At 58.9% G+C, this 57671-nt stretch carries 49 protein-coding genes and 2 tRNA genes (1 of these 51 running past the window's edge); 33 read left to right on the top strand and 18 right to left on the bottom strand.

Annotated features, from left to right (window positions below):
- The 3 genes in view from carB to TK42_RS18090 are tightly spaced (at most 28 nt apart) and all read left to right on the top strand, a layout consistent with a single transcriptional unit that may run on beyond the window.
- Window positions 1–3075: the 3' portion of a carbamoyl-phosphate synthase large subunit gene (gene carB, locus TK42_RS18100; protein ID WP_005791497.1), read on the top strand. The gene continues 147 nt to the left of window position 1, outside the view; the window shows 3075 of its 3222 coding nt (coding positions 148–3222); its start codon lies beyond the left edge, outside the window; the stop codon is at window positions 3073–3075.
- Window positions 3072–3548 (top strand): transcription elongation factor GreA, encoded by a 477-nt coding sequence (gene greA / locus TK42_RS18095; protein ID WP_005791494.1) that lies wholly within the window; start codon window positions 3072–3074, stop codon window positions 3546–3548. Before carB ends, greA begins: the two co-directional genes overlap by 4 nt.
- 28 nt (window positions 3549–3576) lie before the next feature.
- On the top strand, window positions 3577–3981 hold the full coding sequence (locus TK42_RS18090) for a hypothetical protein (protein ID WP_005791492.1): 405 nt from the start codon (window positions 3577–3579) through the stop codon (window positions 3979–3981).
- A 9-nt stretch (window positions 3982–3990) separates the two neighbouring features.
- Here TK42_RS18090 and TK42_RS18085 read toward each other — a convergent pair whose 3' ends face one another.
- Window positions 3991–4299, bottom strand: a complete 309-nt coding sequence (locus tag TK42_RS18085; RefSeq protein WP_003176146.1) for a YhbY family RNA-binding protein — start codon at window positions 4297–4299, stop codon at window positions 3991–3993.
- Window positions 4300–4405: 106 nt separating this feature from the next.
- Here TK42_RS18085 and rlmE point away from each other — a divergent pair, with 106 nt between their 5' ends.
- The 16 genes from rlmE to TK42_RS18005 all read left to right on the top strand — a co-directional run bounded on the left by rlmE (window position 4406) and on the right by TK42_RS18005 (window position 20621).
- Window positions 4406–5056, top strand: a complete 651-nt coding sequence (gene rlmE / locus TK42_RS18080) for a 23S rRNA (uridine(2552)-2'-O)-methyltransferase RlmE (protein WP_003194199.1) — start codon at window positions 4406–4408, stop codon at window positions 5054–5056.
- Between the two features lie 200 nt (window positions 5057–5256).
- Complete coding sequence (gene ftsH, locus TK42_RS18075; RefSeq protein WP_032803717.1) at window positions 5257–7167, top strand: ATP-dependent zinc metalloprotease FtsH; 1911 nt, start codon at window positions 5257–5259, stop codon at window positions 7165–7167.
- 8 nt (window positions 7168–7175) lie between these two features.
- Entirely contained in the window at window positions 7176–8027 is an 852-nt protein-coding gene (folP, locus tag TK42_RS18070) for a dihydropteroate synthase (protein ID WP_032879443.1), read from the top strand.
- A 16-nt stretch (window positions 8028–8043) separates the two neighbouring features.
- Window positions 8044–9381 (top strand): phosphoglucosamine mutase, encoded by a 1338-nt coding sequence (gene glmM / locus TK42_RS18065; RefSeq protein ID WP_005791485.1) that lies wholly within the window; start codon window positions 8044–8046, stop codon window positions 9379–9381.
- Window positions 9382–9447: 66 nt separating this feature from the next.
- Window positions 9448–10203 carry a triose-phosphate isomerase gene (gene tpiA, locus TK42_RS18060; RefSeq protein WP_005791483.1) on the top strand — a complete coding sequence of 252 codons (756 nt, stop codon included), beginning with the start codon at window positions 9448–9450 and terminating at the stop codon, window positions 10201–10203.
- A 4-nt stretch (window positions 10204–10207) separates the two neighbouring features.
- Window positions 10208–10591, top strand: a complete 384-nt coding sequence (gene secG / locus TK42_RS18055) for a preprotein translocase subunit SecG (protein ID WP_003194191.1) — start codon at window positions 10208–10210, stop codon at window positions 10589–10591.
- 22 nt (window positions 10592–10613) lie between these two features.
- Window positions 10614–10699 (top strand) — tRNA-Leu (locus tag TK42_RS18050).
- A 96-nt stretch (window positions 10700–10795) separates the two neighbouring features.
- Window positions 10796–10872 (top strand) — tRNA-Met (locus TK42_RS18045).
- A gap of 140 nt (window positions 10873–11012) precedes the next feature.
- Window positions 11013–11471, top strand: a complete 459-nt coding sequence (gene rimP, locus TK42_RS18040) for a ribosome maturation factor RimP (RefSeq protein ID WP_003235029.1) — start codon at window positions 11013–11015, stop codon at window positions 11469–11471.
- Window positions 11472–11518: 47 nt separating this feature from the next.
- The gene (nusA, locus tag TK42_RS18035; protein WP_005791481.1) at window positions 11519–13000 is read left to right on the top strand and encodes a transcription termination factor NusA; all 1482 of its coding nucleotides are present in this window, start codon (window positions 11519–11521) and stop codon (window positions 12998–13000) included.
- A 27-nt stretch (window positions 13001–13027) separates the two neighbouring features.
- Window positions 13028–15544, top strand: a complete 2517-nt coding sequence (infB, locus tag TK42_RS18030) for a translation initiation factor IF-2 (RefSeq protein ID WP_032879444.1) — start codon at window positions 13028–13030, stop codon at window positions 15542–15544.
- Between the two features lie 159 nt (window positions 15545–15703).
- Window positions 15704–16099, top strand: a complete 396-nt coding sequence (rbfA, locus tag TK42_RS18025; protein ID WP_003176137.1) for a 30S ribosome-binding factor RbfA — start codon at window positions 15704–15706, stop codon at window positions 16097–16099.
- 3 nt (window positions 16100–16102) lie between these two features.
- Window positions 16103–17020: a tRNA pseudouridine(55) synthase TruB gene (gene truB / locus TK42_RS18020; protein WP_005791476.1), complete on the top strand. Its 918-nt coding sequence runs from the start codon at window positions 16103–16105 to the stop codon at window positions 17018–17020.
- Window positions 17021–17135: 115 nt separating this feature from the next.
- Complete coding sequence (rpsO, locus tag TK42_RS18015) at window positions 17136–17405, top strand: 30S ribosomal protein S15 (protein WP_003177875.1); 270 nt, start codon at window positions 17136–17138, stop codon at window positions 17403–17405.
- A 195-nt stretch (window positions 17406–17600) separates the two neighbouring features.
- Window positions 17601–19706: a polyribonucleotide nucleotidyltransferase gene (gene pnp, locus TK42_RS18010; RefSeq protein ID WP_005791474.1), complete on the top strand. Its 2106-nt coding sequence runs from the start codon at window positions 17601–17603 to the stop codon at window positions 19704–19706.
- 294 nt (window positions 19707–20000) lie between these two features.
- Window positions 20001–20621, top strand: a complete 621-nt coding sequence (locus tag TK42_RS18005; RefSeq protein ID WP_032879445.1) for a BON domain-containing protein — start codon at window positions 20001–20003, stop codon at window positions 20619–20621.
- A gap of 294 nt (window positions 20622–20915) precedes the next feature.
- Here TK42_RS18005 and TK42_RS17995 read toward each other — a convergent pair whose 3' ends face one another.
- The 13 genes from TK42_RS17995 to dksA form a co-directional block, all read right to left on the bottom strand.
- The gene (locus TK42_RS17995; RefSeq protein ID WP_103734799.1) at window positions 20916–23831 is read right to left on the bottom strand and encodes a DUF748 domain-containing protein; all 2916 of its coding nucleotides are present in this window, start codon (window positions 23829–23831) and stop codon (window positions 20916–20918) included.
- A gap of 87 nt (window positions 23832–23918) precedes the next feature.
- Window positions 23919–24935: a class I SAM-dependent rRNA methyltransferase gene (locus TK42_RS17990; protein ID WP_078822319.1), complete on the bottom strand. Its 1017-nt coding sequence runs from the start codon at window positions 24933–24935 to the stop codon at window positions 23919–23921.
- Window positions 24936–25028: 93 nt separating this feature from the next.
- On the bottom strand, window positions 25029–26966 hold the full coding sequence (gene acs / locus TK42_RS17985; RefSeq protein WP_103734798.1) for an acetate--CoA ligase: 1938 nt from the start codon (window positions 26964–26966) through the stop codon (window positions 25029–25031).
- Between the two features lie 105 nt (window positions 26967–27071).
- Entirely contained in the window at window positions 27072–28736 is a 1665-nt protein-coding gene (gene pgi / locus TK42_RS17980; protein ID WP_103734797.1) for a glucose-6-phosphate isomerase, read from the bottom strand.
- Between the two features lie 223 nt (window positions 28737–28959).
- Window positions 28960–29811, bottom strand: a complete 852-nt coding sequence (gene panC, locus TK42_RS17975; RefSeq protein WP_032879451.1) for a pantoate--beta-alanine ligase — start codon at window positions 29809–29811, stop codon at window positions 28960–28962.
- Window positions 29808–30608 (bottom strand): 3-methyl-2-oxobutanoate hydroxymethyltransferase, encoded by an 801-nt coding sequence (panB, locus tag TK42_RS17970; protein ID WP_005791461.1) that lies wholly within the window; start codon window positions 30606–30608, stop codon window positions 29808–29810. The genes panC and panB overlap by 4 nt, the downstream gene beginning before the upstream one ends.
- 362 nt (window positions 30609–30970) lie before the next feature.
- Complete coding sequence (gene folK, locus TK42_RS17965; RefSeq protein ID WP_032879453.1) at window positions 30971–31456, bottom strand: 2-amino-4-hydroxy-6-hydroxymethyldihydropteridine diphosphokinase; 486 nt, start codon at window positions 31454–31456, stop codon at window positions 30971–30973.
- 2 nt (window positions 31457–31458) lie between these two features.
- Window positions 31459–32862: a polynucleotide adenylyltransferase PcnB gene (locus TK42_RS17960; protein WP_032879455.1), complete on the bottom strand. Its 1404-nt coding sequence runs from the start codon at window positions 32860–32862 to the stop codon at window positions 31459–31461.
- Between the two features lie 697 nt (window positions 32863–33559).
- The gene (locus TK42_RS17955; RefSeq protein ID WP_032879456.1) at window positions 33560–34999 is read right to left on the bottom strand and encodes a sigma-54 dependent transcriptional regulator; all 1440 of its coding nucleotides are present in this window, start codon (window positions 34997–34999) and stop codon (window positions 33560–33562) included.
- Between the two features lie 22 nt (window positions 35000–35021).
- A complete protein-coding gene (locus tag TK42_RS17950) occupies window positions 35022–37976 on the bottom strand; it encodes a sensor histidine kinase (protein ID WP_177464503.1) in 2955 nt (984 codons plus the stop codon).
- The gene (locus TK42_RS17945; RefSeq protein WP_003176118.1) at window positions 37960–38136 is read right to left on the bottom strand and encodes a hypothetical protein; all 177 of its coding nucleotides are present in this window, start codon (window positions 38134–38136) and stop codon (window positions 37960–37962) included. The genes TK42_RS17950 and TK42_RS17945 overlap by 17 nt, the downstream gene beginning before the upstream one ends.
- Before the next feature lie 62 nt (window positions 38137–38198).
- Complete coding sequence (gluQRS, locus tag TK42_RS17940) at window positions 38199–39086, bottom strand: tRNA glutamyl-Q(34) synthetase GluQRS (RefSeq protein ID WP_032879458.1); 888 nt, start codon at window positions 39084–39086, stop codon at window positions 38199–38201.
- An 82-nt stretch (window positions 39087–39168) separates the two neighbouring features.
- Window positions 39169–39603, bottom strand: a complete 435-nt coding sequence (gene dksA / locus TK42_RS17935; protein WP_005791430.1) for an RNA polymerase-binding protein DksA — start codon at window positions 39601–39603, stop codon at window positions 39169–39171.
- A 319-nt stretch (window positions 39604–39922) separates the two neighbouring features.
- Between dksA and TK42_RS17930 the strand changes: the two genes are divergently transcribed.
- On the top strand, window positions 39923–41095 hold the full coding sequence (locus TK42_RS17930) for a pyridoxal phosphate-dependent aminotransferase (RefSeq protein WP_005791428.1): 1173 nt from the start codon (window positions 39923–39925) through the stop codon (window positions 41093–41095).
- Window positions 41095–41808: a DNA/RNA nuclease SfsA gene (sfsA, locus tag TK42_RS17925; protein ID WP_103734795.1), complete on the top strand. Its 714-nt coding sequence runs from the start codon at window positions 41095–41097 to the stop codon at window positions 41806–41808. The genes TK42_RS17930 and sfsA overlap by 1 nt, the downstream gene beginning before the upstream one ends.
- On the opposite strand, the gene TK42_RS17920 is transcribed toward sfsA, so the two are convergent.
- Entirely contained in the window at window positions 41805–42122 is a 318-nt protein-coding gene (locus TK42_RS17920) for a Rieske (2Fe-2S) protein (RefSeq protein ID WP_032879462.1), read from the bottom strand. The two genes, sfsA and TK42_RS17920, sit on opposite strands and share 4 nt — an antisense overlap.
- A 156-nt stretch (window positions 42123–42278) precedes the next feature.
- Here TK42_RS17920 and TK42_RS17915 point away from each other — a divergent pair, with 156 nt between their 5' ends.
- Genes TK42_RS17915 through TK42_RS17905 form a run of 3 tightly spaced genes read left to right on the top strand, consistent with a single transcriptional unit; the run spans window position 42279 to window position 44958 of the window.
- Complete coding sequence (locus TK42_RS17915; protein ID WP_103734794.1) at window positions 42279–43157, top strand: hemin ABC transporter substrate-binding protein; 879 nt, start codon at window positions 42279–42281, stop codon at window positions 43155–43157.
- A 50-nt stretch (window positions 43158–43207) separates the two neighbouring features.
- Window positions 43208–44191 carry an iron ABC transporter permease gene (locus TK42_RS17910; RefSeq protein ID WP_177327434.1) on the top strand — a complete coding sequence of 328 codons (984 nt, stop codon included), beginning with the start codon at window positions 43208–43210 and terminating at the stop codon, window positions 44189–44191.
- Window positions 44191–44958: a heme ABC transporter ATP-binding protein gene (locus TK42_RS17905; protein ID WP_103734793.1), complete on the top strand. Its 768-nt coding sequence runs from the start codon at window positions 44191–44193 to the stop codon at window positions 44956–44958. Before TK42_RS17910 ends, TK42_RS17905 begins: the two co-directional genes overlap by 1 nt.
- A 243-nt stretch (window positions 44959–45201) precedes the next feature.
- On the opposite strand, the gene TK42_RS17900 is transcribed toward TK42_RS17905, so the two are convergent.
- From TK42_RS17900 to TK42_RS17890, 3 genes are all read right to left on the bottom strand, one after another.
- Window positions 45202–45474 carry a TfoX/Sxy family protein gene (locus TK42_RS17900; protein ID WP_005791418.1) on the bottom strand — a complete coding sequence of 91 codons (273 nt, stop codon included), beginning with the start codon at window positions 45472–45474 and terminating at the stop codon, window positions 45202–45204.
- Between the two features lie 202 nt (window positions 45475–45676).
- Window positions 45677–46021: a pentapeptide repeat-containing protein gene (locus TK42_RS17895; protein WP_032879466.1), complete on the bottom strand. Its 345-nt coding sequence runs from the start codon at window positions 46019–46021 to the stop codon at window positions 45677–45679.
- Between the two features lie 90 nt (window positions 46022–46111).
- Window positions 46112–47668, bottom strand: a complete 1557-nt coding sequence (locus tag TK42_RS17890; protein ID WP_032879467.1) for a bifunctional aminoglycoside phosphotransferase/ATP-binding protein — start codon at window positions 47666–47668, stop codon at window positions 46112–46114.
- Between the two features lie 118 nt (window positions 47669–47786).
- On the opposite strand from TK42_RS17890, the gene mrcB reads away from it, so the two are divergent.
- The 9 genes from mrcB to msrQ all read left to right on the top strand — a co-directional run bounded on the left by mrcB (window position 47787) and on the right by msrQ (window position 57605).
- Window positions 47787–50111, top strand: a complete 2325-nt coding sequence (mrcB, locus tag TK42_RS17885; protein ID WP_103734792.1) for a penicillin-binding protein 1B — start codon at window positions 47787–47789, stop codon at window positions 50109–50111.
- 16 nt (window positions 50112–50127) lie between these two features.
- On the top strand, window positions 50128–50862 hold the full coding sequence (locus TK42_RS17880; RefSeq protein WP_005791411.1) for a M48 family metallopeptidase: 735 nt from the start codon (window positions 50128–50130) through the stop codon (window positions 50860–50862).
- Window positions 50862–51191 (top strand): YqcC family protein, encoded by a 330-nt coding sequence (locus TK42_RS17875; RefSeq protein ID WP_103734791.1) that lies wholly within the window; start codon window positions 50862–50864, stop codon window positions 51189–51191. The genes TK42_RS17880 and TK42_RS17875 overlap by 1 nt, the downstream gene beginning before the upstream one ends.
- A 431-nt stretch (window positions 51192–51622) precedes the next feature.
- A complete protein-coding gene (locus TK42_RS17870) occupies window positions 51623–53347 on the top strand; it encodes an acetolactate synthase 3 large subunit (protein ID WP_005791407.1) in 1725 nt (574 codons plus the stop codon).
- 2 nt (window positions 53348–53349) lie between these two features.
- A complete protein-coding gene (ilvN, locus tag TK42_RS17865; RefSeq protein WP_003176102.1) occupies window positions 53350–53841 on the top strand; it encodes an acetolactate synthase small subunit in 492 nt (163 codons plus the stop codon).
- A gap of 47 nt (window positions 53842–53888) precedes the next feature.
- The gene (ilvC, locus tag TK42_RS17860; RefSeq protein WP_003194132.1) at window positions 53889–54905 is read left to right on the top strand and encodes a ketol-acid reductoisomerase; all 1017 of its coding nucleotides are present in this window, start codon (window positions 53889–53891) and stop codon (window positions 54903–54905) included.
- 145 nt (window positions 54906–55050) lie between these two features.
- A complete protein-coding gene (pssA, locus tag TK42_RS17855; RefSeq protein ID WP_005791399.1) occupies window positions 55051–55908 on the top strand; it encodes a CDP-diacylglycerol--serine O-phosphatidyltransferase in 858 nt (285 codons plus the stop codon).
- Between the two features lie 63 nt (window positions 55909–55971).
- A complete protein-coding gene (msrP, locus tag TK42_RS17850; protein ID WP_103734790.1) occupies window positions 55972–56985 on the top strand; it encodes a protein-methionine-sulfoxide reductase catalytic subunit MsrP in 1014 nt (337 codons plus the stop codon).
- A complete protein-coding gene (msrQ, locus tag TK42_RS17845) occupies window positions 56985–57605 on the top strand; it encodes a protein-methionine-sulfoxide reductase heme-binding subunit MsrQ (RefSeq protein WP_032879472.1) in 621 nt (206 codons plus the stop codon). Before msrP ends, msrQ begins: the two co-directional genes overlap by 1 nt.
- Window positions 57606–57671: the final 66 nt, after the last annotated feature.

Genomic DNA, 57671 nt, shown 5'->3' with positions numbered 1-57671 from the left:
AACCCGGCCACCATCATGACCGACCCGGCCATGGCCGACGCGACGTACATCGAGCCGATCAAATGGCAGACCGTTGCCAAGATCATCGAGAAAGAGCGTCCGGACGCGCTGCTGCCAACTATGGGCGGCCAGACTGCATTGAACTGCGCCCTGGACCTGGAGCGCGAAGGCGTCCTGGAAAAGTTCGGCGTAGAGATGATCGGCGCCAATGCCGACACCATCGACAAGGCTGAAGACCGTTCGCGTTTCGACAAGGCCATGAAGTCCATCGGCCTGGCGTGCCCGCGTTCCGGTATCGCCCACAGCATGGAAGAAGCCAATGCGGTCCTTGAGACCCTGGGCTTCCCGTGCATTATCCGTCCGTCCTTCACCATGGGTGGCACCGGTGGCGGCATTGCCTACAACCGTGAAGAGTTCGAAGAAATCTGCGCGCGTGGCCTGGACCTGTCGCCGACCAAAGAGCTGCTGATCGACGAATCGCTGATCGGTTGGAAAGAATACGAGATGGAGGTGGTCCGCGATAAAAAGGACAACTGCATCATCGTCTGCTCCATCGAAAACTTCGATCCGATGGGCGTGCACACTGGTGACTCGATCACCGTGGCTCCGGCGCAGACCCTGACCGACAAGGAATACCAGATCCTGCGTAACGCCTCCCTGGCGGTACTGCGCGAGATCGGCGTTGAAACCGGCGGTTCCAACGTTCAGTTCGGCATCTGCCCTGACACCGGCCGCATGGTCGTGATCGAGATGAACCCGCGTGTATCGCGTTCTTCGGCGCTGGCCTCGAAAGCTACCGGCTTCCCGATTGCGCGTATCGCTGCCAAGCTGGCTATCGGCTACACCTTGGACGAACTGCAAAACGAAATCACCGGCGGCGCTATGCCGGCGTCTTTCGAGCCGTCTATCGACTACGTTGTGACCAAGCTGCCACGCTTTGCCTTCGAGAAGTTCGCCAAGGCTGATGCACGCCTGACCACCCAGATGAAGTCGGTCGGCGAAGTCATGGCGATCGGCCGCACGTTCCAGGAATCCCTGCAGAAAGCCCTGCGCGGCCTGGAAGTCGGTGTTTGCGGCCTGGACGAGAAGCTCGACCTGAGCAATCCGGAAAGCATGAGCATCCTCAAGCGCGAGCTGACCGTGCCGGGTGCCGAGCGTATCTGGTACGTGGCTGACGCCTTCCGTGCCGGCCTGAGCGTCGAAGATATCTTCGGCATGAACATGATCGATCCGTGGTTCCTGGTGCAGATCGAAGATCTGATCAAGGAAGAAGAGAAGGTCAAGACTCTGGGCCTGTCGTCTATCGACCGCGACCTGATGTTCCGCCTCAAGCGCAAAGGCTTCTCCGACCAGCGCCTGGCCAAGCTGCTGGGTGTGACCGAGAAGAACCTGCGTACTCATCGCCACAAGTTGGATATCTTTCCGGTCTACAAGCGCGTTGACACCTGCGCCGCAGAGTTCGCCACCGACACTGCCTACATGTACTCCACCTATGAGGAAGAGTGCGAAGCCGCGCCGTCGGATCGCGACAAGATCATCATCCTGGGTGGCGGTCCGAACCGTATCGGCCAGGGCATCGAGTTCGACTACTGCTGCGTACACGCCGCCCTCGCCCTGCGCGAAGACGGGTACGAGACCATTATGGTCAACTGCAACCCGGAAACGGTTTCCACTGACTACGACACTTCCGACCGTCTGTACTTCGAGCCGGTAACGCTGGAAGACGTATTGGAAATCTGCCGCGTCGAGAAGCCTAAAGGCGTGATCGTCCAGTACGGCGGCCAGACCCCGCTGAAGCTGGCGCGTGCCCTGGAAGCTGCCGGCGTGCCGATCATCGGTACCAGCCCGGACGCTATCGACCGTGCCGAAGACCGTGAGCGCTTCCAGCAGATGGTTGAGCGCCTGAACCTGCGTCAGCCGCCGAACGCTACTGTGCGCAGCGAAGACGAAGCCATCCGTGCAGCCAGCAAGATCGGCTACCCGCTGGTGGTGCGCCCGTCCTACGTACTGGGCGGTCGCGCGATGGAAATCGTCTACGAAGAAGACGAACTCAAGCGCTACCTGCGTGATGCGGTGAAAGTGTCCAACGACAGCCCGGTGCTGCTGGACCACTTCCTCAACTGCGCCATCGAAATGGACGTGGATGCGGTATGCGACGGTACTGACGTAGTGATCGGCGCGATCATGCAGCACATCGAGCAGGCCGGCGTTCACTCCGGTGACTCCGCGTGCTCGCTGCCGCCGTACTCGCTGCCGGCGCACATCCAGGACGAGATGCGCGAACAGGTCAAGAAAATGGCCCTGGAACTGGGTGTGGTCGGCCTGATGAACGTTCAGTTGGCGCTGCAAGGCGAAGACATCTACGTCATTGAAGTCAACCCGCGTGCCTCGCGTACCGTGCCGTTTGTATCCAAGTGCATCGGTGTGTCCCTGGCCATGATCGCTGCCCGTGTGATGGCCGGTAAGACCTTGAAGGAAATCGGCTTTACCAAGGAAATCATTCCCAACTTCTACAGCGTGAAAGAGGCGGTGTTCCCATTCGCCAAATTCCCTGGTGTGGACCCGATCCTGGGCCCAGAGATGAAGTCCACCGGTGAAGTGATGGGCGTGGGCGATACTTTCGGTGAAGCGTTCGCCAAGGCCCAGATGGGTGCCAGCGAAGTGCTGCCGACCGGCGGTACTGCATTTATCAGCGTGCGTGATGACGACAAGCCACTGGTTGCGGGCGTGGCCCGTGATCTGATCAACTTGGGCTTTGAAGTTGTCGCGACTGCCGGGACCGCCAAGCTGATCGAGGCTGCGGGCTTGAAAGTACGTCGCGTGAACAAGGTGACGGAAGGCCGTCCGCATGTGGTCGACATGATCAAGAATGACGAAGTCACGCTGATCATCAACACCACCGAAGGTCGTCAGTCGATCGCGGATTCCTACTCCATTCGTCGTAATGCCTTGCAGCACAAGATCTACTGCACCACCACTATTGCTGCTGGCGAAGCTATCTGCGAAGCGCTCAAGTTCGGTCCGGAAAAGACCGTGCGTCGCTTGCAGGATCTACACGCAGGATTGAAGGCATGATCAAATACCCAATGACCGTCCAGGGCGCCAAGGCCCTGGAAGAGGAACACGCCCATCTGACCAAGGTCGTACGTCCGAAGCTGAGCCAGGACATCGGTACGGCCCGCGAGCTGGGTGACTTGAAGGAAAACGCCGAATACCACGCTGCTCGCGAGCAGCAGGGTATGGTCGAGGCGCGGATTCGTGATATCGAGGGCCGCATGCAGAATGCGGTGATCATCGACGTCACGACCATCCCGCATACCGGCAAGGTGATTTTCGGCACGACCGTGGAAATCGCCAACGTCGAGACTGACGAAAGCGTGACTTACCAGATCGTGGGTGAGGATGAGGCTGATTTCAAGCAAGGCAAGATCTCTGTCGGCTCGCCGATCGCTCGCGCCTTGATTGCCAAGGAAGAGGGCGACGTCGTTGCCGTGAAAACGCCGAGCGGCGTCATTGAGTACGAGATTGTCGAAGTCCGCCACATCTGAAAGACGGCGCCCGCTACGTGCGGGCGCCATGCTTTGGCAGCTCTCTCAGATGCTTTGGGTGGGCGGCCTGTGGCTGTTGCATATGGGTGTATTGCCGGTGCTGGGCCTTATTGGTCTGGCACCGTTGCTGATCGATGAGATCGACAAATTGCTTAGCGCGCTGCTGGTGGGTTTTGCGGCGGCGTGTGTGTTGCTCCAGGCTTTAGTGCTGGTCAAGGCTGAGGGCTTTGAGAGTTTATGGCGGGACATTCGCGGGCAACTGCTGTTGATGTCGCTGTATGCGTGCGCGATGTTTTGCGTGGTGTATATTTGGCTGCCGCAAGCGTTGCGCTGGCAGTTATTCAGCTATCTTGTGCTAGGGTTTTCCGGTTTGGTGCTGGTCATGCAGCCGGCGCCGGGGTGGAGTGGCAGGGCGCGCGAAGCACGCCCGTGACCCTTTTCATCATTTGAAGCGATGAACGTTCGACAGTTGCTTGTTGACGCTGAAGTTCTTGCGATACAGCAGCGCCATTTTGCCGATGACCTGAACCAGGTCCGCTTTGCCCACCTTGCACAGTTCTGCAACGGCGGCCAAACGCGCTTCGCGATCAAGGATATTGACCTTGATCTTGATCAGTTCGTGATCGTTCAGTGCGCGTTCAAATTCGGCTAAAACACCTTCAGTCAACCCGTTGTCTGCCACAATCAGAACTGGTTTCAGATGGTGGCCAATGGATTTGTACTGTTTCTTCTGCTCTTGAGTGAGCGGCATAATCTGACCCCTGCGTCTGATCTTGTAAAAAGCGGCGGCCAGTTTACCCGAGCGAGTCCGGGACCGCCCAGTTAATCACGACCCGTTTTATTTTTCGAGGTGGCCCGTGGCCCGTTCCAAAACCAGCCTTAAGTGGCTACAAGAACATTTCAATGATCCTTACGTCAAAAAGGCGCAAAAGGACGGCTACCGTTCCCGGGCCAGCTACAAGCTGCTGGAGATCCAGGACAAGGATAAGCTGATCCGTCCAGGTATGAGCGTTATCGATCTCGGCGCGGCCCCCGGTGGCTGGTCCCAGGTGACCAGTCGTCTGATTGGTGGGCAAGGCCGATTGATCGCTTCCGACATCCTCGAGATGGACAGCATCCCGGATGTGACCTTTGTTCACGGCGACTTTACCGAAGACAAGGTATTGGCCGAGATCCTGGAGGCTGTGGGAAATTCGCAGGTAGACCTTGTGATTTCCGACATGGCCCCCAATATGAGTGGATTACCGGCTGTTGATATGCCGCGTGCCATGTTCCTGTGTGAACTGGCGCTGGATTTGGCAGGTCGGGTGTTGCGTCCGGGTGGCGATTTCCTGGTGAAGGTCTTCCAGGGCGAAGGTTTCGACGAGTACCACAAGAACATTCGCAAGTTGTTCGACAAGGTGCAGACCCGTAAACCGGACTCTTCCCGTGACCGGTCCAGGGAGCAGTATCTGCTGTGCCGTGGCTACCGCGGTGTTGAAGGCGCAGCGAGCGAAGAGCGTTTTTGAGAAATTCGAGGAGGGCGATAGGTTTTTTTATATCGCTTTCGTCACGAAGCTTTACGAATATTGTGTAGTCAAAGTTTCACAAAGGGTTACAGACGGCGCCTGCCAGAGTTGTAGGTAATGTAGTAAGTTAGGCCGGTGAATATCATGCGAAGCGCGCGCCAGTAGCGGAGCTTGCTTCAGAGGGTAGTTAATTGAACGATATGGCAAAGAATCTGATCCTGTGGTTGATCATCGCGGCTGTCCTGGTGACGGTGATGAACAACTTCTCCAGCCCTAACGAGCCGCAGACCCTCAACTATTCCGACTTCATCCAGCAAGTTAAGGATGGCAAGGTCGAGCGCGTAGCGGTTGATGGCTACGTGATTACCGGTAAGCGCAACGACGGCGACAGCTTCAAGACCATTCGTCCGGCAATCCAGGACAACGGTCTGATCGGTGACCTGGTGGATAACCACGTGGTTGTCGAAGGCAAGCAGCCTGAACAGCAAAGCATCTGGACTCAGCTCCTGGTGGCAAGCTTCCCGATCCTGGTGATTATCGCCGTGTTCATGTTCTTCATGCGCCAGATGCAAGGTGGTGCGGGAGGAAAGGGCGGGCCGATGAGCTTTGGCAAGAGCAAGGCACGTCTGCTCTCCGAGGACCAGGTCAAGACTACCTTGGCTGACGTTGCAGGTTGCGACGAAGCCAAGGAAGAAGTGGGTGAGTTGGTCGAGTTCCTGCGTGATCCGGGCAAGTTCCAGCGCCTGGGTGGTCGTATTCCTCGCGGCGTGTTGATGGTAGGTCCACCAGGTACCGGTAAAACCTTGCTGGCCAAGGCGATTGCCGGCGAAGCCAAGGTGCCTTTCTTCACTATTTCCGGTTCTGACTTCGTCGAGATGTTCGTCGGTGTGGGCGCCAGCCGTGTTCGCGATATGTTCGAACAGGCCAAGAAGCATGCGCCGTGCATCATCTTCATCGATGAGATCGATGCCGTTGGTCGCCATCGTGGCGCTGGCATGGGTGGTGGTCATGATGAACGTGAGCAGACCCTCAACCAGTTGCTGGTAGAGATGGATGGTTTCGAGATGAATGACGGCATTATCGTCATCGCCGCGACCAACCGTCCGGACGTACTGGACCCTGCGTTGCTGCGCCCGGGCCGTTTCGACCGTCAGGTCGTGGTTGGCCTGCCGGATATCCGCGGTCGTGAACAGATTTTGAAAGTACACATGCGCAAGGTGCCAATGGGTGACGACGTGGCTCCGGCTGTGATTGCCCGTGGTACGCCTGGCTTCTCCGGTGCCGACCTGGCCAACCTGGTCAACGAGGCTTCGTTGTTTGCTGCCCGTACCGGCAAGCGCATTGTTGAAATGAAAGAGTTCGAATTGGCAAAAGACAAGATCATGATGGGCGCTGAGCGCAAATCCATGGTCATGTCCGAGAAAGAGAAGCAGAACACGGCTTATCACGAAGCCGGTCACGCCATTGTTGGTCGCGTTGTGCCTGAGCATGACCCGGTCTACAAGGTGTCGATCATTCCTCGTGGCCGTGCGCTGGGTGTGACCATGTTCCTGCCGGAAGAGGATCGCTACAGCCTCTCCAAGCGTGCATTGATCAGCCAGATCTGTTCGCTGTATGGCGGGCGGATTGCCGAGGAGATGACCCTGGGCTTCGATGGCGTCACCACAGGTGCTTCCAATGACATCATGCGTGCCAGCCAGATTGCACGAAATATGGTGACCAAGTGGGGCTTGTCGGAAAAACTCGGTCCTTTGATGTATGCAGAGGAAGAGGGTGAGGTGTTCCTCGGTCGTGGTGGTGGCGGTCAAAGTGCCAGCTTCTCCGGTGAGACTGCCAAGCTGATCGACTCCGAAGTTCGCAGCATCATTGACCAGTGTTATGGCACGGCCAAGCAGATCCTCACCGATAACCGCGACAAGCTTGATGCCATGGCTGATGCGCTGATGAAGTACGAGACCATTGATGCCGATCAGATCGACGACATCATGGCCGGTCGTACACCGCGTGAGCCTCGCGATTGGGAAGGTGGTTCAGGTACTTCGGGTACCCCACCCGTCGTTCAGAACGAACGCCCTGAGACCCCGATCGGCGGCCCGGCAGCTGACCACTAAGGTTTGAAATGACTTCTGCTTTGTCCTCTACCCGGTTGCCTTGCGGCAACCGGGTTCTTGATTTGGCCCATACGCATGTCATGGGTATTCTCAATGTAACTCCCGATTCCTTTTCCGATGGTGGCCGTTTCAGCCAGCTGGATGCCGCGTTGCGTCATGCCGAGGCGATGGTGGCTGCCGGCGCGACCTTGATTGATGTGGGCGGCGAGTCCACTCGGCCTGGGGCTCGTGTGGTATCCCCGTTGGAAGAGCTTGAGCGGGTAGCGCCCATTGTCGAGCGTATCGCCCGTGAGCTGGATGTGATCATTTCTGTGGACACTTCAACTCCCGCGGTAATGCGTGAAACCGCGCGTCTGGGGGCGGGGCTCATCAATGATGTGCGTTCGTTGCGGCGTGACGGTGCTCTCGATGCAGCTGCAGCGACCGGCCTGCCGGTGTGCCTGATGCACATGCTGGGTGAGCCCGGTAACATGCAGGACAGTCCTCACTACGACAACCTGGTCGGCGAGGTCACTGGCTTCCTGGCAGACAGGATCGCTCAGTGTGTCGAGGTGGGCATCGCGTGCGAAAAGATCATCCTTGACCCGGGGTTTGGCTTCGCCAAGACCCTGCAACATAATTTAAGCCTGTTCAAGCATATGGAGGCGCTGCATGCCCTTGGTCGGCCGCTGCTGGTCGGTGTGTCGCGCAAGAGCATGATAGGGCTGGCCTTGAATCGCCCGGTGGGTGAGCGCTTGTACGGCGGCCTCGCCCTTGCAGCGCTTGCCGTGACCAAGGGCGCTCGTATTTTGCGTGTGCATGATGTCGCCGAGACGGTGGATGTGGTGCGCATGATTGCCGCTGTAGAATCAGCCGAATAAGAATGATGGAGCACTTATGACTAAAAAATACTTTGGCACCGACGGCATCCGTGGTCGGGTTGGCGAGTTTCCGATTACCCCTGATTTCATGCTCAAGTTGGGTTGGGCGGCAGGCATGGCGTTCCGCAGCATGGGGGCGTGCCGGATCCTGGTTGGCAAGGACACCCGTATTTCGGGTTATATGTTTGAATCCGCGCTTGAGGCAGGCTTATCTGCTGCCGGCGCCGACGTAATGCTGTTGGGGCCCATGCCGACGCCAGCGATCGCTTACCTGACGCGTACCTTTCACGCTGAAGCCGGTATTGTGATCAGTGCGTCGCACAACCCGCATGACGACAATGGCATCAAGTTCTTCTCGGGGCAGGGCACCAAGTTGCCTGACGAGATCGAGTTGATGATCGAAGAGCTGCTGGATGCGCCGATGACGGTGGTCGAATCCAGCAAGCTGGGCAAGGTGTCGCGTATCAATGATGCGTCCGGCCGTTATATCGAATTCTGCAAAAGCAGCGTGCCGAGCAGTACCAATTTTGCCGGCCTGAAGATCGTTGTCGATTGCGCCCATGGTGCGACCTACAAGGTAGCGCCAAGTGTTTTCAAGGAGCTGGGAGCGCAGGTCACTGTACTATCGGCTCAGCCTAACGGCTTGAACATCAACGACAACTGCGGCTCCACGCATATGGAGCAACTGCAGGCGGCGGTTCTGGCCGAACATGCGGACCTGGGTATCGCGTTCGATGGCGACGGCGATCGTGTGCTGATGGTGGATCACACCGGCATGATTGTGGATGGTGATGATTTGCTGTTCATCATTGCCCGTGATCTGCATGAGCGTAACAAGCTGCAGGGCGGCGTCGTGGGTACCCTCATGAGCAACCTGGGGCTTGAGTTGGCATTGGCGGAGTTGGGTATTCCGTTTATCCGCGCCAATGTCGGCGACCGTTATGTGATCGCCGAGCTTCTGGAGCGTAACTGGCTGGTAGGCGGCGAGAACTCGGGACACGTCGTATGCTTCCAGCATACGACTACGGGCGACGCCATCATCGCTGCGCTGCAGGTGCTTCTGGCCTTGCGTCGTCGTGACGAGAGCCTGGCGCAGGCGCGTCAGGCTCTGCGCAAGTGTCCGCAGGTGCTGCTCAATGTGCGTTTTGCCGGTGGTGAAAATCCGATCGAGCACCCTGCCGTCAAAGAGGCTTGTGAGCGTGTTACCCAGGCAATGGCTGGGCGTGGGCGTGTGTTGTTGCGCAAGTCGGGCACTGAGCCTCTGGTGCGCGTCATGGTCGAAGGCGAGGACGAAACCCAGGTTCGCGGCCATGCCGAAGACCTGGCAAAACTGGTAACTGAAGTTTGCGCCTGAATTCGGCTTGCCAGTGATGGTGTGGTTGGGTAACATCTGCGCCCACTTTGACCGACGGGGTACAGCATGCGTCGCACTATGGTAGCTGGTAACTGGAAGATGCACGGTACCCGCGCCAGTGTCGCTGAGCTGATCAATGGCCTTCGTCACTTGGCCTTGCCTAGCGGTGTTGATGTTGCGGTTTTCCCACCTTGCTTGCATATCAACCAAGTGGTTGATGGCTTGAAGGGCAAGTCGATCCAGGTCGGCGCGCAGAATTCTGCGGTGGAGCCCATGCAAGGCGCATTGACCGGTGAGATTTCGCCGAGTCAGTTGGTTGATGCGGGTTGTGCCTATGTACTCGTTGGGCACTCCGAGCGCCGTCAGATGATGGGCGAGCGGGATGCGACGCTCAATCGCAAGTTCGCCGCGGCACAGGCTTGTGGCTTGGTTCCGGTGTTGTGCATAGGGGAGACCCTTGAGCAGCGCGAATCGGGCAAGACTCTTGAGGTTGTCTCGCGTCAGCTGGGCAGCATCATCGAGGAGCTGGGTGTTGGTGCGTTTGCAAAGGCGGTTATTGCTTACGAGCCGGTCTGGGCCATTGGCACCGGACTGACTGCTACACCGCAACAGGCGCAGGATGTGCACGCAGCCATCCGCGCGCAGTTGGCGGCAGAGAATTCTGAAGTCGCGCAAGGTGTGCGGCTTCTATACGGCGGCAGCGTGAAGGCGGCCAATGCGGTCGAACTGTTCGGCATGCCGGATATCGATGGGGGGCTCATTGGTGGAGCCTCCCTGAATGCAGATGAGTTCGGTGCGATCTGTCGCGCCGCGGGAAACTGAAAAAATGCTGGAAACAGTCGTAGTCGTTTTTCATCTGTTGGCTGCCCTGAGCGTAGTTGCTCTGGTTTTGTTGCAACAGGGTAAAGGTGCGGATGCTGGTGCGTCTTTCGGTGCAGGTGCTTCAAATACTGTGTTCGGAAGCCAAGGTTCCTCTACCTTTCTTAGTAAGTTTACTGCTATACTTGCCGCAGGTTTCTTCATAACCAGCTTAGGGTTAGGTTACTTTGCTAAAGAGAAAGCTCATGTGCTGACTCAGGTAGGTTTGCCAAACCCAGCAGTGTTGGAAGTTCCAAAAGCAAAACCGGCTTCTGATGATGTCCCGGTGCTTCAAGAGCAAAAGTCGGCTACTCCAGCGACTGACGTACCTCCAGCTCAAGAGCAGAAGTAAGAAGGGTTGTAAGCGCTGTATTGCCGAGGTGGTGGAATTGGTAGACACGCAACCTTGAGGTGGTTGTGCCCATAGGGTGTAGGGGTTCGAGTCCCCTTCTCGGTACCAATTATCAGGAGAGCCCGCTGTTGCGGGCTTTCTTGTAGGTGGAAGGTTACATTGACCCTGTAAGGGATCGGTCGTATACTTCCGCCCCAGCTTTGTCGCGGGGTGGAGCAGTCTGGTAGCTCGTCGGGCTCATAACCCGAAGGTCGTCGGTTCAAATCCGGCCCCCGCAACCAGTTTTAGCGGAGCCCCTTTTAAGGGGCTTTTTGTTAGCTGGACACTTTCAACGCCGCTGTTCGACGGCGTTTCAAGGATGGGCGTTTCGCCCATTTTTTTATTTTGCACAGCATGCACATACATGCACGAGGGGGTTCAGGTGTCGAGCAAGCTAGAAGAGTTGCAGGCCTTGCTGGCCCCGGTGGTCGTGGCCCTAGGCTATGAATGCTGGGGTATTGAGTTTTCGGCTCAAGGTCGCCACTCAATGTTGCGCGTTTATATCGATAAAGAGGGCGGCGTGCTGGTGGACGATTGTGCCATTGTCAGCCGTCAGATCAGCGGTGTGCTGGATGTTGAAGATCCGATTTCCGTTGAGTACACCCTTGAAGTTTCCTCGCCAGGCATGGAACGCCCACTGTTCACTATTGATCAGTTTGCAAAATTTGCCGGTGAACAAGTGAAGATCAAGCTGCGTTCGCCCTTCGAAGGGCGACGCAACTTTCAGGGCCTTCTGCGCGGTGTAGAAGAACAGGATGTCGTGGTGCAGGTAGAAGACCATGAGTTCCTGTTGCCGATCGATATGATCGACAAGGCCAACATTATTCCCAGTTTTGACTGAGACGCGGATCCCGCGGATCCAATGGCTTGCGAAAGGCGAGGCGTACGATGAGCAAAGAAGTACTGCTGGTTGTTGAGTCGGTATCCAATGAAAAGGGCGTACCGGCAAACGTGATTTTTGAAGCGCTGGAGCTGGCCCTGGCCACTGCTACCAAAAAGCGTTTTGAAGACGAAGTTGATCTGCGTGTGGAAATCAACCGCCACACCGGTGCCTATGAGACTTTCCGTCGCTGGACGGTCGTCGAAGAAGCCGATCTTGATGATCCGGCCATCGAAACCTGGCCGAGCAAGGTTGCACAAACGCACCCGGGCGCCCAGGTCGGTGATGTCGTCGAAGAAAAGATCGAATCGATCGAATTCGGCCGTATTGCTGCACAGACCGCCAAGCAGGTCATCGTGCAGAAGGTTCGTGAAGCCGAGCGCGCTCAAGTCGTTGACGCTTATCGCGAGCGCCTGGGTGAAATCATCTCCGGCACCGTGAAAAAAGTTACCCGCGACAATGTGATCGTCGACCTGGGCAACAACGCCGAAGCGTTGCTGGCCCGCGAAGACATCATCTCTCGCGAAACCTTCCGTGTCGGCGTGCGTCTGCGTGCGCTGCTCAAGGAAATCCGCACCGAGAACCGCGGTCCTCAGCTGATCCTGTCGCGTACCGCGCCGGAAATGCTGATCGAGCTGTTCCGCATCGAAGTGCCGGAAATTGCCGAAGGTCTGATCGAAGTCATGGCTGCGTCCCGCGATCCGGGTTCGCGTGCCAAGATCGCGGTTCGCTCCAAGGACAAACGCATCGACCCGCAAGGCGCTTGCATCGGTATGCGCGGTTCGCGCGTCCAGGCAGTGTCGGGCGAATTGGGCGGTGAGCGTGTGGATATCGTCCTGTGGGACGATAACCCGGCGCAGTTCGTGATCAACGCCATGTCGCCGGCTGAAGTGGCGGCAATTATCGTTGACGAAGATGCCCATGCAATGGACATCGCCGTTGGCGCAGACAATCTGGCTCAGGCCATTGGTCGTGGTGGTCAGAACGTGCGTCTGGCCAGCCAACTGACCGGCTGGACCCTGAACGTGATGACCGAATCGGACATCCAGGCTAAGCAGCAAGCTGAAACCGGTGACATCCTGCGCAACTTCATCGAAGAGTTGGAAGTCGATGAAGACCTGGCACAGGTACTGGTAGATGAAGGCTTCACCAGCCTGGAAGAGATTGCCTACGTACCGTTGGAAGAAATGCTCAACATCGACGGCTTTGACGAAGACACCGTCAACGAGCTTCGCGCTCGGGCCAAGGATCGTTTGTTGACTAAAGCCATCGCTACTGAGGAAAAGCTGGCAGACGCCCATCCGGCCGAAGACCTGCTCTCGCTTGAGGGTATGGACAAGGATTTGGCGATGGAACTGGCGGTGCGCGGCGTAATTACCCGCGAAGACCTGGCCGAGCAGTCTATTGACGATCTGCTCGACATCGACGGCATTGACGAAGATCGTGCCGGCAAGTTGATCATGGCCGCCCGAGCCCATTGGTTCGAGTAATTAGGCGCGGCCTGAGGAGAGAAGTGCATGACGCAAGTCACGGTGAAACAACTGGCCGATGAGGTCAAAACACCGGTAGAGCGCCTGTTGCAGCAGATGCGTGAGGCAGGTCTGCCGCACACCGCCGCCGATGAAGGTGTGAGCGATAGTGAGAAGCAGTCTTTGCTGACTCACTTGAAGAGCAGCCACAAGGCGAAAGTGGAAGAACCGCGCAAGATTACATTGCAGCGCAAAACCACCAGCACCCTGCGTGTTGCGGGTAGCAAGAGCATCAGCGTAGAAGTACGCAAGAAGAAAGTCTTCGTACAGCGCAGCCCGGAAGAAATCGAAGCCGAGCGCAAACGCGAGCTGGATGAACGTCGCGCAGTAGAAAATGCTGCTCGCCAGAAGGCTGAAGAAGAAGCCAAGCGTCGCGCCGAAGAAGAAGCGCGTCGCCAGCCTGCTGCTGCGCAACCTGCCAACACTGAAGCGGTTGCCGCTCCTGTTGAAGCTGTGCGTGAGGCCGCCCCGATTGCTGCTGCGCCTGCTCCTGCAGCTGACGCCCGCAAGCGCGACGAACCTCGTCGTCCGGACAAACCACGTGCCGACGATAACAATCGTCGCGGTGGTGGTGGCGATGGCGAGCGCAAAAACGCTCCGCATCGTGCCTCGGTCAAAGAGAAAGCGCCTGCTCCACGCGTTGCCCCACGTACTACCGACGAAGAAAGCGATGGCTTCCGTCGCGGTGGTCGCGGCAAGGCCAAGCTGAAAAAACGCAACGCCCACGGTTTCCAGAGCCCAACCGGCCCTGTCGTGCGTGAAGTGAAGATCGGCGAGACCATCACTGTGGGCGATCTGGCCCAGCAGATGTCGGTCAAGGCTGCTGAAATCATCAAGTTCATGTTCAAGCTGGGCACCCCGGCCACCATCAACCAGGTACTGGATCAGGAAACTGCCCAGTTGGTTGCTGAAGAGCTGGGCCACAAAGTGACCCTGGTCAGCGACACCGCCCTGGAAGATTCCCTGGCCGAGTCCCTGAAGTTTGAAGGCGAGGCAGTTTCCCGTGCACCGGTTGTGACCGTAATGGGCCACGTTGACCACGGTAAAACTTCCCTGCTCGACTACATCCGTCGTGCCAAGGTTGCCGCAGGCGAAGCCGGTGGTATTACCCAGCACATCGGTGCATACCACGTTGAAACCGAACGCGGCATGGTCACCTTCCTCGACACTCCAGGTCACGCCGCGTTTACCGCGATGCGTGCCCGTGGTGCCAAGGCGACCGACATCGTGATCCTGGTGGTTGCAGCGGACGACGGCGTAATGCCGCAGACCATTGAAGCTGTCCAGCACGCCAAGGCTGCCGGTGTTCCTCTGGTTGTAGCCGTGAACAAAATCGACAAGCCCGGCGCCGATCTCGATCGCATCCGTAGCGAACTGTCGGTTCACGGCGTGACATCCGAGGAATGGGGTGGCGAGACGCCATTCGTATCGGTCTCGGCGAAAATGGGTACCGGCGTTGACGAACTGCTCGAAGCGGTCCTGTTGCAAGCTGAAGTCCTGGAATTGACCGCTACGCCTTCGGCTCCTGGCCGTGGTGTAGTGGTTGAATCGCGCCTCGACAAGGGCCGTGGCCCGGTCGCGACCGTGCTGGTTCAAGACGGTACCCTGCGCCAAGGCGACATGGTGCTGGTCGGTTCGAACTACGGCCGTGTACGTGCCATGCTCGACGAGAACGGCAAGCCAATCAAGGAAGCAGGTCCTGCTATCCCGGTCGAGATCCTCGGCCTGGACGGTACGCCGGACGCTGGCGACGAGATGAGCGTAGTTGCCGACGAGAAGAAAGCCCGTGAAGTGGCTCTGTTCCGTCAAGGCAAGTTCCGCGAAGTCAAGCTGGCCCGTGCTCACGCCGGCAAGCTGGAAAACATCTTCGAGAACATGGGCCAGGAAGAGAAGAAGACGCTTAACATCGTCCTCAAATCCGACGTCCGTGGTTCCCTCGAAGCGTTGAACGGCGCCTTGAACGGCCTGGGTAACGACGAAGTGCAAGTGCGTGTTGTCGGTGGCGGTGTCGGTGGTATCACCGAGTCCGACGCCAACCTGGCACTGGCTTCCAACGCTGTACTGTTCGGCTTCAACGTGCGTGCCGATGCTGGCGCTCGCAAGATCGTCGAGCAGGAAGGCCTGGACATGCGTTACTACAACGTCATCTACGACATCATCGAAGACGTCAAGAAAGCCCTTACCGGTATGCTTGGCAGCGACGTCCGGGAGAACATCCTGGGTATCGCCGAGGTGCGTGACGTGTTCCGCTCGCCGAAATTCGGCGCGATCGCCGGTTGCATGGTTGTCGAAGGCACCGTGTACCGTAACCGTCCGATCCGTGTACTGCGTGAAGACATCGTTATCTTCGAAGGCGAGCTGGAATCCCTGCGCCGCTTCAAGGATGACGCTGCCGAAGTACGTGCCGGCATGGAATGCGGTATCGGCGTCAAGAGCTACAACGACGTCAAGGTTGGCGACAAGATCGAAGTCTTCGAGAAGGTTCAGGTTGCTCGCAGCCTCTAACTCGCGCACTTCAGGAGCCACACAGCGCGTGGGCATGTACTTGCCCCGCGCCGTGTCCGGACTCTAAACGCAACGCCCGGTCTGGCTTTTGTCAGGCCGGGCGTTTGCCGCTTTCAGACCCCACGGGTTTCACCGTGTGGCAGTAACAGGTAACAAGACATGGCAAAAGAATACAGCCGTACCCAGCGTATCGGCGATCAGATGCAGCGTGAGCTGGCTCAACTGATCCGTCGCGAAGTCAAAGACCCCCGCGTTGGCCTGGTCACCATCACCGCCGTTGAAGTGAGCCGTGACGTGGGTCATGCCAAAATCTTCATCACCGTGATGGGGCAGGACAACAGCGAAGAAATCGCGCAAAGCATCAAGGTGCTCAACTCCGCCGCAGGTTTCCTGCGGATGCAGTTGGCCCGCGAAATGAAGCTGCGCAGCGTTCCGCAGTTGCACTTCCATTACGACGAAAGCGTCGTGCGTGGCGCGCACCTCTCGGCCTTGATCGAGCGCGCCGTGGCTGAAGACAGTCAGCATCCGTCCACACCTGAAGACGCCAAGGAGTAAGCGGTGGCTCAGGTCAAACGTATCCGTCGCAACGTCAGTGGCATCATTCTGCTCGACAAGCCCATTGGTTTTACCTCCAATGCGGCGCTGCAGAAGGTCCGCTGGCTGCTTAACGCCGAGAAGGCGGGACACACCGGCAGCCTGGATCCACTGGCCACCGGCGTTCTGCCGTTGTGCTTTGGTGAGGCCACCAAGTTCTCGCAGTACCTGCTTGATTCGGACAAGGGTTATGAAACCCTCATGCAACTGGGCAAGACAACCACCACGGCAGACGCCGAAGGTGATGTTTTGCAGGTTCGCGACGTGACCGTTGGTCGTGCGGATATCGAAGCTGCATTACCTGCTTTTCGTGGGCAAATCAGTCAGATACCGCCGATGTACTCGGCGCTCAAGCGGGATGGGCAACCTCTTTATAAGCTGGCACGTGCGGGCGAAGTGGTGGAGCGCGAACCGCGTTCTGTTACTATTGCCCGGCTGGAACTGCTCGCCTGTGAAGGTGACACTGCTCGATTGGCGGTGGACTGCAGCAAAGGCACCTATATCCGTACCCTCGTGGAAGATATTGGTGAGAAGCTGGGCTGCGGTGCTTATGTAGCTGAACTGCGACGTACCCAGGCAGGCCCTTTCACCCTGGCCCAGACGGTCACGCTGGAAGAGCTGGAAGCGGTGCACGCCGAAGGCGGCAACGAAGCGGTTGATCGCTTCCTGATGCCCTCGGACAGCGGTTTGCTGGATTGGCCATTGCTGCACTTCTCGGAGCACAGCGCGTTCTACTGGCTCAACGGCCAGCCGGTACGCGCCCCGGATGCCCCGAAGTTCGGCATGGTGCGAGTACAGGATCATAACGGTCGCTTTATCGGTATCGGTGAAGTGAGCGAAGACGGGCGCATCGCGCCGCGTCGACTGATTCGGTCAGAATGACCGAACGAGGGTGGCTGTTAATAGGCATGGTCACTTCTCATTTATAGATACGGGGGTATGCCCTCGGCCTATTGAGATCACCCCTTGGGTGGTTTCCTGAAAAAAGGATTGCCTCATGGCTCTCGACGTTCAAGAAAAAGCACAAATCGTAGCTGACTATCAGCAAGCTGTTGGTGACACTGGTTCGCCAGAAGTGCAAGTTGCACTGCTGACCCACAACATCAACAAACTGCAAGGTCACTTCAAGGCCAACGGTAAAGACCACCACTCCCGTCGTGGTCTGATCCGCATGGTAAACCAGCGCCGTAAGCTGCTGGACTACCTGAAAGGCAAGGATTTGGGTCGTTATCAGACTCTGATCGGTCGCCTGGGTCTGCGTCGCTAATCAGCGATTGCGCTAGAGGTTGGTTGTCTGCCGTGTGCCAGTGGGATTCCCGCTGGCCCATGGTAGGCTCCCAGCCTCAAGTTTTATCTGGATGCACGTTTTACCCTGGACGAGGGTCGGGCCGATTCCCGACATTGCCCAAGAATTTCGCAAGAAGACAAGTTCCCCCAAGAGCCACAAAGAAGGTAGGACACCGTGAACCCGGTTATCAAAAAATTCCAGTTCGGTCAGTCGACCGTTACCCTCGAGACAGGCCGTATCGCCCGTCAAGCCTCCGGCGCAGTGCTGGTTACCGTTGACGACGACGTTACCGTACTAGTGACCGTGGTTGGCGCCAAGACCGCTGACCCGAGCAAGGGCTTCTTCCCTCTGTCCGTTCACTACCAGGAAAAGACTTACGCTGCCGGTAAGATCCCTGGCGGTTTCTTCAAGCGCGAAGGCCGTCCTTCCGAGAAAGAAACCCTGACATCCCGACTGATCGACCGTCCGATCCGTCCGCTGTTCCCAGAAGGCTTCATGAACGAAGTGCAGGTTGTCTGCACCGTCGTTTCCACCAGCAAAAAGACCGATCCGGACATCGCTGCGATGATCGGTACTTCGGCTGCGCTGGCGATCTCGGGCATTCCGTTCGATGGTCCTATCGGTGCCGCTCGCGTTGCTTTCCATGAAAGCACCGGTTACCTGCTGAACCCATCTTACGAGCAGCAGAAAGCTTCGAGCCTGGACATGGTCGTTGCCGGTACCTCCGAAGCCGTATTGATGGTTGAGTCGGAAGCCAAAGAGCTGACCGAAGACCAGATGCTGGGCGCCGTACTGTTTGCTCACGACGAGTTCCAGGTGGTAATCAACGCGGTCAAGGAATTGGCTGCCGAAGCTGCCAAGCCAACCTGGACCTGGGCTGCTGCCCCGGAAGCCACCGACCTGCTGGGCGCTATCCGCTCCGAGTTCGGCGCTGCCATCTCCGACGCCTACACCATCACCGTCAAGGCCGACCGTTACGCTCGCCTGGGCGAGTTGAAGGACCAGGTTGTCGCCAAGTTGTCCGGTGAAGAAGGCCAGCCTTCTGCCAGCGACGTCAAGGCTGCATTCGGCGAAATCGAATACCGTACCGTTCGCGAAAACATCGTTAACGGCAAGCCACGTATCGACGGTCGCGACACTCGCACCGTGCGCCCGCTGAACATCGAAGTCGGCGTGCTGCCCAAGACTCACGGTTCGGCGCTGTTCACCCGTGGTGAAACCCAGGCCCTGGTAGTCGCGACTCTGGGTACTGCCCGTGACGCACAACTGCTGGACACCCTGGAAGGCGAGAAAAAAGACCCGTTCATGCTGCACTACAACTTCCCTCCGTTCTCGGTGGGCGAGTGTGGCCGCATGGGTGGTGCTGGTCGTCGTGAAATCGGTCACGGCCGTCTGGCCCGTCGTTCGATTGCAGCGATGCTGCCGGCTGCCGATGTGTTCCCGTACACCATCCGTGTCGTATCGGAAATCACTGAGTCCAACGGTTCCAGCTCGATGGCTTCCGTTTGCGGTGCTTCCCTGGCGCTGATGGACGCTGGTGTGCCGATGAAGGCGCCGGTTGCCGGTATCGCCATGGGCCTGGTTAAAGAAGGCGAGAAGTTCGCCATCCTGACCGACATCCTGGGCGACGAAGACCACCTGGGCGACATGGACTTCAAAGTAGCCGGTACCGCTAAAGGCGTAACCGCGCTGCAGATGGACATCAAGATCAAGGGCATCACCGAAGAGATCATGGAAATCGCTCTGGGCCAAGCCCTGGAAGCGCGCCTGAACATCCTCGGCCAGATGAACCAGATCATTGGCCAGTCGCGTACCGAACTGTCGGAAAACGCTCCGACCATGATCGCGATGAAAATCGACACCGACAAAATCCGTGATGTTATCGGTAAAGGCGGCGCTACCATCCGTGCGATCTGTGAAGAAACCAAGGCTTCGATCGACATCGAAGACGACGGCTCGATCAAGATCTTCGGCGAAACCAAGGAAGCGGCTGAAGCTGCACGCCAACGCGTCCTGGGCATCACCGCTGAGGCCGAGATCGGCAAGATCTACGTCGGCAAGGTTGAGCGCATCGTCGACTTCGGCGCATTCGTCAACATCCTGCCGGGCAAAGACGGTCTGGTTCACATCTCCATGCTGAGCGACGCTCGTGTTGAGAAAGTGACCGACATTCTCAAAGAAGGCCAGGAAGTGGAAGTGCTGGTACTGGACGTGGACAACCGCGGCCGTATCAAGCTGTCCATCAAGGACGTAGCAGCAGCCAAGGCTTCGGGCGTTTAATCACCCCGCGTTCTAGCTGAAAAAAAGGGACTCTTCGGAGTCCCTTTTTTGTGGGAGAAGGAAATCCCCCTAAAATCAGTTGTTTAGTCGCCTGCAAAAAACCGCAACTTGCACGCAGGCACGACCTGCTTCATGCAACTTGCACGATTTCGAAAAGCACGCTGTTTTTTAACTTGTTGTTTTGTAAGGTTTTTTTCTGTTGTCCCACTTGGCACGCCGCCTGCACTATCCCTGTTAGCGCTGCAGCATCAAGGTTTACGTCTGCAGACTTTTAATAAAACAGGAGTTATTCGTATGAAGAAGTTCGCTCTCGCTACTGCTACCGCTCTGACCCTGGCCATGGGTGCTAACGTAGCCTTTGCTCAGACTTCCCAAGCCCCTATGACTTTGGCGGCCGGTGAAGCGACCAAGGCTAAGGAAAGCGTTTCGGATACTTGGATCACCACTAAAGTCAAAGCCGACCTGCTGACCGAAAAAGGCATTCCGGGTTCGGACATCAAGGTTGAGACCAACAAAGGTGTGGTTTCCCTGTCCTCCGACGTAGCAGTCTCGGATTCGCAGAAAGCCACTGCTGTAGCCATCACCAAGAAAATCAAAGGTGTGAATGCTGTTTCGGCTGACGGTCTGCTGGCTGGCGGCGCTGTCAAAGCTGACGGCATCGACAAAACCAAAGGTGCGGCACACGACGCTAAAGAAACCACCAGCGACACTTGGATCACTACCAAAGTGAAGGCTGACCTGGTTACCGAGAAGGGCATTCCTGGCACTGACATCAAGGTTGAGACCAACAAGGGCGTAGTGTCCCTGTCGTCTCCGACTGCCGTGACTGCATCGCAGAAAGAAACTGCGGTTGCCATCACCAAGAAAATCAAAGGCGTTAAAGCTGTATCGGCCGACGGCCTGAAAGCAGAGTAACGTTAAAGGTTTCGTTTGAACGATATAGCGGCGGCTTAGGGTGAGCTAGTTATCCACCCGATGCACCTCTGGAGTTCATGCGACCGACCACACGGATGTGGTCATTACAGGCCCCGGCACTTGTGTCGGGGCCTGTTCTATTTTGGGGTTGAAACAAAACTGCCAGCCAGCCCCCCAAAAAAAATGTGGGAGCTGGCTTGCCAGCGATGTTGGCACCTCAGTCATTCAGTTGCACCGAGGTGATGCTATCGCAGGCAAGCCAGCTCCCACATCAGGATAGGCGTTGCTCAGAAGTTACTCGGCATCCAGATGCATTGGGGTGATGACCCGACCATCTTTCTCCGCCTGCCCCAGTTGCGCATCAATGAAGTACACCCGCTCATCTTCCAACTGGCCCTTGTCCACCAAGTAATCCTTGATGGTACTGGCGCGCTCCTGGCCCAGTTGGCGCAGCAGCACATCACTGCCGCTCCAGAACTTGATCACACCCTCTTTGAGCTTCGCCGAGCGCTCATCGCTGCCAAGGTTTTTCCATTCGGCGGGAGGTTGCTGTTTAAGACGGGTGCGGTAGATACCTTCCAGCAACGGTGCTTTTTCTTTCTCGGGCACTTCAAGCAACGAAGCTTGGGCCGGGACTTTGTCGCCACGGCGCTGGAGGATCTTGTAGTAGTTGTACTGGTATTCACGTTCCAGCCGCTGCGCCGCCAGGAACGGCCCATCGCTGCTGGCAGCAGCCGTGCCTTCGATTTCCAGGCGCAGGGTAGGGCGCTCTTTCAGTGCCTTGGCCAAGGTGTTCAGCGCGCCCTCGGCATCTTTGTTCAGCTCACTGGAGCCGGCGGCGAACGAAACATTACCCAGGTCTTCAGAGCCGCCACCCGTCACCAGCCCGCCAATAAACTTGAAGGGCGCGGTCGCTGCGCGGACGACGAGGTTACGCAGGGTCTGCCACACAATCGGCATCACGCTGAATTGCGGGTTGTTCAGGTCGCCACTGACCGGCAGTTCGATCGAGATCTTGCCGTCGCTGTCCTTGAGCAGGGCGATGGCCAGGCGAATCGGCAAGTCCACCGCATCGGAGCTGTCGACTTTCTCACCCAGTTGCAACTGTTCGACCACCACTTTGTTTTCGGCCTTCAACTGGCCCTTGGTGATCACGTAGTGCAAGTCGAGATTCAGCCGGCCCTTGCGGATACGGAAGCCTGCGAACTTGCCCGAGTAAGGTGTCAAGTTGGTCAACTCGACACGTTTGAAGCTGGTCGCGATATCCAGGGCTGCCATCGGATCAAACGGGTTCACGCTGCCCTTGATGGTCACTGGGGCGTAACGGTCTACCTTACCCTTGATATCGACGCTGGCCGGTTTGGCCTGGCGACTATCGATGGTGCCAATCTGGCCGTTGAGCTGTTGAATCGCGGTGGCGAAGTTGGGCGTGAGGCTGAAGTCGGCAAAGTTGGCCGAACCATCGTTAATTGCGATCTGCCCGATGTGGATGCCCAAGGGCTTGTCTTTGCTGGCCGCCGGCTTGGCGGCTGATTTGGCACCACTGTCGGCAGGCTGGGGAATCAGCAAGTCATCGATGTTGGTGGTGCGATCGTCGTTGATCATGAAGCGCGCATACGGCTGCAGCAGGTTGACCTTGTCGATCGACAGGCTCTGACCGTGCTGATAGTTCACACCCTCCAGTACCAGGCGCTGCCACTTGAGGAAGTCGCGGGTCTTGAGGGTGTCCAGGGTATGCAACTGATCGACCTGAGCGCGGCCGGTGATTTGCAGGGCCAACGGCTCGGTGCTCTTGAGGTTCACATCCAGGTTGCCGCCCAACATGCCGCTGCGCAGTTCCAGGCGAATAAACGGGCTGATATACGACTGGGCCACCCGCAGGTCGATGTCCTGGGTATTCACTTTCAGCTTGGCGCTGACCGGGTTGAGGTTAACCTCGCCGGTTGCCTGGATCTTGCCTTGCTTGCCCACGCCACTATCGACCTTCAAGGTGAAGGGGCTTTGGTTGAGGCTGTCGAAGTTCTGCATGTCGACATTCAACGGGCCCAGTTCCAGCGCCACCGCAGGTTTGGCCTGGCGGTCGGCCAGGTGTACCTGATAGTTACGCAGTTGCACATCCTTGAGCATCACTTGCCAGGGTTTGCTCGGCGCCGCCGGTTGGGCTTCAGGCGCGTCGGTGTTGGCCGGTGCCGGTGTTGGCTTGCTTGGCTGGCTGGCGAACAGTTTTTGCCAGTCGAGTTGGCCATCGGCTTCAAGAGCGGCCCAGGTTTCCAGCTTGTTGCTGCGGATTTTGCCGACGACTACCTGCTGCTTGGCCAGGTCCACCGTGGTTTCGCTGACATCCAGGCGTTCCAGGCGTACCAATGGCCGGCCATCCGGCGCCTTGATCGCGAAGGGCGCAATGCTGGCGGCGGTGTTGGTCAGGTTCAGCTCGGTCTCTTTGGCCAGGCTGAACTTATAGTCGGTGCTGAAGTTAAGCACGCCGTCTTCCAGCACCAGTGGCAAGGCGTCACGTACATACGGCCACCAGGCTTTCATCTTGCCGTCGGTAACCTTCAAGGTACCTTCGGAGGTGATCGGTACCAGGCTGACATTACCTTTCCAGTCAATCTGCCCGCCGTCAGGGCCAGCGGCCACCAGGGTCATGTCGGCGTTGTCTTCGGGCAAGGTGCTGAGGTTTTTCAGCTCGAAGTCGAGTTTGTCGTAGAGGAATTCGATAGGTTCGCTGGGGCGCAGATCTCGGAAATGCAGATTGCCGCCCGCCAGTTTGATGCTGTCGATACGCAGCGGGAACGGTTTGGCATCGGGATCTGCGGGAGTCGGTTCGCTCGGCGGCAGTTTGAACAACTGCGCCAGGTTCAACTGGCCGGATTTGTCGAACAACAGTTCGGTCTTGGGCTGGTCCAGTTGCACATCAGCCAGGTGCAGGGCGCGGGTCCAGAGACTGTCGGCCTGCAGGTTGGCGTAAAAGCGCTGGAAGCCCACTTGTTCTTTGCCCGGCTCACCGATCTTCAGGCCCCACAGCGTGAGTTCCAGGCTGAACGGGTTGAGCTCGATGCGCTCGATTCGCGCCGGCACCGTGGCGTAATTCGCCAACTGTTGGTTGGCAATGCGAAGAGCGATGCCGGGTAAAATCAAGAAGCCCAGCAAGCTGTACAAAGCCAGGGCGGTCAACAAGGCGCCTGCGGCGCGGATCAATCCTTTGGGCATGGGTGACGCCATCTGTGTCGAACGAGAGTGCCTTGGAGTATGGCACGGTAATTCGGTTCCGAAGAACAGTGGCTGCTGGGAAACTTCCTACAAATGCAGGATCAAGGTCTTTAACGGAGGCTGCTGATCTGTGGAAGGAAAGTCTGCCCCGGGTGTCATGACCTGCCAGTCGCGCACTGGGCGCCCGGCTTTTTCTGCGCAACGCAGCACCTGTTCACGCCAGTCATCCATGCTGACTTTCGCCAGGTTGTTACAACAGATCAGTACCCCATTGTCAGCGGTGGTCAGCAGCGCGGGCTTGAGCAAGCTCTGATAGTCGCGCAGCAGGTCGACGGTGCCGAACGCGCTCTTGGCCCAGGCGGGCGGATCAAGCAGAACCAGGTCGTACTGGCGCTGCTCCAGGCGCGGATAGCTCGGCAGCTTTTGGCCGCGACGCTGGGTGATCGGCAGGCCCGCCAGTTGGCGAATGGCCGGGAAGTAATCGGACTGTACGAACTCCATGCTCGGCAATTGTGGGTTGAGCAGGCCGTTTTCACGCCCGACCGCCAGGTTGCCCTCGGCAAAATCCAGGTTGCACACTTCGCGTGCGCCGCCGGCGGCCGCGCTCAAGCCCACGCCGCAGGTGTAGGCGAACAGGTTCAGCACGCTTTTGCCGGCGCTGTGATCCTTCACCCAACCACGGGTGTTACGCAGGTCGAGGAACAGTAACGGGTCCTGCCCGGCATGGCGCCCCCGCACACGGTAGCTGAGGCCCCACTCGTGGCCGACCAGGTCTTCGAGCGCCGCAGGCTCTGCGCGGTATACCGTGTCTTCACGATCGATACGCGAGTTGCCTCGGGCACGGTCGTTGTACACCAGCAGCAATTCCAGGCCCATGTATTGGTTGATCAGTTGATGCAGGTCCAGAAGGTCTGCGCTGTCCAGCGACTGATGGAAGCTCTGCACCAGCAATTGCGGGCCGTAGCGGTCGATGGTCAAGCCGCCGGCGCCTTCCTGGCTGCCGTGGAACAGCCGGTAGCAGTCTGTACCCTGGGCGTGCAGTTCGTTGATCAGGTCTTGGCGGTGATCGAGGGCGGCGCGCAGCGCCTGATTCAGGGGGGTCATGAAGCGCGCCTTGCTTGCAGAAAAATAAGAAAATCGGGGCGCGGAGTTTAACAGTTAACCCCGGCCTGCACAGGCCGGGGATTATCCTGAGCGCTATCGGTTCAGGCGTTTGTCGATCAACCCGTCTACGACGCTTGGGTCAGCCAGGGTTGAGGTATCGCCCAGGCTGTCCAGTTCGTTGCAGGCGATCTTGCGCAAGATGCGCCGCATGATCTTTCCGGAGCGGGTTTTCGGCAAGGCAGGCGCCCACTGGATCAGTTCCGGTTTGGCAAAGCTGCCAATTTCCTTGCTGACCAGGTCCAGCAAGTGCTTTTTCAGCGTATCGCTGGGCTCGACGCCGTTCATTGGCGTTACAAAGGCATAGATGCCCTGGCCCTTGACGTCATGGGGATAGCCGACCACAGCGGCTTCAGCGACCTGGTCATGCAGCACCAGGGCGCTTTCGACCTCGGCGGTGCCGATGCGATGGCCGGACACGTTGATCACATCATCGATGCGACCGGTGATCCAGTAGTCGCCGTCTTCATCGCGGCGCGCGCCGTCGCCGGTGAAGTAGTAGCCGGGATAGGGCTTGAAGTAAGTGTCGATCATGCGCTGCGGGTCGCCGTAGACGCTGCGAATCTGCCCCGGCCAGCTGGCCTTGATCGCCAGCACGCCACTGCCGGCGCCGCTGATTTCCTTGCCCTGCTCATCGAGCAGCACCGGTTGTACGCCGAACATCGGCTGTGTCGCGCAGCCCGGCTTGATGCGCTGGGCGCTGACCAGCGGGCTGAGCATGATGCCGCCGGTTTCGGTTTGCCACCAGGTATCGACGATGGGGCAGCGCTGTTCGCCCACCGCATTGAAGTACCAGTCCCAGGCCTCCGGGTTGATCGGCTCACCGACACTGCCCAGCAGGCGCAGGCTGGCGCGGGAGGTGCTCTCCAATGGGCCGTGGCCTTCACGCATCAGGGCGCGCAAAGCGGTGGGCGCGGTGTAGAAAATATTCACCTGATGTTTATCGATCACCTGCCAGAAGCGCGAGCTGTCCGGATAACTCGGCACGCCCTCGAACATCAGCGAAGTGGCGCCATTGGCCAGCGGACCGTAGACGATGTAGCTATGCCCGGTGACCCAGCCCACATCGGCGGTGCACCAGAACACTTCGCCCTCTTGGTAGTCGAGTACGTACTTGAAGGTCATCGCCGCTTGCAGCAGGTAGCCGCCAGTGGTGTGCAGCACGCCCTTGGGTTTGCCGGTGCTGCCGGAGGTGTAGAGGATGAACAGCGGATCCTCGGCGTCCATCGGCTCGGGTGGGCAGTTGTCGCTGGCGGCGTCCAGGGCCGCTTGATACTTGAGGTCGCGGCCCTCGTTCCAGTTCACGCTGGCTCCGGTGCGCTCGACCACCAGCACCGTGCTGACGTTCGGGCAACTGGCCAGGGCTTTATCGACATTCTGTTTCAGCGCCACGGGCTTGCCGCCGCGCACGCCTTCGTCGGCGGTTATCACGGTGCGGCAGTCGGCATCGAGAATACGGTCACGCAGGGCGTCAGGCGAAAACCCGCCAAACACCACCGAGTGCACCGCGCCAATTCGCGTGCAGGCCAGCATGGCGTAGGCCGCTTCCGGGATCATCGGCATGTAGATGCACACGCGGTCGCCTTTTTTCACGCCACGGTTTTTCAGCACATTGGCCAGGCGGCTGACGTTTTGATGCAGTTGGCGGTAAGTGATCGTGGAGGATTTTGACGGATCGTCGCCCTCCCAGATGAAGGCCGGCTGATCGGCGCGTTGCGCCAGGTGACGGTCAATGCAGTTGTAGCTGACGTTCAGTTGGCCGCCGGCAAACCATTGGGCGGCACCGGTATTGATGTCTGACTGCTGGACGGTGTGCCACGGTGTTATCCAGTCCAGAAAGCCCTTGGCCTGTTCGGCCCAGAAGGTCTCTGGCTGCTCGATGGATTGGCGATAGAGGCGCTGATAGTCTTCTTGACTGAGTTGCGCAGCCCGGCGGACGGCATCGGCGGTGGGAAACGTGCTGATATCGAACATGAGCGATCCTTATTCTTGTTTTTGCGACAAGTGATAAAGATGCACCCTGTGGTGGGAGGGTTCAAGGCCAACGTCCAAACAGACGTTGGCCTTGAGTGATCAGCATCAGCCGCGGTGACGACCGCGGAAGTAGTTGATCAGGCCCTGGGTCGAAGCGTCCTCGGCTGAGGTTTCTTCGGCGCCCGTCAGGCGGTTGTAAACGCCTTTGCCCAGTTCCTTGCCCAGTTCAACGCCCCATTGGTCAAAAGCGTTGATGCCCCAGACCACGCTCTGCACGAACACCTTGTGCTCATACATCGCCACCAGCGCACCGAGGCGACGAGGGCTGATGCGTTCGACCACGATGGTGTTGCTCGGACGGTTGCCCGGGATCACCTTGTGCGGTGCCAGCTTCTGCACTTCCGCTTCCGGCAGGCCCTTCTCACGCAGCTCGGCTTCGGCCTCACTACGGGTCTTGCCGAGCATCAGTGCCTGGCTCTGGGACAGGCAGTTGGCGTATAGCCACTGGTGGTGATCGGAGACCGGGTTGAAGCTGACGATCGGCACGATGAAGTCGGCCGGGATCAGTTGCGTCCCTTGGTGCAGCAACTGGTGGTAAGCGTGCTGCCCGTTGCAGCCTACGCCACCCCAGATCACCGGGCCGGTATCAGTGGACACTGGCGTGCCGTCCTGGCGGACGCTCTTGCCGTTGGATTCCATGTCCAGCTGTTGTAAATGCTTGGTGATATTACGCAGGTAATGGTCGTACGGCAGGATCGCGTGGCTCTGCGCGCCCCAGAAGTTGCCGTACCACACGCCCAGCAAACCCAGCAGTACGGGCATGTTGGCTTCGAACGGCGCGTTCAGGAAGTGCTGGTCCATGGTGTAGGCACCCGACAGCAGTTCCTTGAAGTTGGACATGCCGATGGCCAGGGCGATTGGCAAGCCAATCGCCGACCACAGCGAGTAACGCCCGCCTACCCAATCCCACATCGGGAAGATGTTCTCTTCGCGAATACCAAAGGCTACGGCCGCTGCGTTGTTGCTCGAAACGGCGATGAAGTGGCGATACAGCTCAGCTTCCGAACCACCCTGGGCCAGGTACCAGGCGCGGGCGGCCTGGGCGTTCTTCAGGGTTTCAAGGGTGTTGAAGGATTTGGACGAAACAATGAACAGCGTGGTCTCGGCGCGCAGCTTCATGGTCAGCTCGTGGAACTCGCTGCCGTCGATATTCGCCAGGTAGTGGCAACGCACGCCTTTGTGGGCGTAGGACAACAGCGCTTCGGAGACCAGTTCCGGACCGAGGAACGAACCACCGATGCCGATGTTCACCACGTCGGTGATCGGCTTTTCGGTGTAGCCACGCCACAGGCCGTCGTGGATGCGGCCGACCAGGTCAGTAATCTGGTTCAGCACCTTGTGCACGTCCGGCATGATGTTCACGCCGTTGACCGACAGCTTGTCACCCACCGGGCGGCGCAGGGCGGTATGCAGCGCCGGGCGGCCTTCGGAAGAGTTGACGGGCTCGCCCGCGTACAACGCATCAATCGCGCCTTTAAGGTTCACTTCCTTGGCCAGGTCCACCAGCAGGTCGCGGGTTTCGCTGGTGATCAGGTTTTTCGAGTAATCGAGGAAAAGTCCGCAGCTGCTCAAGGTAAATTGGGAAAAGCGCTGAGGGTCGGCATTGAACGCTTCGCGCATGCTGAAATCCTGCATGGCTTGGCGATGTTGAACAAGCGCTTGCCAGGCGGGCAGAGCGGTAACGTCATGAGGGGTGCGGTAGTACGCCATCGCTGCGGGTTTCCTTTTATTACAGGGACTGCCTTTAGGACACTTAAAAGCCCGGAACATCCATTCTTGTCTCAACGACTGGGTTCCAGACAGCGCTAACCATAGCGCAGGGCGATTACATTAAACCTAGCGTGTGGATATGTCTTGGCTTTGTCTGCGCTGTGGCCGGTACTTTTTTATACCGGCACAGCCGTCGGGGCAACAGGTGGAGGGTAAAGTGGGGTCAGGCGAGGTTCAGGTGCAGGTTATCGATCAGGCGTGTGGCGCCCAGATAAGCGGCGACCAGGATCACCACATCCCGATCTTCAGCCGTGGCCGGGCGCAGATGTACGCCTTGGCGCACTTCCAGGTAGTCCATGCGTAGCCCTGCGGCTTCAATCTGCCGGATTTGCTCGGCGCGAAGCTTGGCGAAATCATGATCACCGTCTTGGATGGCCGTGGCGATCTGGCTGAGGGCGCGGTACAGCACCGGCGCGACCGCACGTTGCTCCTCGGTGAGGTAACCGTTGCGTGATGACAGCGCGAGGCCGTCCGCTGCACGCACGGTGGGTTCGCCGATGATCTGGATCGGCATGTTCAGATCGCGGACCATGGCGCGAATGACCGCCAACTGCTGGTAGTCCTTCTGGCCAAATACGGCCATGTCGGGCTGGACCATGTTGAACAACTTGCTGACCACCGTGGCCACGCCTTCGAAATGCCCTGGGCGGCTGGCGCCGCACAAGCCTTCGGACAGTTGTGGCACGCTGACGCGGGTCTGGCCGTTCATGCCATCGGGGTACATTTCCTCGACAGTGGGCGCAAACAGCAGGTTGCAGCCCGCCTGCAGGAGTTTTTCCTGGTCGGCGGCCAATGTGCGCGGGTATTTATCCAGATCTTCGCCGGCACCGAATTGCAGTGGGTTGACGAAAATGCTCGCCACCACGAAATCTGCCTGCTGCGCGGCCTTGGTCACCAGGGTGGCATGGCCGCTATGCAGGTTGCCCATGGTAGGCACAAAGCCGATGCGTTTGCCGGCGCTGCGGGCGTGGGTCACGGCAGCCCGCAGTTCGCGGACGGTTTTAACGGTGTTCATGCCGAGAATCCGTGTTCAACGCCTGGGAAAGTCACATTCTTGACTTCGCTGACGTAAGCGCTCAGGGCTGCGTGAATGCTGTCCTGGCCGGCCATGAAGTTCTTCACGAACTTGGGTACGTGACCGCTAATCGACAGGCCGAGCATGTCGTGCAGGACCAGCACCTGACCATCGGTGGCGGAGCCGGCGCCAATGCCGATTACCGGCACTTTGACGGCCTGGGTGATTTCTGCGGCCAGTTCGCTGGGGACGCACTCCAGCACAATCATCGCGGCACCGGCTTGTTCCAGGGCGATGGCATCGGCGCGCATCTGGCGCGCCTGGGCTTCATTGCGACCCTGTACCTTGTAGCCGCCGAGGATGTTCACCGACTGCGGGGTCAGGCCCATGTGTGCACATACCGGTACACCGCGTTCAGCCAGCAGCCGGATCGACTCGGCCAGCCACACGGCGCCTTCGACTTTGACCATATGGGCGCCGGCCTGCATCAGCTTGCCGGCGTTCTGGAAGGTTTGCTCAAGCGTGGCGTACCCCATGAACGGCAGGTCGGCGATGATCAAGGCGCCGTCGTTGCCACGCTTGACGCTGGCGGTGTGGTAGGCCAGTTCATCCGTGGTCACGGGCAGGGTGCTGTCATTCCCTTGAAGAACCATGCCCAGGGAGTCGCCCACTAACAACACTTCAACCCCGGCCTGGCAACAGGCGTTGGCGAAGGTGGCGTCATAGCAGGTCAGCATGGTGATTTTTTCACCCTTGAGCTTGAGGCTCTGCAAGGTGGTCAGGGTAATGTCTGGCATGAAAAGGGTCCTCGTTCAGGCGCTTGGAAACAGCGAGTAACGCGCGTGAGTCTTCGTTTATACAGGCGCACTGTCTTGAAAGCAGTGCTTATAAGGCCTGGATTGCGCCCTGTAGCGCCGGGTTGGCGGCAGCGGGACGCCTATAGTCGTGAGGAGGACACGGGAAGTCAATTGGATGTGTTACCGCATTGTTACGATGGCGGTGTTACCGCTGTTACTGACGCGATTGCGCAACTTGTGCGCGGTTTACGGCAGCGCAGATCAAATGTGGGAGCTGGCTTGCCTGCGATGGCATCCACGCGGTGTGGCTGATACACCGAGTCGCTTGTATCGCAGGCAAGCCAGCTCCCACATTGACCGAGTCATTCTTGCGGTAAGCGTTCCAGGCCGACGAATGGGCAGGCTGTGAGCAGGGTGCTCAAGCGTTGGCCGTCAGGCAGTTGCAGGTCGGTTGACGCCAATTCAGCCAGCGGATACAGCACAAAGGCGCGCAGATGCATCTGGTAGTGCGGCACCTTGAGGCGCGGTTCGTCGATCAGGCGATCACCGAACAGCAAGATATCCAGATCCAGTGTGCGTGGGCCCCAGCGCTCAAGACGTTCGCGGCCCTGGTCATTCTCGATGGCTTGCAGTGCGTCGAGCAGGTCCAGCGGCGCCAGGCTGCTGTCCAGTGCCGCAACCGCGTTGGTGTAGCGCGGTTGGCCCGGGAGCAGGGAGTCACTTTGATAAAAGGCAGACACACCGGCGAGGTGGGTGCCAGGCAGTTGCGCCAGCGCCTCGATCGCGCTGCGCAATTGCTGTTGCGGGGCAGCCAGGTTGCTGCCCATGCCGATGTAGATACGTTCCACGTTTATTCGCCCGCGGCGCCCGAGGCATCGGCACTGCTGCGTTTACGCTTGCTGCCGCTGCGGCGACGCTTTTTCGGCCCTTCACCGGCACCATCGCCTTTGCTGCCAAGCTCACGAATCATTTCGCGACGTTGGCTGTCATTGGCATCCTGATAGTCAGTCCACCATTCGCCCAGGCCATCGGTCTGCTCACCGGCGCTTTCGCGCAGCAGCAGGAAGTCGTAGCCGGCACGGAAACGTGGGTTGTCCAGCAGCAGGTCAGCACGCTTACCGCTGCGACGCGGCAAACGTTCCTGCATGTCCCAGATTTCGCGGATCGGCATGGTGAAGCGTTTCGGGATGGCGATGCGTTGGCACTGCTCGGCGATCAGTTCGTGAGCGGCTTCCTGCATGGCCGGGATCGGCGGCATGCCACGGTCCTGCAGGCGCAGTACGCGCTTGGGCAACGCTGGCCACAGCAGGGCGGCAAACAGGAATGCCGGGGTTACCGGTTTGTTCTGCTTGATGCGCAGGTCGGTGTTGACCAACGCTTCGCTGATCAGCGTGTGGGTGTACGTGGGGTTGTATTCCAGCGCCTCGGCACTGGCCGGGAACAGCGGGTCGAACAACTGCAGGTCGACGAGCATTTCGAAGGTGTCGGCGGCATACCCCGAGAGGAACAACTTGAGCACCTCTTCGAACAGGCGTGCCGAGGGGATTTCCCGCAGCATGGGCGCCAGCTCGCGAATCGGCGCGGCAGTGTGCTTCTCGATACCGAAGTTGAGTTTGGCCGCGAACCGCACGGCGCGCAGCATACGCACCGGATCTTCCTGATAGCGCTGGGTCGGGTCACCGATCAGGCGGATCAGGTTATTGCGAATGTCGTGTACGCCATTGGCGTAATCGAGGATGCGCTCGCTGACCGGATCGTAATAAAGGGCATTGATGGTGAAGTCGCGACGTTGCGCGTCCTCCTCCAGGGTGCCGTAGACGTTATCACGCAGGATGCGCCCGCTCTCGTTGCGGGAAGACTGATTGGTGTCTTCCTCTTCATCGTTTTGCGGGTGGCCGGCGCGGAAGGTCGCAACCTCGATGATTTCGCGACCAAAATGGATATGCACCAGCTTGAAGCGCCGGCCGATGATTCGTGCGTTACGAAACTCGGCGCGCACTTGTTCAGGCGTGGCACTGGTGGCTACGTCGAAATCCTTGGGCGTGATATTGAGCAGCATGTCGCGTACGCAACCACCCACCAGGTAAGCCTGGTAGCCGGCGTTCTGCAAACGTTCGACGATGTTCACTGCATAACGGCTGAATTGAGCGCGCTGCAACGAATGCTGGCTGCTGTTGAGCACTTCAGGCGTGCTGCGTTTGTGTTGCGTACGACGCAAGGGAGAACGGAATGACTGGAACAACTTCTTCAGCATGGGATGCACTGTTTGAAGGAATGTTCGGCCATAACGAAGAATGACCGCATGATGGGCGGGGATTCTAGCATTTAGTCAGGGGATGGTGTAGGAACAAGCTACAGGCATTGCGCCTTAAGCGTTTTGGAGTCAAATCCCGGAAACTACAAGGGGAGCCGAAGCTCCCCCAGAAGTAGTTGCGTGCTCTATTTTTATTATTGATTTCGGGCTTCTTGTTTTTGTTGATCGCCCTCGCCATGAAGCTTCACCTTCATGACACTCCCAATCGAGAGTCAAGAGCAAACGGATTGCTTTGGTCGCTGTGTTGCTGATCTACGATCCAACCAGTTCAGGCTCTGCCTTAGGGCAGTTTTTGTTGTTCTCGGCCTGGTTGCGGGGCAAGCCCCAAATGCAACGCCTCTCCAAAAGAATCAGTTAGCTGCGCCTCCGCCGTGTTGTTTTTGTTATGCGTGAGTCGATTCGTCTTATTTTTATTGTCTTGTACATAGCTTGTTATTGTTTTTGTACTAAGCATATAGCAGGGTGCGTGCCAACTTTTGTACCGGCCAGCAAAATCAGGGGGTTGAGGTGGTTTTGCAGTTTTCGAGGGCAAAAAAAAGCCGGGGCTTCGTTACCGTAAGCCCCGGCTTTTGTTACGTGAAAAGTCAGCGGTAACAGTTTTTTCACATCAACAGGTGTTACCCATGGGGGCGCACCCTCAGCTCTCGCTGGCAACCCCGGTCTTGCGCCGCGGAATGCCCAGGCGCTGGCGCCGCTCCCACAGGCACTTGCGACTCACACCCAGTTTGCGGGCCAGTTCGGTCTCGGTCATATGGTCCTGATGTTCCAGGACGAAATGCTGGAAGTAGTCTTCCAGTGACAAATCCTCCGTCGGCTCATGACTGGTATTGCTACCGCCGCCCTGTTGTGGGGCCAGGCCGATGAAGTCATCGTCTTCCAGGTCACTGAGCTCGATATCGATGCCCAAAAGCTCGGCGGAAATCTCCGGGCTTTCCGACAGGATCACCGCGCGCTCCACGGCGTTCTCCAATTCCCGCACGTTACCCGGCCACGAGTAATGCCGGATTGCCTGCTCGGCGTCCGCGGCAAACTTCAGGTCGGTACGGTTGATGCGTGCGCTCTGGCGTAACAGGAACGCACTGGCGATCTCGTTGACGTCGGCGCCGCGCTCGCGCAGGGCCGGCAATTTGAGGGCGATCACGTGCAGGCGGTAATACAAGTCTTCACGGAACTGGCCGATCTTGGCCAGGCTCTTGAGGTCACGGTGCGTCGCTGCAATAAGCCGCACATCAACCTTTTGCGATTGCACCGAACCGACTCGGCGAATCTCGCCTTCCTGCAACACCCGCAACAAGCGCGCCTGGGCTTCCAGTGGCAGTTCGCCGATTTCATCGAGGAACAAGGTTCCGCCGTCCGCCGCTTCAACCAGGCCAGCACGCCCGGCGCTGGCGCCGGTGAACGCGCCTTTCTCGTGACCGAACAGTTCGGACTCGATCAGCGATTCAGGGATTGCCGCGCAGTTCACCGAGATCATCGGTGCCTTGGCGCGCTTGGACAGGTTGTGCAGGGCGCGGGCAACCAGCTCCTTGCCAGTGCCCGACTCGCCCTGGATCAATACATTGGAATCGGTCGGCGCCACTTTGCGGATCTTGCTGTACAGATCCTGCATCGGCGGGCAGGAGCCGATGATGCCGATCTCGCCATTGCTGTTGTCCACACCGGGCTTGTCGGCGCCGTTGGTCGCTTTGCCGACTGGACGCTGTTCGGCAGGCGCGCTGCTGGCCGACTGACGGTCACGCAGGATGCGGGCCACGGCTTGGAGCATCTCATCGTGATCGAAAGGCTTGGCGATATAGTCCACCGCGCCCATCTTCATCGAGTCGACCGCCGAGCGCAGGCTGGCGTAGCTGGTCATGATCAGCACCGGGGTGCCTTGGCCCAGCTTGATCAGCTCGGTGCCCGGAGCTCCAGGCAGGCGCAGGTCGCTGACAATCAGGTCGAACGTGGGGATGCTGAACCGCTCCTGGGCTTCCTGCACCGAGCCGGCTTCGCTGACCTGGTACTGATTTCGTTCAAGCAGGCGACGCAAGGCAGAGCGGATAATGGTTTCGTCTTCGACGATCAAAATGTGCGGCATTGATTCAATTCTCTCGACGGTCTCAGTTCACAGCGGACGTCGCTTCGACATGACGCGGCAAGGTCACCCGGATACGGGTGCCGCGTTGGCTTTCGGTGTCAGCCGGGCTGTCGATGGTGATTTGTCCATAATGCTCTTCAACGATGGAATAGACCAGTGCAAGGCCCAGACCGGTACCTTCACCGGGGTCCTTGGTGGTGAAGAAGGGTTCGAACAATCGGTCCATGATGTTCTGTGGGATGCCGCTGCCTTCGTCCTCCACGATCAGGTCGACCGTGTGCTCGAAAGCCTCGCTCTTGACGCGTACAGCGCTGCCGGCCGGCGATGCATCGCGTGCGTTGGACAGCAGGTTGATCAGCACTTGGGCCAGGCGTTGCGAGTCGCCATCGACCCAATGTTCCGGATCACACAGATTAAAGAACTGTACTTCGAAATTGCGCCGATTCAAGGCCAGAAGTCCAATGGCGTCCTGCGCGACCTCGGCCAGACACACCGCTTCGTCCTGGTTTTGATGCGCGCCGGAGTGGGCGAAGCTCATCAGCGACTGCACGATGCGCGAAACGCGCTTGGTCTGTTCAAGGATCTGCCCGCTGATTTCAGTGATTTCACCGTCTTCCTCGCGCTCTTCGCGCAGGTTCTGCGCCAGGCAGGCGATACCGGTGATCGGGTTGCCGATTTCGTGGGCCACGCCGGCTGCGAGACGACCAATACTGGCCAGGCGCTCGGAATGCACAAGCTTGTCTTCGAGCATCTGCGTGTCGGTGAGGTCTTCCACCAGCAAAACCAGGCCGCTGTTACCGGGGGCCAGGGGCTCATCAATGGCGGCTTTGTGCAGGTTGAGCCAGCGGGTCTGGCCATCGAGGGCCAGGTGCTGCTTGTGCAAGTGCTCGTCGGGCAGGTTGATAAACCCCTGAAGCAGTTCTTTCCACGGATCGGCCAGGGTATTGAGGCGCGAGCCCACTACCCGCTGGGCGGCGATGCCGGTGAGTTCTTCCATGGCCTTGTTCCACATCAGGATTTCCTGGTCCTTGGCCAGGGAACAGACACCCATCGGCAGTTCCTGCAAGGTCTGGCGGTGGTAACGGCGCAAGGCATCGAGTTCGGCGGCCAGGCCGGTGAGGCGTGAGTGGTAATCCTCCAGCCGGCTTTCGATGAAATGGATGTCTTCGGTCACGTAGCTTTCGCCGCCCGCCTTGTAGGGCAGGAAGGTTTCGACCATGTCCTGGGACACGCTGGGGCCCATCAGGCCGGAGAGGTTGGCCTCGATACGGTCACGCAGACGGCGCAGGGCATAGGGGCGACGCTCGTCGAACGGCAGGTAGAGGTCACGCAGCGCTTGCTCGACCTCCTTTTGCGCCGCCTTGGCGCCCAGAGGCTTGGCCAGTTGCGTGGCAAACTCCTGGGGCGAGGCTGCGTGCAGTTCGCGGCGTTGCGGGCGACGCACGTTGTCCACTGCGCAGGCTTCGGCGGCGCTGGTTTCTTCGGCACTGGCGTTGGTGAACAATGAGATCAGGGTAAACATCAGTACGTTGGCGGCCAGCGAGGCAATGGCCGCCATGTGCCAACTGGTGTCGTCGAGCACGTAAATCATGTTCAGCAACGGGATGTAGAAGCCCTGCAAGTTGCCGACCAGTGGTAGCAACATGGTGACGATCCACACCAGGATCCCCGCCAGCAGCCCTGCGATAAAACCACGGCGGTTGGCGGTCGGCCAGTACAGCACCGACAACACCCCCGGCAGGAACTGCAAGGTGGCGACAAACGCGACAATGCCAAGGTTGGCCAGGTCTTGCCCGGCGCCGAGCAGCAGGTAGAACCCGTAGCCGGCGGTAATGATCGCAACGATCAGCGCGCGGCGGGTCCATTTCAACCAGCGGTAGATATTGCCCTCAGCCGGCGGCTGGTACAGCGGCAGCACCAAGTGGTTGAGTGCCATGCCCGATAGCGCCAGCGTGGTGACAATGATCAATCCACTGGCCGCCGACAAACCGCCGACATACGCCAGCAGTGCCAACGCCGGGCTGTTGGCGGCAATGCCGATGCCCAGGGTGAAATACTGAGGGTTGGTGGTGGCCCCCAGTTTCAGGCCGGCCCACAGGATCAACGGCACCGCCAGGCTCATCAGTAACAGGAACAGCGGCAAACCCCAGCTCGCACTCACCAGTGAGCGTGGGTTGAGGTTTTCGGTGAAGGTCATGTGGTACATGTGCGGCATTACGATCGCCGAGGCGAAGAACACCAACAGCAGCGTGCGCCATGGGCCTTCCTGCAAGGGTGTGTGCAGCGCGGCGAGGGCAGTCTGGTTTTGCAGCAGCCACAGCTCCAGCTGTTGCGGGCCGTCGAACACGCCGTAGAGCGCATACAGGCCGACGCCGCCAATGGCGATCAGCTTGATGACCGACTCAAAGGCAATTGCGAACACCAAACCTTCGTGTTTCTCGCGGGTAGCAATATGGCGCGAGCCGAAGAAAATTGTGAACAGGCTGATCAGTGCACAGAAAGCCAGGGCAACACGGTGTTGCACGGGTTCGCGGGTCAGGATGCTGATGGAGTCTGCCACTGCTTGAATCTGCAGGGCCAGCAACGGCAGTACGCCGATCAGCATGAAAATCGTGGTCAGCGCACCGGCCCAGGTACTGCGAAAGCGGAAGGCAAACAGGTCCGCCAGGGATGATAACTGGTAGGTACGAGTGATTTTCAGGATCGGGTACAGCAACACCGGCGCCAGCAGGAACGCACCGGACACCCCCAGGTAACTGGACAGAAAGCCGTAGCCGTACTGATAGGCCAGGCCCACCGTACCGTAGAACGCCCAGGCGCTGGCGTACACGCCCAGGGACAAGGTGTAGGTCAGCGGATGGCGAATGATCGCCCGCGGAATCATTCCGCGCTCACTGATCCAGGCCACGCCGAACAAAGCAGCCAGGTAGGCGGCGCTGATCAGCAGCATCTGGGTGAGGCTAAAGCTCATCGGCATCTTTTTGGCTCTGCAGGATGAAGGTCACGACGATCAGGATCAGCCATAGCAGATAAGGGCGATACCAGGCGCCCGTGGCGTCGATCCACCAATCCATGATGGCGGGGGAGAACAGGTAGATCCCGACGACCAGCAACAGGACCAATCGATAGATGTACATATTGGCCTCTGATTAAAAATCTGCGGCGATGGTAACGGATGGCGGGCAACCTGCAAGCGCCTTCAACTCAATTGCGCTTCGGCCAGCGTGAGTGTGCGCGGGATCTGCGTCGCGTCCCAGTGCGTAATGCCCCAATCCAGCAGTTCCCGTGGGCTTGCGTAAAGCAGTTCGTTACCGGCTGGCTGGCCGAGGGCGCGCAGTGCGCGAAGCAGCAAGGGCGTGGCCTGGTCGGCGGTCAACGGTGGGGAGCGGTAGGATTTTCCCAGTTTGTTGCCGTCCGGCTGCACAATCAGTGGTACATGCAGGTAACGTGGCTGGCGCAGGCCGAGCAGCTCTTGCAAGTAAAGCTGGCGCGGCGTGGAGTCCAGCAGGTCGGCGCCGCGCACGATATCGGTAACCCCTTGCCAGGCATCGTCGAGGACCACGGCCAACTGATAGGCGTAGAGGCCGTCGCGGCGCCGGATGATGAAGTCGCCCGCGTCGCGGCCCAGATGCTGTCGGAACTCGCCCTGCACGCGGTCGGTAAAGTGGTATTCCAGTTCAGGCACACGCAGACGGATGGCAGCATCCTGCTGGTCGTGGCCGGCATTGCGGCACAAGCCTGGGTAAATCCCGTTGTAGGGTTCCAGTTGCTTGCGCGAGCATGTGCAGGCATAGGCCAGGCCATGGTTGAACAGGTCATTCAGCACTTTGGCGTAGGCGTCATGCCGCTCGCTCTGCCGAACCAGCTCGCCATCCCATTCAAAGCCGTAGCTTTGCAGGGCATGCAGGATCGCTGCTTGGGCGCCGGGCTCTTCACGGGGAGGGTCAAGGTCTTCCATGCGCATCAACCAGCGGCCATGTTGGGCGCGTGCGTCGAGGTAGGAGGCGAGGGCAGCAACCAGGGAGCCGAAGTGCAAATGGCCGCTGGGCGTGGGGGCGAAACGCCCGATATAGGTAGAGGCTGTCATGGGCGGATACTACTGCAAAACCGGTAAACGCCAGAAACAAAAATGGGGCGTTTGCACGCCCCATTCGTTCAGTTCGGCAGGGTTACTTGCCGACCTGTTTTTCCTTGATTTCAGCCAAGGTCTTGCAGTCTACGCACAGGTCCGCAGTCGGGCGGGCTTCGAGGCGGCGAATACCGATCTCGACGCCGCAGGATTCGCACCAGCCATACTCTTCGTCTTCGATCAATTGCAGGGTCTTGTCGATCTTCTTGATCAACTTGCGTTCGCGATCACGAGCGCGCAGTTCAAGGGCGAATTCCTCTTCCTGGCTGGCACGGTCTGCCGGGTCCGGGAAGTTGGCTGCTTCGTCCTTCATATGGTCAACCGTGCGGTCGACTTCCTGCATCAAGTCCTGCTTCCACTGCTTCAGGATTTTGGAGAAGTGCTCGCGCATGGGCTTGCCCATGTATTCCTCGCCCTTGGATTCAACGTAGGGCTGGAAACCGCTGATGCTCTGTTGCTTTGCTTGGGTGGACATGAATAGACCGCCTCTCACTCTTCTAATCCATTGCGCAGGATTGCAACGTCACCGACACCTGCCGGCCCTGCGGCTGCAAGCGGGCGAACTTACCAGATAGATTCAGGGTGCGCTACTCCCGGTTGTCGAGCTCCAGGGCAAAGGGGTTGCAAACTGCAGCAGCCCGCCATGACTGGGTATGTATCGCCTCGAATGTTGATTTTAGCTGTTTTACGAGCGTGCGCAGGGTGCACTTGCAGCCCCAATCAGGCAATAGAGCATGTTTTACCGCGAGGGTTCGGTAGAATCCTGATTTTGTCCTCACCGTTAAGGAAGGCTAATGGCTCAGCCCTACAGTGCGCGCAGTCGCGCCATCGAACCTTTTCATGTCATGGCGTTGCTGGCACGCGCCAATGAGCTGCAGGCTGCCGGCCACGACGTGATCCATCTGGAAATCGGCGAACCGGACTTTACCACCGCCGAGCCGATCATCCAGGCCGGCCAGGCTGCGCTGGCCAACGGCAAGACGCGCTACACGGCGGCCCGTGGGGTGCCCGAGTTGCGCGAGGCCATCAGCGGGTTTTACCAGCAGCGCTACGGCTTGAGTGTCGATCCCGAGCGTATCTTGATTACGCCCGGTGGCTCCGGCGCGTTGCTGTTGGCCAGCAGCTTGCTGGTCGACCCTGGCAAGCACTGGCTGCTGGCTGATCCAGGCTACCCCTGCAATCGACACTTTCTGCGGCTGGTAGAGGGCGCGGCGCAATTGGTGCCGGTGGGGCCTGAGGTCCGCTATCAGTTGACCGCCGATCTGGTCGCCAGGCATTGGGACCAGGACAGCGTGGGCGCGCTGGTTGCGTCACCGGCCAACCCTACCGGCACAGTCCTCACGAGGGACGAACTGGCAGGCTTGTCGAGTGCAGTCAAAGCGCGTAACGGCCACTTGGTAGTGGACGAGATCTACCACGGCCTCACCTACGGCACCGATGCCGCCAGCGTGCTGGAAGTCGACGATGACGCCTTCGTCTTGAATAGTTTTTCGAAGTATTTCGGCATGACCGGATGGCGCCTCGGTTGGCTGATAGCGCCTCCTGCTGCGATCAGCGAATTGGAAAAACTGGCGCAGAACCTCTACATCAGTGCGCCGAGCATGGCCCAGTACGCTGCCTTGGCCTGTTTTACCCCGCAGACCCTGAGCATTCTTGAAGAGCGCCGCGCCGAATTCGGCCGGCGTCGTGACTTTCTGCTGCCGGCGCTGCGCGAGCTTGGATTCGGTATCGCCGTGGAGCCGGAAGGGGCGTTTTATTTGTATGCCGATATCAGCGCGTTCGGCGGCGATGCCTTCGCGTTCTGCCGTCACTTTCTGGAGACCGAGCACGTGGCTTTTACACCCGGGCTGGATTTCGGTCGTTATCAAGCGGGCCACCATGTGCGTTTTGCCTACACGCAAAATATTGACCGGCTGCAAGAAGCGGTGGAGCGCATCGCTCGTGGCCTGCGGAGCTGGCAAGGCTGATGCGCTTTTATCCTCCTCTTGAAGAAGGGCGGCTGATCCGCCGCTACAAGCGTTTTCTCACCGATATCGAAACCGTTACCGGCGAGTTGCTTACCATTCATTGCCCGAACACCGGCTCGATGCTCAATTGCGTGGTCGAAGGTGGCCAGGTCTGGTTCAGCCGTTCCTCGGACCCCAAGCGCAAGTTGCCAGGCACCTGGGAAATTGCCGAAACGCCCCAGGGTCGGCTGGCGTGCGTCAACACCGCGCGGGCCAATCAGTTGGTTGAAGAGGCGCTGCTGGCTGGCGTGATCACTGAACTCAATGGCTTTACGGCGCTCAAGCGTGAAGTGCCGTACGGTCAGGAGAAGAGCCGCATTGACTTCCGCCTGGATTACCCACAGGGCGCCGCCTTCGTGGAGGTCAAAAGCGTCACCCTGGGTTTTGACGCAACCTCGGTGGCGGCTTTTCCTGATGCAGTGACGCAGCGCGGTGCCAAGCACTTGCGCGAACTGGCTCACCTGGCGCGTGAAGGCGTGCGGGCGGTGCAGTTGTACTGCGTGAATTTGTCGGGCATCGATGCGGTTCGCCCAGCGGTGGAAATTGACGCCGGTTACGCTGCGGCGTTACGCGAGGCCAAGGCCGCGGGTGTGGAGGTGCTGGCTTACGGCGTACGGGTCACACCGCAAGAGATGTATGTCGAGCGTCGACTGAAGGTGTTGTTGGGCGACTAGAGTTCTACCCACAAGCCTTGTTCATCCTCATGGCCGGGCAGGGCGGTGAGACTCTGGCCTGCGCACGGGCCGGCGATGCACTCGCCGCTCTCGATCAGGAATAGGGCGCCATGGGTGGCGCATTGGATCAGGCTGGCGCTGGCGTCGAGGAAGCGGTCGGGCTGCCATTCCAGCGGGACGCCGCGATGGGGGCAGCGGTTGCGATAAAAGTAGGCAATGCCGTCTCGGCGCACGGCCAGCAGTTTATGGCCATCGATATCAAAACCGCGGCTGCTGTCGGGTGCGAGGTCGCTTGAGGGGCAGAGAAACTTCATTTCAATCCTTAAGTGCCTTGACGTTCAAATGCAAACAATTATCAAATGGCCGCTTCGCCCGTCAGCTGACTGGGTGCTTAATACGATGTCCGGCAGCAATGTTCTGTCACATTGATGAGTGCCTGAATGGCCCTGCCCTAGGAAGGAAACCCTGTTATGCGCCTGAGTACCAGCGCTATTGCGCTTGTTGCCTCATTACTGGTCAACCACGGGGCACACGCCTCTGAACTGCCACAACGCTGGGTCAGTGCTGGAGGGGCGCTATCGGAATGGGTGACGGCTTTAGGCGGCGAATCGAAATTGGTCGGGGTCGACACCACCAGCCAGCATCCGCAGTCGCTCAAGGCGTTGCCGAGCATTGGCTACCAGCGGCAGCTGTCGGCTGAAGGCATTCTCAGCCTGCGCCCGCAAATCCTTGTGGGCACTGAGGAAATGGGGCCGCCGCCGGTACTGGCGCAGATTCGCAATGCCGGCGTGCAGGTCGAGATGTTTTCGGCCCAGCCGGATTTGCCGACATTGAAGGGCAACCTTGAACACTTGGGAAAACTGCTGGGCAGTGAGACCCGGGCAGACGCACTGTTTGCCAAATACGGGCAGGCGCTGGAGCAGCAAAAAAGCTGGGTGACCAAGGCCCAGGCGGCGCAAAAGGCTCCGGGCGTGCTGTTGTTGCTGGGCCATGCCGGTGGCAAGCCGCTGATCGCGGGCAAGGACACGGCCGCCGATTGGATATTGCAGCAGGCGGGCGGACGTAACCTGGCCACGCACTCGGGCTATAAGCCCTTTTCAGTCGAGTCTTTGGCGGGTTTGAGTCCTGATGTGCTGGTGTTTGCCGATCGCGCGCTGACCGGTGATGCGGCGCGTGCTGCCTTGTTCAAGGAAAACCCGATTCTCGCGTCGACACCGGCAGCCAAGCGTGGGCGAGTGTTTGAACTGGATCCGACCTTGCTGGTGGGTGGCCTGGGGCCGCGATTGCCAGAAAACCTGGTGAAACTGTCCGCTGGTTTTTATCCGTCCCAGGCTAAATCGGCTCCATGACCACTCTGCTTAAGCCCAAGACACTGTTTATTGGCCTGTCGCTGCTGTGTGTGTTGGCGATCTGGCTTTCATTGGCCCTCGGACCGGTCAGCTTGCCGTTGATTGATACGCTCAGAGCCGCGTTAAGGCTATTGGGCGTGCCGATTGAGGCGGCGGGGTTGGAGCAGGCTGAATTGATTCTGGGGCAGATTCGCCTGCCGCGGACCCTCTTGGGGCTGGCCGTCGGCGGTGTCCTTGCGTTGTCGGGCGTGGCGATGCAGGGGTTGTTTCGCAACCCGCTGGCCGATCCTGGGTTGGTGGGTGTGTCCAGCGGTGCGGCGTTGGGGGCAGCGGTGGCGATTGTCGGCGGTTCGTTCTTCGGTGGGCTGCCGGATGCGTTCGGTCCCTATTTGTTGTCGCTGTGCGCATTTCTGGGGGGGCTGGGCGTTACCGCACTGGTCTACCGGTTGGGGCGTCGCAATGGCCAGACCAATGTCGCGACGATGCTGCTTGCCGGTATCGCGCTGACGGCACTGGCCAGCTCAACGGTGGGGCTGTTTACCTATCTGGCCGACGATGCCACCTTGCGCACCCTGACGTTCTGGAACCTGGGCAGCCTCAATGGCGCGAGCTATTCGCGGTTGTGGCCCTTGCTGTTGGTAAGCGCGGGCGTCGCGCTGTGGTTGCCGCGCCGGGCGAAAGCGCTGAACGCATTGCTGCTGGGTGAGTCGGAGGCCAATCATCTGGGCATTGATGTTGAGGGGCTCAAGCGCGAGTTGGTGTTCTGCACGGCCCTGGGCGTTGGTGCAGCCGTGGCGGCTGCGGGCATGATTGGTTTTGTCGGTTTGGTGGTGCCACATCTGGTGCGGCTGCTGGCGGGGCCGGATCATCGGGTGCTGTTACCGGCGTCAGTGCTGGCGGGCGCGAGCCTGCTGTTGTTTGCCGATCTGGTGGCGCGCTTGGCGTTGGCGCCGGCGGAACTGCCGATCGGTATTGTCACTGCATTTATCGGTGCGCCATTTTTCCTCTATTTATTGTTACGAGGGCGCGCCTGATGCTGCGGGTAGAAGCGTTGCAGATTCGGCGCGGTGGTAAAACCGTGTTGTCCGATGTCACCTTGGACCTGCTGCCGGGCGAAGTGCTGGGCGTGCTGGGGCCCAATGGTGCGGGCAAAAGTACCTTGCTCGGAGCGCTGTGCGGGGAGTTGTCGCCTGATCAGGGCAAGATCTGGTTGGACCAGCAAGAATTGAAGAGTCTGGGAGGGGCGCAACGTGCCCAGCGTCTGGCGGTGTTGCCACAGACGTCCACCCTGGACTTCGCCTTTCGTGTCGAAGAGGTGGTGGGCATGGGGCGCTTGCCTCATCAGACCGGGCGAGTGCGCGACGATCAAATCGTCCGCGCGGCGCTGCACGCGGCCGACGTGGGCCACCTGAGTGGCCGCAGTTACCTGGCCTTGTCGGGCGGCGAGCGACAAAGGGTGCACTTGGCGCGGGTGTTGGCGCAGTTATGGCCAGGTGAGGCGGGGCAAACGTTGTTGTTGGACGAGCCAACGTCGATGCTTGATCCCCTGCACCAGCACACCACCTTGCAGGCGATTCGCAGCTTTGCCGACAAGGGGGCTGCGGTGCTGGTGATCCTGCATGACTTGAACCTGGCGGCGCGTTACTGCGACCGGATCCTGCTGCTGGAAGGCGGACGCCCCCATGCTCTGGATAGGCCCGCAACAGTCCTGCAACCTGAGCCACTCAAGGCTGTATTTGGTCTGGATGTGCTGGTACAACCGCATCCGGAGCGGGGGCATCCGCTGATCATTGCGCGCTGAAGTCAGTAATTTGCAGGCAAAAAAAGACCCGGCAAGAGCCGGGTCAAATAACCGTGATTAGCCTGATGAGGAGATAATCTGAGAGTCCGAACCAATGGTCTTTCAGTTATCGGCTGATCTCGCGACCAGTTGTGATAATCATAACGATTCTCATTTGAGAGTCAACTATTGTTTTATCTGCTCATCCAGTTTTTCTCAAACGCTCGTTTGTAATGCCTGTAAACATTGGGCTTGAGGGCCGATCTAGTTTTTCTGCCGCGCTGACAGGGCATCCAACTGGCGGTTCAGCGCCTCCTTGCGTTCAGAGGGGAGGTCGTTCCAGTGCACATCCATCAATGCGCCTTCAATGGCGTACAGCAGAACTTTCGAAGCTCGGAAGCCGCGAGTCCGTACGGCTCGGTAAGCATCGACCGCGCCCAGGCGGCGCAAGTCAGACGCGCTGTGGATACCCACCGCATGCAGCCACTGCGCTGATGTCTTGCCGAGGTTTTTCAGGTGTTGCAGCTCATCGTTCATCAAGCCTCCTTGCGACGGCCGAATGGTGCGGTGGGTATCGTGACCAGGCAGCCTGAAAATGAGTGTAGCGCTCAGTAGGAAAAACGCAGTTCTTTGGGCAGGAACGGCTGAAAAGCTTATAAGAATGTGGCGATGCTTTAGCTGACGGGCAGGCGTGAAACGCCCGGCACGCTTGAGGCGAAGCCGGGGTTCAGAAGGTGGATTACTTGGTGCGGTAGCGTAGGCGAGTGCCGAAGTTGACTGACATCAGGATCTCGTCAGCCGTGAGCTCGGGTGGGAAGTAAGTGCCGGAAATCTGCGCGTGGGCCAGGCTCGCGCCTTCCATCGAGCAGTCGCGTAAATCCAGGCCGCGCAAGTCGGCAGAGCGAAAATAGGCGTCGGTGAAGTCAACGCCTGCGGCGTTCAGATCTCGCAGGTCCAGCCCTCGGAAGTCGCCACCGCGCATATCGATGGTGCCGTCTTGAGGGCGCTGCTGGTTGAAGCCGCGGATGTCATCCTTGTGCAGGAGCGCATAAAGCGGGGTATCAAGAAGCTTGGGCTGACTCACGATAGCGACTCCTGTTAGGTGGTGATGTCATTATAGTGGCTATATTGCCGGGTCGTGCGCCATGTGGGCGACACGACCAGGAAATATTGCTTACAAGCCCGGGAGGCGCTGGCGAATATGCGCGACCAACGCATCCAGCGTTCCGCTTTCATTGGTTTCCACGCGCTTGCTCAGCAACAGCTCTTGCGCCGTCAACGGCTCACGACTGGCTTGCTGCTCTTGGATAACGCTCAGCGTTGCGTCGGACGGATCGTTTTGATCCGCCTGACGTTGTGCCAGCCAACTGCTGATAACCGCTTGAGGTGCGTTGCAATCGAGGATCAGGAATGGCGCGCCGGTGGCTTCGGCGATCTGGGCTGCCGCATCACGTTGAGCGCGTTTCAAGAAGGTCGCATCCAGCACCACCGGGTAACCTGCGCGTAGTACGGTCTCGGCAATTTCGTTCAAGCGTGTATAGGTGGCAATGCTGGCGTCCTGATTGTAGATGCCGGCCTGTGGCGCGTTTTCGACCTGCTGCTCGCCAAACAGACGCTTGCGCTCCACATCCGAACGCAGGCGTACGGCGCCCAGGGCCTCGACCAGGCGCATGGCTACATGGCTCTTGCCTACCGCTGAAACACCATGGGTGATTGCCAGAAAGCGCGACGGAATGGTGCTGTAGCTTTCCGCCAGGTTGGCGTAGTTGCGGTACTGGCGCAGGGTAGTGGCGCGCTGCACCGGGCTTGCCTCGCTCGGCATGCTGAACAGCGCAACCTTTGCACGTACCAGCGCACGGTAGGCTTTATAGAAATTCAGCACTTCCAGGCCTTGATAGTCGCCGGTCAGTTCCAGGTACTGGCTGATGAAGCGGCGCGCCAGAGACTTGAGCCCACGGTCTTCAAGGTCCATGGCGAGGAAGGCGGTATCGGCGTACACATCGGTAAAGCGGAAAGGCTCGTTGAACTCGATGCAGTCGAAGATCACGACGTGGCCGTCAATCAGGGTGGCGTTGCCCAGGTGGATGTCACCGTGGCATTCGCGAGTGAAACCATCGAGCTTGCGTTGTTCAAGCAGCGGCTTGAGGCGCTCGAAGCTGCTTTCGGCCCAGGCTTGCAGGGCCTCAAGTTGAGTCAGGTCAGCTTTGTCGCTGAGGAATGGGCGAATCTGGTCGAAGTTCTGGCGTACCGGCGCCATGACTTCATCCGGCGTGCCGGCCGGGTGCTCTTGCGGGACCTTGGGGGCAGTGAGGTGAAAGTGCGCAATCTGACTGGCCATCTCGTCGATGTGGGCGTTGGTCAGTTCGCTGTTGGCTTGCAGGGTGCTGAGCATCTGGCTTTGCGGGAACTGGCGCATTTTCAGTGCGTACTCGATGACCGGGCCGTCGCCGCCCAACTGCGGCGCGTCGGCCGTGCCGGTAATCGGCAACACTTCAAGATACAAATCTTTGGTCAAGCGCTGGTTGAGACGCAGCTCCTCATTGCAGAAGTGGCCACGTTTTTCCAGATCGGTGAAATCCAGAAATCCGAAGTTCATCGGTTTCTTCAATTTGTAAGCATAGGGACCTGTCAGAACCACCCAGGAAATATGGGTCTCGATGACTTGAAATGCTTCAACCGGATGAGGGTATAAAGCCGGGTTTTGCAGGGCAGCGATCAGGGACTGGCTCACGGGCGATCCTTCAAAGTCTGGGAGAAATCATCGTGGCCATTATGGCTGCTGATGCCAGTCGTGCAAACCGCTGTCCGGCTCATGTTGATCATCAATAAAGTGCGTATAATCCGCCGCCATGACTCGAACCCGATCTCCCCGTTCCCGTAAAAAACCTCCTTCCCGCAGCTTGCGCCCCTGGTTGAGCTGGGCGCTCAAGCTGGGCCTGGTTGGCCTTGTGGTGGTCGCCGGCTTTGCGGTGTACCTCGATGCCGTGGTGCAGGAAAAATTCTCTGGCAAGCGCTGGACGATTCCGGCCAAGGTGTATGCACGCCCGCTGGAACTGTTCTCCGGGCAGAAGCTGAGCAAGGAGGACTTCCTTACCGAGCTCGACGCACTGGGCTATCGCCGCGAACCTGTGAGCAATGGCCCCGGCGCCGCAGCCGTCAGCGGCAACACCGTCGACCTGAACACCCGTGGGTTCCAGTTCTACGAAGGCCTGGAAAAAGCTCAGCCGGTACGCGTGCGTTTCTCCGGCGATTATGTGGCTGAACTGTCCTCGCTCAATGGCTCCAAGCTGCCGGTAGTGCGCCTGGAACCGTTGATGATTGGCGGTATTTATCCGAAAAACCTAGAAGATCGCATCCTGATCAAGCTTGATCAGGTACCGCCTTATTTGCTGGAAACCCTGGTGGCGGTCGAAGACCGCGATTTCTACAGCCATTGGGGCGTCTCGCCGAAGTCGATTGCCCGCGCTGTCTGGGTCAACACCTCCGGTGGCAAGATGACCCAGGGCGGCAGTACGCTCACGCAACAATTGGTCAAGAACTTCTACCTGACCAACGAGCGCAGCCTCACCCGTAAACTCACCGAAGCCATGATGGCGATGTTGCTGGAGCTGCATTACAGCAAGCAGGAAATCCTTGAGGCGTACCTCAACGAGGTATTCGTCGGTCAGGATGGCCAGCGCGCGGTGCACGGTTTCGGTTTGGCCAGCCAGTTCTTCTTTGGGCAACCGTTATCCGAGTTGAAGTTGCATCAGGTCGCGCTGCTGGTGGGCATGGTCAAGGGGCCGTCCTATTACAATCCGCGTCGCAACCCGGAGCGTGCGCTCGAACGTCGCAATCTGGTACTCGATGTATTGGAGCAGCAGGGTGTCGCGACGGCTGAACAAGTGGCCGCCGCGAAGAAAATGCCGTTGGGTGTGACCACTCGCGGCAAGTTGGCCGATAGCTCGTTCCCCGGCTTTATCGATCTGGTCAAGCGCCAGTTGCGTGAAGACTACCGCGACGAAGACTTGACCGAAGAGGGCTTGCGGATTTTCACCAGCTTCGACCCGATCCTGCAGATGAAGGCCGAGGCGTCCGTCAACGACACCTTCAAACGCCTGACCGGCCGTAAAGGCTCGGATGAAGTTGAAGCCGCCATGGTCGTGACCAACCCGGAAACCGGTGAAGTCCAGGCCATGATCGGCAGCCGCCAGGCCAGTTTCGCCGGCTTCAACCGCGCACTGGACGCCGTGCGGCCGATTGGCTCGCTGGTCAAGCCTGCGGTCTACTTGAGTGCGTTGGAAAAACCCAGCAAGTACACGCTGACCAGTTGGCTGTCGGATGACCCGTTGTCGGTCAAAGGCGCGAATGGCCAGGTATGGACGCCGAAGAACTTCGATCGCCGTTCCCACGGCACGGTGTTCCTGTATCAGGGGCTGGCGCATTCCTACAATATTTCCACCTCGCGCCTGGGGCTTGAGGTCGGTGTGCCAAATGTCCTGAAAACCATCGCGCGACTGGGGGTGGAGCGTGAGTTCCCGGCATTCCCGTCCATGCTTCTGGGCGCTGCGGCCATGACCCCGATGGAAGTGGCGACCATGTACCAGACCCTCGCCAACGGTGGCTTCAATACACCGATGCGCGGGATCCGCAGTGTGCTGACCGCCGAAGGCGAACCGCTCAAGCGCTACCCGTTCCAGATCCAGCAGCGTTTTGACGCGGGCTCTATCTACCTGATCCAGAACGCCATGCAGCGTGTGATGCGTGAGGGTACAGGGCGCTCGGTGTACAGCGTGCTGCCGTCGAACCTGACGCTGGCGGGCAAGACCGGTACCAGTAACGACTCGCGTGACAGCTGGTTTGCGGGTTTCGGCCAGGATGTATTGGCCGTGGTGTGGCTGGGGCGTGACGATAACGGCAAGACGCCGTTCACCGGTGCGACCGGCGCGCTGCAGGTATGGACCAGTTTCATGCGCAAGGCTGACCCGTTGCCGCTCAACATGCCCCAGCCGGACAATATCGTGCAGGCCTGGATTGATCCGCACACCGGCCAGGGCTCTGATGCCAACTGTCCGGGGGCGGTGCAGATGCCGTATATTCGCGGCAGCGAACCACCACCCGGCCCTGCGTGCGGTGGCAGTGCCCCTGCTGACGCGGATTCGGTGATGGATTGGGTCAAGGGCTGGATGAATTAAGCAAAGAGGGTTTCAAGTGAACAAGTTGTGGATTCCAGCAATTACGGCTCTGGCTTTGCTCGGCGGTTGCTCCAGCGTGCAGCGCGGCTCCATCCCTGTGGTGGACTCAAGCACGTCCGTCTCCAATAACGACCGCATTTCGGCCAATGGCGGCTTCCGTCAGACGGTAGTCAAGCGGCCTGCCCAGGCTGCAACCCAGGCAATTCCCCAGGACTCCGGCGTCGTGGTGATGGTGCCTGGCAGTGGTGCTGCAACCTCGGCGCCTATCAGCGCCGAGCCATGGACCCCAGGCCCTAGCACTTCCGGGCCGGTTAACGCCACGCCGATTCAAACCGCGCCGGTCAACCAGGGCACCTACAACATGCCTTCGACGCCGAGCGGTATTCCGTCATCGTCCAATGCGGGCGGGTTGTCGGCTGACGAACAACTCGATGGCCCGGTGCTGGCGCTGCTCACCACCGCTCAGCAGCAGCAGGCGGGTGGCGATTTGAATGGCGCCTCGTCGAGCCTTGAACGTGCCCAGCGCGTGGCGCCGCGTGAGCCACAAGTGCTGTATCGCCTGGCCCAGGTGCGCATGGCCCAGGGCGATGCGCCCCAGGCGGAGCAATTCGCTCGCCGTGGCCTGAGCCTGGCCAATGGCCGCCCAGACCTGCAAGCCAGCCTTTGGGCCTTGATCGGTGATGCGCGTGCCGCCCAGGGCGATGCAGCGGGTGCCGCCCAGGCGCGACAGAAAGCCAAGGTCAGCCTCTGATGGATGCACGTTTCCCAGCGATCGCCGAACAGCTATTGCTGATCGAGCGAGAACTGCGCGTGCAGGGCAGGTGGGATGAAGAGTCCCCCGGTGCTGAAGCGCTCAGCAGTGTCGAACCCTTTTCAGTCGATACCCTGGACTTCCACCAGTGGCTGCAATGGATCTTCCTGGTACGCATGAAGCAGATCCTTGAACAGGACCTGCCCTTGCCGAATGCATCGGGGATCCTGGAAATGGCCGAGATGGTCTATGCCGACCGACCGCGGGAGAGCCTCGGCTTGCGTAACGCGCTGAAAAAGTTCGATCAATTGATCGTCGACGCTCGTTAATTGCCTGACTGCCGGGTTTTCCGGCAGTCTTGCGCACATTTCTACCGCTTGACGACATTCAGGCGAGTTTTATCCCTCCTCAAAGCCCTTTCTTCTACGTTCTCATGCGCTTAGTTGGAAAAAAGCGCAATTATTGCTTGACTTGAAGGGCCTGAAACAGAAGAATCCAAAGTCCGCTGTATCGGGACTGCCAGAAGCAGGCCCGCTCAGCAGATCATGAGGCGCACACCCGTGCCGACCTGTAACACCCGCAACGCGTTACCTCGCGCTGGGTGGGAAAAGCCCGCAACACTTGGGACGATCCCAATACTTGCTCAGTCAGTGCTGACGTAGTCGGCGACCACCGTCGCTCATGCTCTGTTGAGAAGTAAACCTATTAAGACCCGTCGGTTTTTAACGGACGGTATTCTGGCGTTTTAGAGGTGAACAACGTGGAGCTTTTATCTGGCGGTGAGATGCTCGTCCGCTTTTTGCGTGACGAAGGCGTCGACTATATCTACGGGTACCCAGGTGGTGCTCTGCTGCATGTCTACGACGCACTGTTCAAGGAACCGGCTGTTACCCACATCCTGGTTCGCCACGAACAGGCCGCGACCCATATGGCTGACGGTTACGCCCGTGCCACCGGTAAAGCCGGCGTGGTACTGGTAACGTCTGGCCCAGGCGCAACCAATGCCATTACCGGTATTGCGACTGCGTATATGGACTCCATCCCGATGGTGATCATTTCTGGCCAGGTGCCAAGCACCATGGTCGGCACCGACGCTTTCCAGGAAACCGACATGATCGGTATTTCCCGCCCGATCGTGAAACACAGCTTCATGATCAAGCACGCGTCGGAAATCCCGGAAGTCATGAAGAAGGCGTTCTACCTCGCACAGTCCGGTCGTCCGGGCCCTGTGGTGGTGGATATCCCGAAAGACATGACCAACCCGGCCGAAAAATTCGAATACATCTTCCCCAAGAAAGCCAAGCTGCGTTCCTACAGCCCGGCCGTCCGCGGGCACTCGGGGCAAATCCGCAAGGCGGCAGAAATGCTCCTGGCAGCCAAGCGCCCCGTGTTGTACTCCGGCGGTGGCGTGATTCTGGGCGGCGGTTCCGCTCCGCTGACCGAACTGGCCAAGCTGCTCAACCTGCCGGTGACCAACACCCTGATGGGCCTCGGCGCATTCCCGGGTACGGACCGCCAGTTCGTCGGTATGCTCGGTATGCACGGCAGCTACACCGCCAACCTGACCATGCACCACGCTGACGTGATCCTGGCCGTGGGCGCGCGGTTCGATGACCGTGTGATCAATGGTGCGAGCAAGTTCTGCCCGAATGCCAAGATCATCCATATCGACATCGACCCGGCGTCCATCTCCAAGACCATCAAGGCCGATGTGCCGATCGTGGGGCCGGTGGAGAGCGTGTTGACCGAAATGGTCGCAGCGCTCAAGGACATCGGCGAGGCACCGAACAAGGAGTCCGTTGCCAGCTGGTGGAAGCAGATTGACGAATGGCGTGGTGATCGCGGCCTGTTCCCTTATGACAAGGGCGACGGCAGCATCATCAAGCCACAAACCGTGATCGAAACCCTGTGCGAAGTGACCAAGGGCGACGCCTTTGTAACCTCCGACGTGGGCCAGCACCAGATGTTCGCGGCGCAGTATTACAAGTTCGACAAGCCTAACCGCTGGATCAACTCCGGTGGCCTGGGCACGATGGGCTTTGGTTTCCCTGCGGCCATGGGTGTGAAACTGAGCTTCCCGGATGCCGACGTTGCCTGCGTCACCGGCGAAGGCAGCATCCAGATGAACATCCAGGAGCTGTCGACGTGCCTGCAATATGGTCTTCCAGTGAAGATCGTCTGCTTGAACAACGGCGTGCTCGGCATGGTTCGTCAATGGCAGGACATGAGCTACGGTAGCCGTCACTCCCACTCCTACATGGAATCGTTGCCGGATTTCATCAAGTTGGTTGAAGCCTATGGCCACGTCGGCATTCGCATCACTGATTTGAAAGATCTGAAGCCGAAGATGGAAGAAGCGTTCGCCATGAAAGACCGCCTGGTGTTCATCGATATTCAGGTCGATACCAGCGAGCACGTCTATCCGATGCAAATCAAAGACGGCTCCATGCGCGACATGTGGCTGAACAAGACGGAGCGTACTTAATCATGCGGCATATTATCTCCCTGCTTCTGGAGAACGAGCCCGGCGCCTTGTCCCGTGTTGTCGGCCTGTTTTCGCAACGCAACTACAACATCGAAAGCCTGACCGTGGCGCCGACCGAAGACCCGACCCTGTCGCGCCTGACGTTGACCACTGTTGGCCACGATGAGGTGATCGAGCAGATCACCAAGAACCTCAACAAGCTGATCGAAGTGGTCAAGCTGGTCGACCTGTCGGAAAGCGCCCACATCGAGCGCGAACTGATGCTCGTCAAGGTCAAGGCCACGGGTGCCCAGCGTGCCGAGATCAAGCGCACTACCGATATTTATCGCGGGCAGATCGTCGATGTGAGCGCCAGCGTTTATACCGTTCAACTGACCGGTACAAGCGACAAGCTGGACAGCTTCATCCAGTCGATCGGGACAGCCTCGATTCTGGAAACCGTACGCAGTGGTGTCACCGGGATTGCCCGTGGCGACAAAGTACTCAGCATCTAACCCAAATTAGCGAATGGCCTTACGGCCTGGATATATAGAGGAACCTCATGAAAGTTTATTACGATAAAGATTGTGACCTGTCGATCATCCAGGGCAAGAAAGTCGCCATCATCGGCTACGGTTCCCAGGGCCACGCACAAGCGTGCAACCTGAAAGATTCCGGCGTGGACGTCACCGTTGGCCTGCGCAAAGGTTCGGCTACTGTTGCCAAGGCTGAAGCCCACGGCCTGAAAGTGACCGACGTTGCTTCCGCCGTAGCGGCTGCCGACCTGGTCATGATCCTGACCCCGGACGAGTTCCAGTCCTCGCTGTACAAGAACGAAATCGAGCCGAACATCAAGAAGGGCGCCACCCTGGCCTTCTCCCACGGCTTCGCGATTCACTACAACCAGGTTGTGCCGCGCGCTGACCTCGACGTGATCATGATCGCGCCGAAAGCGCCGGGCCACACCGTGCGTTCCGAGTTCGTCAAAGGCGGTGGTATCCCTGACCTGATCGCGATCTACCAGGACGCGTCGGGCAACGCCAAAAACGTTGCACTGTCCTACGCTGCTGGCGTCGGTGGCGGTCGTACCGGCATCATCGAAACCACGTTCAAGGACGAGACCGAAACCGACCTGTTCGGCGAGCAAGCCGTTCTGTGCGGCGGTACCGTTGAGCTGGTCAAGGCCGGTTTCGAAACCTTGGTTGAAGCTGGCTATGCGCCGGAAATGGCCTACTTCGAATGCCTGCACGAACTGAAGCTGATCGTTGACCTCATGTACGAAGGCGGTATCGCCAACATGAACTACTCGATCTCCAACAACGCCGAGTACGGCGAGTACGTGACCGGTCCGGAAGTGATCAACGCCGAGTCCCGCCAGGCCATGCGCAACGCCCTGAAACGTATTCAGGACGGCGAATACGCCAAAATGTTCATCAGCGAAGGCGCTACCGGCTACCCTTCGATGACCGCCAAGCGCCGTAACAACGCCGCTCACGGTATCGAAGTCATCGGCGAGCAACTGCGCTCCATGATGCCGTGGATCGGTGCCAACAAGATCGTCGACAAAGCCAAGAACTAAGTCGTACGCATCAAGGGAAAACGCGGCTTAGGCCGCGTTTTTTCGTTTGAGGGGCCGGTTCTGGTATAAAGCTGCATCGTTTGCGGGCGAACACTCGCCGCAAGTATCTGTCGAATTTTTTTCACACCGTTGCAAGGTAAAGTCCATGAGCGAACGTCCCGAAGAGCCAAACCAGGCTTCCGACGCCGAAAGCATGCTGCCGATCGATGAACATGTCGAAGAAGGGCATGACGCCGAAGGCCGTAAGGTCCGGCATCGTGGCATCTATCTTCTGCCCAATCTGTTTACGACGGCGAACCTGTTTGCCGGCTTTTATTCCATCATCAACTCCATGAGTGCCCAAAGTGCGCTGGCGGCAGGTGATGCGGCGAGTGCCAGCAAGTACTTTGGTTTTGCTGCCATCGCAATCTTCGTGGCCATGGTGCTCGACGGCCTGGATGGGCGCGTAGCGCGGATGACCAACACCCAAAGTGCTTTTGGCGCCGAGTACGACTCGCTGTCGGACATGGTTGCCTTTGGTGTCGCCCCTGCGCTGCTGGCTTTTGCTTGGGCATTGGGTGACATGGGCAAGGTCGGCTGGATGGTTGCCTTCATCTATGTCGCCGGTGCCGCGTTGCGACTGGCGCGTTTCAATACGCAGGTGGGCACTGCCGACAAGCGTTACTTCATCGGGCTTGCCAGCCCGGCAGCCGCCGGCGTCGTGGCGGGTATCGTCTGGGCGTTCAGTGATTACGGCATCCAGGGGTCGAAGATGTCGTTCCTGGTAGCGTTGATGGTTGCAGCGGCCGGGATGCTGATGGTCAGCAATATCAAGTACAACAGCTTCAAGGAGCTGGACCTCAAAGGGCGCGTGCCTTTCGTGGCGATCCTTGTGGTGGTGCTTGTGTTTGCAGTGGTGTTCAGTGATCCGCCGCGGATTCTGCTGCTGGCGTTCCTGGTTTACGCCGCGTCTGGTCCGATTCAGTATTTGCTGCATCTGCGCCGGGACAAAACATTGCCTTAATGTAATTTCCCCCATACTCCGCAGTCTATTGGTGCATCAGTTCTCCAATGCTGCGGAGTTGCCATGTTAATCAAACTACCCAAAGCGTCCGATTGCCATGAATCGGATGTCACGCCTGAATCCCTCTATTTCTCTCGTCGCAGTTTGCTCGGTGGTGCGCTGGCCGGTATTGCCGCCAGTAGCTTGCCGCGTTGGGCCAGTGCGGGCGATGCGGCGCGTTATGCCGATGTCGAAGCGGGCAGGGCGCCCAACTGGTTTGCCGAGAAGCTTCCTGGTACGAAATGGCAGGCGGTGACGGTCAAGGACGAGGCGATCACGCCGTTCAAGGATGCAACCCACTACAACAACTTTTATGAGTTCGGTACCGACAAGGGCGACCCGGCGGCGAATGCAGGTGCGCTCAAGACCGAGCCGTGGAGTGTTGTGATCGATGGTGAGGTGGTAAAGCCTGGGCGTTATGCCTTGGAAGACTTCATGAAACCCTATGAGCTGGAAGAACGGATCTATCGATTGCGCTGCGTTGAAGCCTGGTCGATGGTGATTCCGTGGATCGGTTTCCCGATCTCGGCCTTGCTCAAGCAGGTTGAACCTACCTCCAAAGCGAAGTACATCCGTTTTGAAACCCTCCAGGACCCGAAGAGCATGCCTGGGCAGCGCTCCAGTTTCGGCTTGATCGACTGGCCTTATGTAGAAGGGCTGCGTCTGGACGAAGCGATGAACCCGCTGGCGATTCTCGCCGTAGGTATGTATGGGCGCGAGCTGCCTAATCAGAATGGTGCGCCGTTGCGCTTGGTGGTGCCGTGGAAGTACGGCTTCAAAAGTGTCAAATCCATCGTGCGGATCAGCCTTGTCAGCGAGCAGCCGAAAACCACCTGGCAGAGCATTGCGGCTGATGAGTATGGGTTCTACGCAAATGTGAACCCTACGGTCGATCATCCGCGGTGGACCCAGGCGCGGGAGCGACGTCTACCCAGTGGCCTGTTCAGCCCGAACGTGCGCGATACGCAGATGTTCAATGGCTACGCGGATGAGGTCGCGTCTTTATATACAGGTCTCGATCTGCGGAAGAACTACTGATGCGCTTTCCAATCTGGCGCATTGGAGTCTTTATAGCTGCGGCGGTTTGGCCATTGCTCTGGTTGTATGAAGCATGGAGTTTTGCCCTGGGGCCTGATCCGGGCAAAGTGCTGGTCGATCGCTTGGGGCTGGGTACGTTGATCCTGCTGCTGATCACGCTCGGGATGACGCCGCTGCAGAAGTTGAGCGGTTGGGCAGGGTGGATCGCGGTACGCCGGCAGTTGGGGCTGTGGTGCTTCGCCTATGTAGTACTGCATTTGGCGGCATACTGCGTGTTCGTCCTTGGGCTCGATTGGTCGCAGCTCGGCGTAGAACTGCGCAAGCGGCCCTACATAATTGTGGGGGCGCTGGGGTTTATGGCTCTATTGGTGCTGGCTGTCACATCCAACCGCTATAGCCAGCGTCGATTGGGTAGCCGCTGGAAGAAGTTGCATCGCTTGACCTATGTGATCCTGGGCCTGGGTTTGCTGCACATGCTCTGGATAGTTCGGGCTGATCTGAAGGAATGGGCTGTCTACGCTTCCATTGGTGCACTGCTTCTTTTGTTGCGGGTGCCACCGGTGATGCGCCGAATCCCTCGCCTTATTGCTAAAAAGACACCTTCTGCCACAAAAGTGTAATTAACCCTTGACGGCAGATTCTGGAAGCCTATAATTCGCCCCACTTCCGGCGCAGTCGAAACGGAA

Origin of the sequence: Pseudomonas sp. GZJR-8 (assembly GCF_002916705.1) — a bacterium.
Classification (GTDB): Bacteria; Pseudomonadota; Gammaproteobacteria; order Pseudomonadales; family Pseudomonadaceae; genus Aquipseudomonas; species Aquipseudomonas synxantha_A.
This window is presented reverse-complemented; position numbering and strand designations above follow the sequence as displayed.

Bases quoted from the DNA above. Each gene is read 5' to 3' on its own strand.
- TK42_RS18085 (WP_003176146.1), bottom strand. From the start codon at position 4,299: ATGCCGCTCACTCAAGAGCAGAAGAAACAGTACAAATCCATTGGCCAC.
- gluQRS (WP_032879458.1), bottom strand. From the start codon at position 39,086: ATGACAGCCTCTACCTATATCGGGCGTTTCGCCCCCACGCCCAGCGGC.
- panC (WP_032879451.1), bottom strand. From the start codon at position 29,811: ATGAACACCGTTAAAACCGTCCGCGAACTGCGGGCTGCCGTGACCCAC.
- TK42_RS17955 (WP_032879456.1), bottom strand. From the start codon at position 34,999: ATGCCGCACATTTTGATCGTCGAAGACGAAACCATTATCCGCTCTGCC.
- TK42_RS17900 (WP_005791418.1), bottom strand. From the start codon at position 45,474: ATGAACGATGAGCTGCAACACCTGAAAAACCTCGGCAAGACATCAGCG.
- ilvN (WP_003176102.1), top strand. From the start codon at position 53,350: ATGCGGCATATTATCTCCCTGCTTCTGGAGAACGAGCCCGGCGCCTTG.
- TK42_RS17920 (WP_032879462.1), bottom strand. From the start codon at position 42,122: ATGAAGTTTCTCTGCCCCTCAAGCGACCTCGCACCCGACAGCAGCCGC.
- nusA (WP_005791481.1), top strand. From the start codon at position 11,519: ATGAGCAAAGAAGTACTGCTGGTTGTTGAGTCGGTATCCAATGAAAAG.
- tpiA (WP_005791483.1), top strand. From the start codon at position 9,448: ATGCGTCGCACTATGGTAGCTGGTAACTGGAAGATGCACGGTACCCGC.
- rpsO (WP_003177875.1), top strand. From the start codon at position 17,136: ATGGCTCTCGACGTTCAAGAAAAAGCACAAATCGTAGCTGACTATCAG.
- pgi (WP_103734797.1), bottom strand. From the start codon at position 28,736: ATGGCGTACTACCGCACCCCTCATGACGTTACCGCTCTGCCCGCCTGG.
- greA (WP_005791494.1), top strand. From the start codon at position 3,072: ATGATCAAATACCCAATGACCGTCCAGGGCGCCAAGGCCCTGGAAGAG.
- msrP (WP_103734790.1), top strand. From the start codon at position 55,972: ATGTTAATCAAACTACCCAAAGCGTCCGATTGCCATGAATCGGATGTC.
- rbfA (WP_003176137.1), top strand. From the start codon at position 15,704: ATGGCAAAAGAATACAGCCGTACCCAGCGTATCGGCGATCAGATGCAG.
- ilvC (WP_003194132.1), top strand. From the start codon at position 53,889: ATGAAAGTTTATTACGATAAAGATTGTGACCTGTCGATCATCCAGGGC.
- folP (WP_032879443.1), top strand. From the start codon at position 7,176: ATGACTTCTGCTTTGTCCTCTACCCGGTTGCCTTGCGGCAACCGGGTT.
- mrcB (WP_103734792.1), top strand. From the start codon at position 47,787: ATGACTCGAACCCGATCTCCCCGTTCCCGTAAAAAACCTCCTTCCCGC.
- TK42_RS17875 (WP_103734791.1), top strand. From the start codon at position 50,862: ATGGATGCACGTTTCCCAGCGATCGCCGAACAGCTATTGCTGATCGAG.
- sfsA (WP_103734795.1), top strand. From the start codon at position 41,095: ATGCGCTTTTATCCTCCTCTTGAAGAAGGGCGGCTGATCCGCCGCTAC.
- TK42_RS17960 (WP_032879455.1), bottom strand. From the start codon at position 32,862: ATGCTGAAGAAGTTGTTCCAGTCATTCCGTTCTCCCTTGCGTCGTACG.
- msrQ (WP_032879472.1), top strand. From the start codon at position 56,985: ATGCGCTTTCCAATCTGGCGCATTGGAGTCTTTATAGCTGCGGCGGTT.
- TK42_RS17930 (WP_005791428.1), top strand. From the start codon at position 39,923: ATGGCTCAGCCCTACAGTGCGCGCAGTCGCGCCATCGAACCTTTTCAT.
- panB (WP_005791461.1), bottom strand. From the start codon at position 30,608: ATGCCAGACATTACCCTGACCACCTTGCAGAGCCTCAAGCTCAAGGGT.
- infB (WP_032879444.1), top strand. From the start codon at position 13,028: ATGACGCAAGTCACGGTGAAACAACTGGCCGATGAGGTCAAAACACCG.
- TK42_RS17915 (WP_103734794.1), top strand. From the start codon at position 42,279: ATGCGCCTGAGTACCAGCGCTATTGCGCTTGTTGCCTCATTACTGGTC.
- TK42_RS17905 (WP_103734793.1), top strand. From the start codon at position 44,191: ATGCTGCGGGTAGAAGCGTTGCAGATTCGGCGCGGTGGTAAAACCGTG.
- secG (WP_003194191.1), top strand. From the start codon at position 10,208: ATGCTGGAAACAGTCGTAGTCGTTTTTCATCTGTTGGCTGCCCTGAGC.
- TK42_RS18005 (WP_032879445.1), top strand. From the start codon at position 20,001: ATGAAGAAGTTCGCTCTCGCTACTGCTACCGCTCTGACCCTGGCCATG.
- glmM (WP_005791485.1), top strand. From the start codon at position 8,044: ATGACTAAAAAATACTTTGGCACCGACGGCATCCGTGGTCGGGTTGGC.
- TK42_RS17990 (WP_078822319.1), bottom strand. From the start codon at position 24,935: ATGACCCCCCTGAATCAGGCGCTGCGCGCCGCCCTCGATCACCGCCAA.
- pssA (WP_005791399.1), top strand. From the start codon at position 55,051: ATGAGCGAACGTCCCGAAGAGCCAAACCAGGCTTCCGACGCCGAAAGC.
- ftsH (WP_032803717.1), top strand. From the start codon at position 5,257: ATGGCAAAGAATCTGATCCTGTGGTTGATCATCGCGGCTGTCCTGGTG.
- dksA (WP_005791430.1), bottom strand. From the start codon at position 39,603: ATGTCCACCCAAGCAAAGCAACAGAGCATCAGCGGTTTCCAGCCCTAC.
- TK42_RS17945 (WP_003176118.1), bottom strand. From the start codon at position 38,136: ATGTACATCTATCGATTGGTCCTGTTGCTGGTCGTCGGGATCTACCTG.
- TK42_RS17950 (WP_177464503.1), bottom strand. From the start codon at position 37,976: ATGCCGATGAGCTTTAGCCTCACCCAGATGCTGCTGATCAGCGCCGCC.
- acs (WP_103734798.1), bottom strand. From the start codon at position 26,966: ATGTTCGATATCAGCACGTTTCCCACCGCCGATGCCGTCCGCCGGGCT.
- TK42_RS18090 (WP_005791492.1), top strand. From the start codon at position 3,577: ATGCTTTGGCAGCTCTCTCAGATGCTTTGGGTGGGCGGCCTGTGGCTG.
- TK42_RS17995 (WP_103734799.1), bottom strand. From the start codon at position 23,831: ATGCCCAAAGGATTGATCCGCGCCGCAGGCGCCTTGTTGACCGCCCTG.